This window comes from Streptomyces sp. NPDC093252 (genome assembly GCF_040683675.1).
In the GTDB taxonomy this organism is placed as follows: Bacteria; Actinomycetota; Actinomycetes; order Streptomycetales; family Streptomycetaceae; genus Streptomyces.
Genome location: NZ_JBFBEM010000005.1, coordinates 230,687 through 286,868, shown reverse-complemented (window position 1 = coordinate 286,868; position 56,182 = coordinate 230,687). Strand labels below are relative to the sequence as shown.

At 71.2% G+C, this 56,182-nt stretch carries 55 protein-coding genes (2 of these 55 cut by a window edge); 36 read left to right on the top strand and 19 right to left on the bottom strand.

Annotated features, from left to right (window positions below; all coding sequences use genetic code 11):
* The 3 genes from AB0O01_RS12795 to truA all read left to right on the top strand — a co-directional run.
* A protein-coding gene (locus AB0O01_RS12795; protein WP_003966937.1) for a DNA-directed RNA polymerase subunit alpha crosses the window boundary here: on the top strand, positions 1-686 show its 3' portion. Its footprint begins 337 nt before the window's first position; only the last 686 of its 1,023 coding nucleotides appear in the window; the start codon falls outside the window, past its left edge; its stop codon occupies positions 684-686.
* A 193-nt stretch (positions 687-879) separates the two neighbouring features.
* The gene (gene rplQ / locus AB0O01_RS12790; RefSeq protein ID WP_365312820.1) at positions 880-1,413 is read left to right on the top strand and encodes a 50S ribosomal protein L17; all 534 of its coding nucleotides are present in this window, start codon (positions 880-882) and stop codon (positions 1,411-1,413) included.
* An 80-nt stretch (positions 1,414-1,493) separates the two neighbouring features.
* A complete protein-coding gene (truA, locus tag AB0O01_RS12785; RefSeq protein ID WP_365312818.1) occupies positions 1,494-2,339 on the top strand; it encodes a tRNA pseudouridine(38-40) synthase TruA in 846 nt (281 codons plus the stop codon).
* Between the two features lie 44 nt (positions 2,340-2,383).
* On the opposite strand, the gene AB0O01_RS12780 is transcribed toward truA, so the two are convergent.
* From AB0O01_RS12780 to AB0O01_RS12760, 5 genes are all read right to left on the bottom strand, one after another.
* Positions 2,384-4,417: an acyltransferase family protein gene (locus AB0O01_RS12780; protein ID WP_365312817.1), complete on the bottom strand. Its 2,034-nt coding sequence runs from the start codon at positions 4,415-4,417 to the stop codon at positions 2,384-2,386.
* Positions 4,418-4,468: 51 nt separating this feature from the next.
* Positions 4,469-5,566 (bottom strand): NDP-sugar synthase, encoded by a 1,098-nt coding sequence (locus AB0O01_RS12775; protein ID WP_365312816.1) that lies wholly within the window; start codon positions 5,564-5,566, stop codon positions 4,469-4,471.
* Between the two features lie 11 nt (positions 5,567-5,577).
* Entirely contained in the window at positions 5,578-6,810 is a 1,233-nt protein-coding gene (locus AB0O01_RS12770; protein WP_365312815.1) for a hypothetical protein, read from the bottom strand.
* A 34-nt stretch (positions 6,811-6,844) separates the two neighbouring features.
* A complete protein-coding gene (locus AB0O01_RS12765) occupies positions 6,845-8,296 on the bottom strand; it encodes a glycosyltransferase family 2 protein (RefSeq protein WP_365312813.1) in 1,452 nt (483 codons plus the stop codon).
* 468 nt (positions 8,297-8,764) lie between these two features.
* Positions 8,765-9,649: a hypothetical protein gene (locus AB0O01_RS12760; RefSeq protein ID WP_365312812.1), complete on the bottom strand. Its 885-nt coding sequence runs from the start codon at positions 9,647-9,649 to the stop codon at positions 8,765-8,767.
* A 409-nt stretch (positions 9,650-10,058) separates the two neighbouring features.
* Here AB0O01_RS12760 and rplM point away from each other — a divergent pair, with 409 nt between their 5' ends.
* The 3 genes from rplM (at position 10,059) to glmM (ending at position 12,745) form a co-directional block, all read left to right on the top strand.
* Positions 10,059-10,502 (top strand): 50S ribosomal protein L13, encoded by a 444-nt coding sequence (rplM, locus tag AB0O01_RS12755; RefSeq protein ID WP_355741631.1) that lies wholly within the window; start codon positions 10,059-10,061, stop codon positions 10,500-10,502.
* Positions 10,503-10,544: 42 nt separating this feature from the next.
* Positions 10,545-11,057, top strand: coding sequence for a 30S ribosomal protein S9 (gene rpsI / locus AB0O01_RS12750; RefSeq protein ID WP_355741633.1), 513 nt, complete (start codon positions 10,545-10,547; stop codon positions 11,055-11,057).
* Positions 11,058-11,386: 329 nt separating this feature from the next.
* The gene (gene glmM, locus AB0O01_RS12745; RefSeq protein ID WP_365312810.1) at positions 11,387-12,745 is read left to right on the top strand and encodes a phosphoglucosamine mutase; all 1,359 of its coding nucleotides are present in this window, start codon (positions 11,387-11,389) and stop codon (positions 12,743-12,745) included.
* Between the two features lie 118 nt (positions 12,746-12,863).
* Here the strand turns inward: glmM and AB0O01_RS12740 are convergent, their stop codons facing one another.
* The 3 genes from AB0O01_RS12740 to coaA all read right to left on the bottom strand — a co-directional run bounded on the left by AB0O01_RS12740 (position 12,864) and on the right by coaA (position 16,606).
* Positions 12,864-14,339: an FG-GAP and VCBS repeat-containing protein gene (locus AB0O01_RS12740; RefSeq protein ID WP_365312809.1), complete on the bottom strand. Its 1,476-nt coding sequence runs from the start codon at positions 14,337-14,339 to the stop codon at positions 12,864-12,866.
* A gap of 203 nt (positions 14,340-14,542) precedes the next feature.
* Entirely contained in the window at positions 14,543-15,499 is a 957-nt protein-coding gene (locus AB0O01_RS12735; RefSeq protein ID WP_365313134.1) for a DUF389 domain-containing protein, read from the bottom strand.
* A gap of 36 nt (positions 15,500-15,535) precedes the next feature.
* A complete protein-coding gene (gene coaA, locus AB0O01_RS12730) occupies positions 15,536-16,606 on the bottom strand; it encodes a type I pantothenate kinase (RefSeq protein WP_365312808.1) in 1,071 nt (356 codons plus the stop codon).
* A gap of 944 nt (positions 16,607-17,550) precedes the next feature.
* Here coaA and glmS point away from each other — a divergent pair.
* Complete coding sequence (glmS, locus tag AB0O01_RS12725; RefSeq protein WP_365312807.1) at positions 17,551-19,398, top strand: glutamine--fructose-6-phosphate transaminase (isomerizing); 1,848 nt, start codon at positions 17,551-17,553, stop codon at positions 19,396-19,398.
* A 323-nt stretch (positions 19,399-19,721) separates the two neighbouring features.
* Here the strand turns inward: glmS and AB0O01_RS12720 are convergent, their stop codons facing one another.
* The 5 genes from AB0O01_RS12720 to AB0O01_RS12700 are packed head-to-tail and all read right to left on the bottom strand — an operon-like array spanning position 19,722 to position 21,462.
* Positions 19,722-19,952 (bottom strand): DUF397 domain-containing protein, encoded by a 231-nt coding sequence (locus AB0O01_RS12720; RefSeq protein WP_365312805.1) that lies wholly within the window; start codon positions 19,950-19,952, stop codon positions 19,722-19,724.
* Positions 19,949-20,170, bottom strand: coding sequence for a DUF397 domain-containing protein (locus AB0O01_RS12715; protein WP_365312804.1), 222 nt, complete (start codon positions 20,168-20,170; stop codon positions 19,949-19,951). Before AB0O01_RS12715 ends, AB0O01_RS12720 begins: the two co-directional genes overlap by 4 nt.
* Positions 20,171-20,180: 10 nt before the next feature.
* Complete coding sequence (locus AB0O01_RS12710) at positions 20,181-20,396, bottom strand: DUF397 domain-containing protein (protein WP_365312803.1); 216 nt, start codon at positions 20,394-20,396, stop codon at positions 20,181-20,183.
* On the bottom strand, positions 20,393-20,602 hold the full coding sequence (locus AB0O01_RS12705) for a DUF397 domain-containing protein (protein ID WP_365312802.1): 210 nt from the start codon (positions 20,600-20,602) through the stop codon (positions 20,393-20,395). Before AB0O01_RS12705 ends, AB0O01_RS12710 begins: the two co-directional genes overlap by 4 nt.
* 8 nt (positions 20,603-20,610) lie before the next feature.
* A complete protein-coding gene (locus tag AB0O01_RS12700; RefSeq protein WP_365312801.1) occupies positions 20,611-21,462 on the bottom strand; it encodes a helix-turn-helix transcriptional regulator in 852 nt (283 codons plus the stop codon).
* Positions 21,463-21,699: 237 nt separating this feature from the next.
* Here AB0O01_RS12700 and AB0O01_RS12695 point away from each other — a divergent pair, with 237 nt between their 5' ends.
* The 9 genes from AB0O01_RS12695 to AB0O01_RS12655 all read left to right on the top strand — a co-directional run bounded on the left by AB0O01_RS12695 (position 21,700) and on the right by AB0O01_RS12655 (position 29,258).
* A complete protein-coding gene (locus AB0O01_RS12695; RefSeq protein WP_365312799.1) occupies positions 21,700-22,122 on the top strand; it encodes an ATP-binding protein in 423 nt (140 codons plus the stop codon).
* 79 nt (positions 22,123-22,201) lie between these two features.
* Entirely contained in the window at positions 22,202-23,098 is an 897-nt protein-coding gene (locus tag AB0O01_RS12690; RefSeq protein WP_365312797.1) for a hypothetical protein, read from the top strand.
* Positions 23,099-23,135: 37 nt separating this feature from the next.
* The gene (locus tag AB0O01_RS12685; protein ID WP_365312796.1) at positions 23,136-23,513 is read left to right on the top strand and encodes a hypothetical protein; all 378 of its coding nucleotides are present in this window, start codon (positions 23,136-23,138) and stop codon (positions 23,511-23,513) included.
* 9 nt (positions 23,514-23,522) lie between these two features.
* Positions 23,523-23,894 (top strand): holo-ACP synthase, encoded by a 372-nt coding sequence (locus AB0O01_RS12680; protein WP_365312795.1) that lies wholly within the window; start codon positions 23,523-23,525, stop codon positions 23,892-23,894.
* Positions 23,895-24,100: 206 nt separating this feature from the next.
* Positions 24,101-25,564: an NAD(P)H-hydrate dehydratase gene (locus tag AB0O01_RS12675; protein ID WP_365312794.1), complete on the top strand. Its 1,464-nt coding sequence runs from the start codon at positions 24,101-24,103 to the stop codon at positions 25,562-25,564.
* 168 nt (positions 25,565-25,732) lie between these two features.
* Positions 25,733-26,911 carry an alanine racemase gene (gene alr, locus AB0O01_RS12670; RefSeq protein ID WP_365312793.1) on the top strand — a complete coding sequence of 393 codons (1,179 nt, stop codon included), beginning with the start codon at positions 25,733-25,735 and terminating at the stop codon, positions 26,909-26,911.
* Positions 26,908-28,119, top strand: a complete 1,212-nt coding sequence (locus AB0O01_RS12665) for an alpha/beta hydrolase (protein WP_365312791.1) — start codon at positions 26,908-26,910, stop codon at positions 28,117-28,119. Before alr ends, AB0O01_RS12665 begins: the two co-directional genes overlap by 4 nt.
* A 136-nt stretch (positions 28,120-28,255) precedes the next feature.
* Positions 28,256-28,702, top strand: a complete 447-nt coding sequence (tsaE, locus tag AB0O01_RS12660; RefSeq protein ID WP_365313132.1) for a tRNA (adenosine(37)-N6)-threonylcarbamoyltransferase complex ATPase subunit type 1 TsaE — start codon at positions 28,256-28,258, stop codon at positions 28,700-28,702.
* A 346-nt stretch (positions 28,703-29,048) separates the two neighbouring features.
* The gene (locus AB0O01_RS12655) at positions 29,049-29,258 is read left to right on the top strand and encodes a hypothetical protein (protein WP_365312790.1); all 210 of its coding nucleotides are present in this window, start codon (positions 29,049-29,051) and stop codon (positions 29,256-29,258) included.
* Between the two features lie 21 nt (positions 29,259-29,279).
* Here AB0O01_RS12655 and AB0O01_RS12650 read toward each other — a convergent pair whose 3' ends face one another.
* Positions 29,280-29,828, bottom strand: coding sequence for a hypothetical protein (locus AB0O01_RS12650; protein ID WP_365312789.1), 549 nt, complete (start codon positions 29,826-29,828; stop codon positions 29,280-29,282).
* A 147-nt stretch (positions 29,829-29,975) separates the two neighbouring features.
* Here AB0O01_RS12650 and tsaB point away from each other — a divergent pair, with 147 nt between their 5' ends.
* From tsaB to AB0O01_RS12605, 9 genes are all read left to right on the top strand, one after another.
* Complete coding sequence (gene tsaB / locus AB0O01_RS12645) at positions 29,976-30,629, top strand: tRNA (adenosine(37)-N6)-threonylcarbamoyltransferase complex dimerization subunit type 1 TsaB (protein WP_365312787.1); 654 nt, start codon at positions 29,976-29,978, stop codon at positions 30,627-30,629.
* Between the two features lie 68 nt (positions 30,630-30,697).
* On the top strand, positions 30,698-31,315 hold the full coding sequence (rimI, locus tag AB0O01_RS12640) for a ribosomal protein S18-alanine N-acetyltransferase (RefSeq protein ID WP_365313130.1): 618 nt from the start codon (positions 30,698-30,700) through the stop codon (positions 31,313-31,315).
* Positions 31,308-32,405 carry a tRNA (adenosine(37)-N6)-threonylcarbamoyltransferase complex transferase subunit TsaD gene (tsaD, locus tag AB0O01_RS12635; RefSeq protein WP_365312786.1) on the top strand — a complete coding sequence of 366 codons (1,098 nt, stop codon included), beginning with the start codon at positions 31,308-31,310 and terminating at the stop codon, positions 32,403-32,405. Before rimI ends, tsaD begins: the two co-directional genes overlap by 8 nt.
* A 14-nt stretch (positions 32,406-32,419) precedes the next feature.
* Positions 32,420-32,686: a hypothetical protein gene (locus tag AB0O01_RS12630; RefSeq protein WP_365313128.1), complete on the top strand. Its 267-nt coding sequence runs from the start codon at positions 32,420-32,422 to the stop codon at positions 32,684-32,686.
* Complete coding sequence (locus AB0O01_RS12625; RefSeq protein ID WP_365312785.1) at positions 32,673-33,428, top strand: DUF2071 domain-containing protein; 756 nt, start codon at positions 32,673-32,675, stop codon at positions 33,426-33,428. The genes AB0O01_RS12630 and AB0O01_RS12625 overlap by 14 nt, the downstream gene beginning before the upstream one ends.
* Positions 33,429-33,708: 280 nt before the next feature.
* Positions 33,709-35,337, top strand: a complete 1,629-nt coding sequence (locus tag AB0O01_RS12620; RefSeq protein ID WP_365312783.1) for an MFS transporter — start codon at positions 33,709-33,711, stop codon at positions 35,335-35,337.
* Positions 35,338-35,552: 215 nt separating this feature from the next.
* On the top strand, positions 35,553-36,548 hold the full coding sequence (locus AB0O01_RS12615; RefSeq protein ID WP_365313126.1) for an LCP family protein: 996 nt from the start codon (positions 35,553-35,555) through the stop codon (positions 36,546-36,548).
* A gap of 133 nt (positions 36,549-36,681) precedes the next feature.
* A complete protein-coding gene (locus tag AB0O01_RS12610; RefSeq protein ID WP_365312781.1) occupies positions 36,682-37,038 on the top strand; it encodes a YciI family protein in 357 nt (118 codons plus the stop codon).
* Between the two features lie 69 nt (positions 37,039-37,107).
* Positions 37,108-38,388, top strand: a complete 1,281-nt coding sequence (locus AB0O01_RS12605; RefSeq protein ID WP_365312779.1) for a sigma-70 family RNA polymerase sigma factor — start codon at positions 37,108-37,110, stop codon at positions 38,386-38,388.
* A 68-nt stretch (positions 38,389-38,456) separates the two neighbouring features.
* Here the strand turns inward: AB0O01_RS12605 and AB0O01_RS12600 are convergent, their stop codons facing one another.
* Positions 38,457-39,665, bottom strand: a complete 1,209-nt coding sequence (locus tag AB0O01_RS12600) for a class I SAM-dependent methyltransferase (RefSeq protein ID WP_365312777.1) — start codon at positions 39,663-39,665, stop codon at positions 38,457-38,459.
* A 126-nt stretch (positions 39,666-39,791) separates the two neighbouring features.
* Between AB0O01_RS12600 and AB0O01_RS12595 the strand changes: the two genes are divergently transcribed.
* From AB0O01_RS12595 to groL, 4 genes are all read left to right on the top strand, one after another.
* A complete protein-coding gene (locus AB0O01_RS12595) occupies positions 39,792-40,748 on the top strand; it encodes a polysaccharide deacetylase family protein (protein ID WP_365312775.1) in 957 nt (318 codons plus the stop codon).
* A complete protein-coding gene (locus tag AB0O01_RS12590; protein ID WP_365312773.1) occupies positions 40,745-41,527 on the top strand; it encodes a polysaccharide deacetylase family protein in 783 nt (260 codons plus the stop codon). The genes AB0O01_RS12595 and AB0O01_RS12590 overlap by 4 nt, the downstream gene beginning before the upstream one ends.
* A 168-nt stretch (positions 41,528-41,695) precedes the next feature.
* Complete coding sequence (gene groES, locus AB0O01_RS12585; RefSeq protein ID WP_055493212.1) at positions 41,696-42,004, top strand: co-chaperone GroES; 309 nt, start codon at positions 41,696-41,698, stop codon at positions 42,002-42,004.
* Positions 42,005-42,129: 125 nt separating this feature from the next.
* Positions 42,130-43,755 (top strand): chaperonin GroEL, encoded by a 1,626-nt coding sequence (gene groL / locus AB0O01_RS12580; RefSeq protein ID WP_365312771.1) that lies wholly within the window; start codon positions 42,130-42,132, stop codon positions 43,753-43,755.
* A gap of 129 nt (positions 43,756-43,884) precedes the next feature.
* On the opposite strand, the gene AB0O01_RS12575 is transcribed toward groL, so the two are convergent.
* Positions 43,885-44,658: an SDR family oxidoreductase gene (locus tag AB0O01_RS12575; RefSeq protein ID WP_365312770.1), complete on the bottom strand. Its 774-nt coding sequence runs from the start codon at positions 44,656-44,658 to the stop codon at positions 43,885-43,887.
* Between the two features lie 87 nt (positions 44,659-44,745).
* The gene (locus AB0O01_RS12570; protein ID WP_365312769.1) at positions 44,746-45,414 is read right to left on the bottom strand and encodes an MOSC domain-containing protein; all 669 of its coding nucleotides are present in this window, start codon (positions 45,412-45,414) and stop codon (positions 44,746-44,748) included.
* Between the two features lie 81 nt (positions 45,415-45,495).
* Here AB0O01_RS12570 and AB0O01_RS12565 point away from each other — a divergent pair, with 81 nt between their 5' ends.
* On the top strand, positions 45,496-46,419 hold the full coding sequence (locus tag AB0O01_RS12565; protein WP_365312767.1) for a LysR family transcriptional regulator: 924 nt from the start codon (positions 45,496-45,498) through the stop codon (positions 46,417-46,419).
* A 145-nt stretch (positions 46,420-46,564) separates the two neighbouring features.
* Here AB0O01_RS12565 and AB0O01_RS12560 read toward each other — a convergent pair whose 3' ends face one another.
* Entirely contained in the window at positions 46,565-46,903 is a 339-nt protein-coding gene (locus tag AB0O01_RS12560; protein WP_365312766.1) for a WhiB family transcriptional regulator, read from the bottom strand.
* A 380-nt stretch (positions 46,904-47,283) separates the two neighbouring features.
* Between AB0O01_RS12560 and AB0O01_RS12555 the strand changes: the two genes are divergently transcribed.
* The 4 genes from AB0O01_RS12555 (at position 47,284) to AB0O01_RS12540 (ending at position 51,733) form a co-directional block, all read left to right on the top strand.
* A complete protein-coding gene (locus AB0O01_RS12555; RefSeq protein WP_003948568.1) occupies positions 47,284-47,895 on the top strand; it encodes a response regulator transcription factor in 612 nt (203 codons plus the stop codon).
* A gap of 297 nt (positions 47,896-48,192) precedes the next feature.
* Positions 48,193-48,780 carry a sigma-70 family RNA polymerase sigma factor gene (locus AB0O01_RS12550; protein ID WP_365312765.1) on the top strand — a complete coding sequence of 196 codons (588 nt, stop codon included), beginning with the start codon at positions 48,193-48,195 and terminating at the stop codon, positions 48,778-48,780.
* 195 nt (positions 48,781-48,975) lie between these two features.
* Complete coding sequence (guaB, locus tag AB0O01_RS12545; protein WP_365312763.1) at positions 48,976-50,481, top strand: IMP dehydrogenase; 1,506 nt, start codon at positions 48,976-48,978, stop codon at positions 50,479-50,481.
* Positions 50,482-50,608: 127 nt separating this feature from the next.
* On the top strand, positions 50,609-51,733 hold the full coding sequence (locus tag AB0O01_RS12540; RefSeq protein ID WP_365312761.1) for a GuaB3 family IMP dehydrogenase-related protein: 1,125 nt from the start codon (positions 50,609-50,611) through the stop codon (positions 51,731-51,733).
* A gap of 698 nt (positions 51,734-52,431) precedes the next feature.
* Here AB0O01_RS12540 and AB0O01_RS12535 read toward each other — a convergent pair.
* Complete coding sequence (locus tag AB0O01_RS12535; RefSeq protein ID WP_365312759.1) at positions 52,432-53,640, bottom strand: nucleotide sugar dehydrogenase; 1,209 nt, start codon at positions 53,638-53,640, stop codon at positions 52,432-52,434.
* Positions 53,641-53,968: 328 nt separating this feature from the next.
* Here AB0O01_RS12535 and AB0O01_RS12530 point away from each other — a divergent pair, with 328 nt between their 5' ends.
* Both AB0O01_RS12530 and AB0O01_RS12525 read left to right on the top strand, forming a co-directional pair.
* The gene (locus AB0O01_RS12530; protein ID WP_365312757.1) at positions 53,969-55,675 is read left to right on the top strand and encodes a glycerol-3-phosphate dehydrogenase/oxidase; all 1,707 of its coding nucleotides are present in this window, start codon (positions 53,969-53,971) and stop codon (positions 55,673-55,675) included.
* Positions 55,676-55,963: 288 nt separating this feature from the next.
* Positions 55,964-56,182: the 5' portion of a serine/threonine-protein kinase gene (locus tag AB0O01_RS12525; protein ID WP_365312755.1), read on the top strand. 2,019 nt of this gene lie beyond the right edge of the window; only the first 219 of its 2,238 coding nucleotides appear in the window; its start codon is at positions 55,964-55,966; the stop codon falls past the right edge of the window.

Sequence of the window (56,182 nt, the reverse complement as noted above, 5' to 3'; positions counted from 1 at the left end):
CGGCCGGTGTCGAGGTGCACAACCCCGACCTCGTCCTCGCCACGCTCAACGGCAAGGGCAAGCTGGAGATGGAGCTGACCGTCGAGCGCGGTCGCGGCTATGTCTCCGCGGTGCAGAACAAGCAGGTGGGTCAGGAGATCGGCCGGATCCCGGTCGACTCGATCTACTCGCCGGTGCTGAAGGTCACGTACAAGGTCGAGGCCACGCGTGTCGAGCAGCGCACCGACTTCGACAAGCTGATCGTCGATGTCGAGACCAAGCAGGCCATGCGTCCCCGTGACGCCATGGCGTCGGCCGGTAAGACGCTGGTCGAGCTGTTCGGTCTGGCCCGTGAGCTGAACATCGACGCCGAGGGCATCGACATGGGTCCGTCCCCGACGGACGCCGCCCTCGCCGCGGATCTGGCGCTGCCGATCGAGGAGCTGGAGCTCACCGTTCGGTCGTACAACTGCCTCAAGCGTGAGGGCATCCACTCCGTGGGTGAGCTGGTCGCGCGGTCCGAGGCGGATCTGCTGGACATCCGCAACTTCGGTGCGAAGTCCATCGACGAGGTGAAGGCCAAGCTCGCCGGGATGGGGCTGGCGCTGAAGGACTCGCCTCCCGGGTTCGACCCCACCGCCGCGGCGGACGCGTTCGGCGCGGACGACGACGCGGATGCGGGATTCGTGGAGACCGAGCAGTACTGACCGTTTGTGGCTGCGGGACCGTTGTGGCTGGTCGCGCAGTTCCTCCCCCAGAGGGGGCACCCCCAGCGCCCCCTGAGGGCGCGGGCCCTTCCGGGTGTCTGAAAAGGCGCCCGGATCTTCGACGGGCGTCCGCCCGCTCGGATACTGACCTCGGTACCTGATACGGCCGGGGCAGAGACACAGGAGAAACATCATGCCGAAGCCCACCAAGGGTGCCCGTCTGGGCGGCAGCGCCGCGCACGAGAAGCTGCTCCTCGCGAACCTCGCGAAGGCGCTCTTCGAGCACGGTCGCATCACCACCACCGAGGCGAAGGCCCGCCGGCTGCGGCCCTACGCCGAGCGGCTGGTCACCAAGGCGAAGAAGGGCGACCTTCACAACCGCCGTCAGGTGCTCCAGGTGATCACGGACAAGAGCATCGTCCACACGCTCTTCACCGAGATCGGCCCGCGCTACGAGAACCGTCCGGGTGGCTACACCCGGATCACCAAGATCGGCAACCGTCGGGGCGACAACGCGCCCATGGCGGTCATCGAGCTGGTCGAGGCGCTGACGGTGCAGCAGGCGGCCGTCGGTGAGGCCGAGGCCGCGACCGCGCGTGCCGCGAAGGACGCCGAGGCGGCCGAGGCCACCGAGGCGGTCAAGGAGACCGAGGTCGTCGAGGACGCCAAGGTCGATGTGACCAAGGGTGACGACGAGGCTCCGGCCGAGGAGTCCAAGGACGCGTAAGTGTTCTTCGGCGGGTCCGTTCCTTTTTCAGGGGCGGGCCCGCTTTTCGTTTGGGTGGAGCCGGGTGGAGAGGGAATCTGGTGAGTGACGAGGTGCCGGACGGGTTCGTTCGGGTGCGGCTGGATCTGTCGTACGACGGGACCGATTTCCGGGGGTGGGCCAAGCAGGCCGGGGGGCAGCGGACCGTCCAGGGGGAGATCGAGGACGCGCTGCGGACCGTCACGCGGTCGGGGGGTGTGTCGTACGAGCTGACCGTGGCGGGGCGGACGGATGCGGGGGTGCATGCCCGGGGGCAGGTGGCGCATGTCGATCTGCCGGTCGGGGTGTGGGAGGAGCAGCGGGAGAAGCTGCTGAAGCGGCTGGCCGGGCGGTTGCCCAGGGATGTCCGGGTGTGGGGGGCGCGGGAGGCCGCCGAGGGGTTCAACGCGCGGTTCGCCGCGTTGTGGCGGCGCTATGTGTACCGGGTGGGGGACGCGCCGGGGGGCGTCGATCCGCTGCTGCGGAATCATGTGCTGTGGCATGACTGGGCGTTGGACGTGGGGGTGATGGACGCCGCCGCCCGGTCGCTGGTGGGGGAGCATGACTTCGCCGCGTACGCGAAGAAGCGGGAGGGGGCCTCGACCGTGCGGGAGATCTTCGACTTCGGGGTGCGGCGTACGGCGGCCGGGGTGGTGGAGATCGAGGTGCGGGCCGATGCCTTCTGCCACAACCAGGTGCGGTCGATGGTGGGGGCGCTGCTGTTCGTGGGGGACGGGCACCGGGGGGTGGAGTGGCCGCGGGCGGTGCTGGACGCGGGGGTGCGGGACAGCGCGGTGCATGTGGTGCGACCGCATGGGCTGACGCTGGAGGAGGTCGCCTATCCGGCGGATCCGTTGCTCGCCCAGCGGCAGCTCGCGGCGCGGCGGGTGCGGGGGCGGGTGCACTGAGGCTCACCGGGGACCGGGAGCCGTGCCGCGCCTTCCCGTAGGGGTTACTTCTTGCTCAGGACCTTCTCGAAGGTCGGCTCCAGGAACGGAACCAGCGTGCGCGCGTAGCTCCCGGTCATATGGCTGTAGTCGAAGTAGACCACCTTGCCACCGACGACGGCGGGGCAGTACCCGTCCGCGCAGAACGCGGGGATGGTGTCGATGACCGTGGCGCCGTGTTCCTCGGCGACCTCGCGTTCCATGGCGCGAACCTTCGGATTGTCGATGACGTCCTCGGCCTTCGGGCTACAGGAAGCCAGCTCGTCGGCGTTCTCGGCCAGGCAGTCCGGGACGCTGAAGCCCGGGTAGGGCGTGTCCGTCAGGTAGACGAGGTCCGCGCCGGTGGCCCTCAGCGTGTCGAAGGACTCCTCGGCGCCCTCGCGGGTGGCGGTCGGTTGGGCCCGGTTGGTGATCACGATGACGTCCGGCTGCATCGTGCCGATGTACTCCAGGGCGGACTTCCGCCAGGACACGCACTCGGTGTACTCGCGTCCGAGATCCTCGCGCGTGATCTTGTATGCCTCGGGGCTGCATCCGCCCTTCGCCAGGGTGACCATCCTGGCCCGGTACTTCTTGCCGATCTCATGGAAGGCGTTGCCCCACTGCCATGAGTGGGAGTCGCCGATGACGGCGACCGATATCTCGCCGTCGGGGTCACCGATGACACAGTTGTCACGCATGACGAAGGTCTTGATCTCGGTGTTGTCGATGCAGCCGTGCTCGGTCTGATCGTCCGGGGCCGCCAGCAGGTTGCTCTCCCCGACTCTGGGAGCCGCCCGTTGCCCGACGGCTGTCCGGACGGACTCGGTGCCTTGGAAGCCCGTTGCCGATGTGGGGTCCTCGGAGGTGTTGAGTGACAGGTTGAGCGGCACCACATGCAGGGCGATCACCATGGCGGCGGTGGTGGAGGCGGTGAGTGCCCCGCCGGTGATCACACCGCGCCAGGGGGTGAGGACGAGCTTGACGTTGTCCCGGAAACGCCGTTCGACCATGTAGTGCATGGCCACGGCCAGCAGGAAGGACAGGACCGCCACCCGTAGCCGGTCCTGGAAGGTGAACTCCCGCTCGACCATGCTGGGCCACAGGATCAGCAGCGGCCAGTGCCAGAGGTACCAGCCGTAGCTGACATTGCCGATGAAGTTGAAGACGGGGTTGTGCAGCACCCGCTCGGCGCCGAAGCCCGGGTTGGCGCAGCCGCCGGCGATGACCAGCAGGGTGCCGGTGACGGGGCCGACCACGGCGTAGCCGGGCAGCGGGGTCTCCGAGGTGATGAGCATCGCGGTGACCAGGATGGTGGCCAGGCCCAGCCAGGTCAGCACCCCGGCCAGGGCTCGGTTCATCCGGGCGACGAACGGCGCGAGCAGGGCGAGCAGGACGCCGGAGGTGATCTCCCAGATCCGGGTGTGGGTGCTGAAGTAGGCGAGCGGCTGGTCGATCGGGGTCTGGGTGTAGCCGGTGTAGAAGGAGGCGCCGATCACGGCCAGCAGGAAGACGCCGACCAGGGCCCGGTTGCGCAGGATCTTGCGGCTGATCCAGACCAGGGCGACCAGCGCGATCGGGGCGACGACGTAGAACTGCTCCTCGATACCCAGCGACCAGAAATGCTGGTACGGGGACTGGCTGCCGTCGTTGGCGAAGTAGTCGGTGCCGGTCTCCACGAGACGCCAGTTGATCAGGCTGACCGACGCGGCGAGTCCGTCGGACATGTACTCACGGAAGCGGAACGGGCTGACGTAGATCCAGGAGACCACCGCTGTGATGACGATGGTGATGGCCATGGGCGGTGCGATACGGCGAAAACGCCGGGCCCAGAACTTCGTCAGGGAGACCTTGCCGGTCTTGTCGATCTCGGCGAAGAGCTGGCTGCCGATCAGGAAGCCGCTCAGCACGAAGCTCACGTCCACACCACCGTGGATGTCGAGCAGACCGCAGTGCATGCTGACCACCATCATGATGGCGACGGCACGCAGGCCCTGGATGTCGGGCCGGTACTTGCGGAGACGCTCGGTCTCCACGGCCTTGGTGCGGTGGCGGGACATGATTCTCCAGTGACGGACTGACCGGACGAGTCGTGCGTGAGCGGGGCGGTCTCAGTGGACCGTCGGGCAGGCGACGGCCGTGCCGCTGACCCGGACGCCCTGGGCGGGGATGCGGATGCCGCAGGCCAGCCGGAGCTGGGCGGGCAGTTCGTTGTCCGCGCCGACCTCCGCGTGGCAGCCCACGACGGCCTCGCGGAGCACCGACCGCGCGCCGATGGTGGAGTCGTGGTCCACGACGGACTCCTCGATGCGGGCGCCGGCCCCGATGGTGACGTGCGCGCCGACGATGGCGCGGTCCACCACCACGTCCGGTCCGACGACGGCGTGCGCGCCGATGGCCGAGCCGCCCAGGATCCGGGCGGTCGGGTCGACCTGGGCCGTCGGGTGGATCAGTGCCTCGGCCGGCGGGCCCACCAGCGGGGAGCGGGCCAGCCCGGTGATCAGGTCGGCGGAGCCGTGGACGAAGGCCAGCGGGGTGCCGAGGTCGCGCCAGTAGTCGGCGGTGGTGTGGCCGTAGACCCGGCCGCCGCGGGCCACGAGCCGGGGGAACGTCTCCTGTTCGACGGAGACCTCGCGGTCGCCGGGGATGGCGTCGAGCACGGACCGGCGGAAGACGTAGCAGCCTGCGTTGATCTGGTCGGTGACGCACTCCTCGGCGGTCTTGGGCTTCTCCAGGAAGGAGAGCACCCGGCCGTGGTCGTCGGTCGGCACCAGGCCGAAGGCGCGGGGGTCGGCGACCCGGGTCAGATGCAGGGTCACCTCCGCGTCCCGCTCCCGGTGGCCGGCGAGGAGGTCGCGCAGATCGACGCCGGAGAGGATGTCGCCGTTCAGGATCAGCACCGGGTCGTCGGGTCCGCCGCGCAGCAGGCGTCCGGCGTTGCGGATCGCGCCGCCGGTGCCCAGGGGGACGTCCTCGACGGCGTACGAGATGTCGAGGTCCTGGGAGAAGTCGCGGAACTCGTCCTCGAAGAGCGTGGCGAGGTAGGAGGTGGCGAACACCACGTGTCCGACCCCGGCGTCCATCAGCTTGGCGATCTGGTGCCGGATGAAGGAGGAGCCCGCCACGTTCAGCAGCGGCTTGGGGGTGTGGTTCGTCAGCGGGCGCAAGCGGGTTCCCTTGCCGCCCACCAGGATGATGGCTTCCTGCATGATTCCTCGGGTCAGCTAGCGGTGTCGGTGCCGGGGCCGGCGTAGTCGGAGGTGAAGCAGGACTTCACGGCCTTCTCGGTGAGCGGGCGTCCGGCGAAGTCGAGCCGGGAGGCGACCTCGTCGTCGGGCGGGGTGTTGGGGTCGTCGTCGAACCAGATCGACCACCAGTACACGCCCTTCATCCGGCGCTCCTGGACGACTTCGCAGACGGCGGTGTACCAGGTGGCCTGCACCTCGGGATTGACGGCCCGCTTGGTGTAGAAGTCGCCGGGGGCGCGGTAGGCGCCGTCCATGGCGCCGATGCCGGCCTCGGCGATGGTGATGTTGGGCAGTTCGCCGGTGTCCTTCTTGTCCAGCCAGGTGTTCCAGCCGTCGACGAGTTCGTCGACCGAGGCGCTGTCCGCGACCTTGATGGGGAAGTAGGCGTCGACGCCGAGATGGCTGACCGGCATGTCGATCCGGCCGGAGACGTAGTTGTCCCAGTTGGCGTCGTAGGCGACCTCGCCCGAGAAGATGTCCTCGGCGTCGGCGACCAGGGGGGTCCAGCCCGGGTCGCCCTCCATGGAGTTCAGCTCGGTGCCGATCACGAAGGTGTCGGCCTTCAGCTTGTCGGCGGCCTTGAGGTAGGGCGTGAGCAGTTCCCCGTAGGAGTCGAACCAGGCGGAGCGGGAGTCGGGCTCGATGTTGCCGCGCCAGCCGTCCGGTGGGTCGAGGGCCGCCTCGTCCATGATCGGGCGGACGGTGGTGCGGAAACCGGCCTCCTCGAAGACCGTCAGGACCCGGGACATCCGCTCGGGGGAGGGGGTCTTGGCCTCGGTGGAGAGCGTGTTGGAGGTGATGCCCCCGGTGTAGAAGGGGAAGGAGAGCGAGACCGAGTTGGCGCCGAGCCCGATCAGGTACTTCGCCTGCTTGCGGGCCTGGGCCTCGATGAAGCTGTCGGAACGCTTCTTCTTCTCCTCCTCCCAGTAGATCTGCACGCCCCACTGGGGCATGCCCTCCTTCCAGGGCTCGGCGACCTGGAGGCCGGCGGCGGTGGAGGGGGCGGGATCGGAGCCGGAGCCGGCGGGTGTGCCGGGGGTGTGCGGCGCGGGGGTGGTGGCCTCGGAGTCGTCGAGCACGATCTCGGGGAGGCGGGAGCCGGACTCCCAGCGCACGGGGTGGTCACCGAGGACGAACGGGGTGGCCAGCACCACGGTGAGCACGGTCACCGGGAAAATGGCGAGCAGCGGCAGTCGTGAACGCATGTGTCAGTTGTCTTCCGGGGGTCGGCCGGGCGGATCAGGCGGGCTTGGCGATCACGACGAACTTGTTCTCCTCGCGCTTGGCGAACTTCACGAAGCCGCGCAGGCCGCCGAGGCCCTCCAGGACCGAGAACACGGGGATCATCGAGACCACGGCGATCGGCTCCCACCACTTGCGCCGCCCGCTGACCGAGGCGAGGGCGTTCAGCCGCAGGCCCTCCCAGTAGGTCCAGATGACATAGGCGAAGTTCAGGGCCCACAGGATGACCACGGACTGGGTCACCGGGGAGGTGTTCATGTCGTTCAGCAGCCAGCCGATGAGCAGGACGGCGCCGATGTGCTGGAGCGGGCCGAGGATCCAGGTGGTCACACAGACCGAGAGGAACCAGCGGTAGCGCAGCGGCACGGCCCGGTTGAAGCACAGGGCGACCAGACCCCAGGCCCAGCGCTCGCGCTGCTTGACGAAGTCCTTGGCGTTGGCGGGCGAGGCGCCGTAGCAGCGGCCGTTGAACCAGTCACTGCGGCCGGGGTACTTCCGGCAGAAGGTCAGGGCGAGCCGGGCGTCCTCGACGATCTCCTTGGGCCCGAAGTCCCAGCCGATCTCCGCCTCGATGGAGGCCCGCAGCACCAGCAGTTCGCCGTGCACCCCGGCGGCGGGGGTGCCGAGGCCGGTGAGGGCCCGGAACCGGGCGATGTCGTCCGCGGGACGGACGGCGTCGGCGAGCCAGGTGAACATGCTCACCGCGTTCTCGCGCGGGTAGGTCAGGATGCCCTGGGCCATGTGCTTGGCCTTGTCGGGGTGGGCCCGCCGCTGCCGGTTGATGAACTGGGCCAGCGCGGCGGCGGTGTCGGGGCCGACGCCGGTGTCGTCGTCCATGTGCAGCACCCAGACGTACTCCAGGGCCTCGCCCTCCGCGATGCGCAGCTCATGGGCGTAGTGGTTGGCGCGGGCCTTGAAGCGGGTGCCGTTGGCGGGGACGTAGTCCTTGGGCACCGTGATCACCCGGATCAGCGGGTGGGAGTCGGCGAGCCGGTCGATGGCCTCGGCGGCCTCGCAGCCCTCCTCGGTGAGGATGTCCACCCGCAGATACGGGAAGTACTCGGGGAGGTGCTCCACATAGGACAGGATCGAGCGTTCCAGCGCCGGATAGGTGTCGTGGCGTCCGATGGTTGGACAGAGCGCGATCAGGAAGTCCTGCTCGGCCGGGGCCGGCGGGGTCATCTGATCGCTCTTGCGCACCCGGCGGCGGATCAGCCAGGCGCCCTGGATCCCGACCAGCACACCGGCGACGGGCAGTGACCAGACGACGGTCAGGACCCAGCTCAGCGCGGTGGTGCTCGGGCGGTACGTCCAGAGACCGAGAAAGGTCAGGAGGACGAAAGGCAGCAGAAAGGGCAGAATGCCCGGCTTCCAGGACGCCGTACGTTTGGCCAGTTTCTGGCTCTGTCGCGAAGGCGACACTCCCCCGTTGACCAGTGACGATGCCATGTCGACTGCGGAACTCCCCTGAGATCGGTGGTGCGTTGAGGCAGCGACAGATCTCGGCCATGGCATACCGGGGGCATGCCATGGCGCATTCACGTGGGTTCCCTGCCCCCCCAACGCCTTCTTTGGCGCATTCGGCCCAACTCCGCTCAGAAGCCCCCCCAGGCGCCCAAAGCTCAGGCCGAACAAGAGCACGATACTCGCACGTGTGAGTGGTCTATGAAACGGTTACGGGGAACTTGTGCGTAAAAAATGCTCGGCTGAAGGCTTGTGCCGTGATCATCGGGGAAGGGTAGTAGGCCCGTTTCCTCTCCTCAACGCTATTTCTCCGTCGGGGAGAAGCCGGGAGCGACGGGGGAGCGACCGGGGGCAAATGACCGGGACGGCCGGCCTCAGGACAGCGCAAAGGGCCCCGAGTGATGTGGAGATTGTCACTCGGGGCCCTGCGCGCTGCCGGGTGCGGTGAAGGGGTCAGTCCGCGGCGGCCTCGGCGGACGCCTGGGCCTCGCCGCGGCGGCGGATCTGCCGGAAGGCGAACTCCGCCAGGTCGTCGCCGGTCGAGAAGACGGCGGTGTCCTTGGTGGTCACGTCCTTGCCGTCGGTGAAACCGGCCACCGTGAAGTAGGCGTACCGGCCGTAGGCGTTCGTCGTGGAGCGGCAGACCGCGGAGTTGCAGAACTGCTCGATGCCGCCGCCGGTCAGCGCGCTGACGATGCTGTCCTCGTCCGACTGCTCCTTGGCGCCGGTCGCCTGGGCCTCGGTGTCGAAGACGGCCACCCCGACCGTCACCGCGACCCCGTCCTTGACATAGGAGACCCGCAGCAGCCGGGTGCAGTCGTTGTCGTTGAGGACCTTGGGCAGGGTGCCCTGGGCGGCCGAGGCGCAGTTGCTGGTGTCGGCCGTCGGGCCCTTCTTGTAGACGGTGTCGCCCATGGTGAGCTGGGTGCCCGGGAACAGGCTCTCCGCGCTGAGCGGGGCCTTGTCCTTGTCCTTGCTGGCGATGAAGTCCTTGGGGTCCAGCGGGGGCGGCGCGCTGGTCGGCTCGAACGACGGGGCCGGTCCCGAGCCGCTCGGGATGTCCGCCGTCGAGGGCAGTTGCGAGCCGGAGCGGTCCGGTGACCCGCTGTCGCCGTTCGCGGACACCACGGCCACCGCCACCGCCGTACCGATCGCGATGGTGGCGAGGGCGCCGCCGCCGATGAACAGCAGACGGCGGCGCTTGTTGCGGGCCTCGGACGCCTCGGCGAGGGCGGCCCAGTCGGGCGTGCCGTCGTCGCCGCCGCTGTTCCAGGGCTGCTGGGAATGCGGTTTCCAGGGATCCCACTGGGACTGGGGTCCCCCCTGCCCGTAGCTCATGGGCCGCATCTTAGACGGGCCGGGCGAACGGACGGCCCGGCTCAACGAGCCCTGCCGGTCCCGGCGTTCGGCCATCCGGCCACCGCTTACCACTGGCAAAAGGGGCATCTGGGGGTGCATCGGCCCGGAAGGCAGGGGGTGGTGTCGCGGTATGCGGTTGCGTGGTGACGTTCGGTGGTGATAGGGGCGGCTGGGCGCTCGTTTTGACCGTGAAATGCAGCCCAGGTATCCTGCTGGTTCGTTGTGTATTGGCTTGCTCACTCTCACGGGACGGGCCCTTACACCGGTCCACCGGGCCGATGACCAGCGACTCCACAACGCGGTATGCGTCGCCGCCGTGGGTCTGGGCTGTCGTGATCGTTTCGGTGACCTTGTCAGGACCATTCACTCGAAGCGAAGGCTACGAACCGTGCGTACGTACAGCCCCAAGCCCGGCGATGTGACGCGCCAGTGGCACGTCATCGACGCTCAGGACGTCGTCCTGGGCCGTCTCGCCTCCACCACAGCGGCCATTCTCCGCGGCAAGCACAAGCCGATCTACGCGCCGCATGTCGACACCGGTGACTTCGTCATCATCATCAACGCCGACAAGGTGCACCTGTCCGGCAACAAGCGGACCCAGAAGCTGGCCTACCGCCACTCCGGCTACCCCGGCGGTCTGCGCTCCGTCCGCTACGACGAGCTGCTGGACAAGAACCCCGAGAAGGCCATCGAGAAGGCCGTCAAGGGCATGCTCCCCAAGAACACCCTGGGCCGTCAGATGCTCACCAAGCTGAAGGTCTACCGCGGCGAGAACCACCCGCACGCTGCGCAGCAGCCGGTTCCGTTCGAGATCACCCAGGTCGCGCAGTAAGTCCGGCCACCCCCTAAGACTGAACAGATTCTGAGGAGCATCGTGGCCGAGACCACTGCCGAGCAGCCGCTCGAAGAGCTTGACATCGACAGCTACACCACCGAGTCCGAGGTCGTCGTGGAGGGTGAGTACACCTCCGAGTCCCTCGCCTCGCACTTCGGTGAGCCCCAGCCCGCCGCGGGCCTGGGCCGCCGCAAGAACGCCATCGCCCGCGTCCGGATCATCCCGGGCACCGGCAAGTGGAAGATCAACGGTCGCACCCTTGAGGACTACTTCCCCAACAAGGTGCACCAGCAGGAAGTCAACGAGCCCTTCAAGGTGCTGGAGCTCGAGGGCCGCTACGACGTCGTCGCCCGGATCGCCGGTGGCGGTGTCTCCGGTCAGGCCGGCGCCCTGCGCCTCGGTGTCGCCCGCGCCCTGAACGAGGCCGACGTCGACAACAACCGCGGCGCGCTCAAGAAGGCCGGGTTCCTGCGCCGCGACGACCGTGCGGTCGAGCGCAAGAAGGCCGGTCTGAAGAAGGCCCGCAAGGCCCCGCAGTACAGCAAGCGCTAAGCCGCAGGCTGCCTGCTCGTACTCCGAACGCCCCGACGGCACGCCACTGTGCCGCCGGGGCGTTCGTTTTCTTGCGGACGCAGGCGTATAACGGCACAAGACGCTCAAAGGTTTGTGTGATCGGCTTGTGCGATCGATGTACGGGATCAGTGTGCGAGGTCGAGGTACGGGATCCATGTACGGGATCGGCTTGTGCGATCGATATTGCGGGATCGGCTTGTGTGATCGGACCGCCGGGCACCGCAGGTGTGTCCGGGTGGTGGGAGACGCGTGCGCGGGCCGCACCCGCACGGCTTCCGGCAGTGACTGACGCTTCCTCAGGAGGACACGTGGGACGGCTCTTCGGGACGGACGGCGTACGCGGTGTCGCCAACGCGGATCTGACGGCCGAGCTGGCGCTCGGGCTGTCGGTCGCGGCGGCCCATGTACTCGCCGAGGCGGGCACCTTCGCGGGCCATCGGCCGACGGCCGTGGTGGGGCGGGATCCGCGCGCGTCCGGGGAGTTCCTGGAGGCCGCGGTGGTCGCGGGGCTGGCCAGCGCGGGCGTGGATGTGCTGCGGGTGGGGGTGCTGCCCACCCCGGCGGTCGCCTATCTCACCGGCGCGCTCGGCGCCGACCTGGGCGTCATGCTCTCCGCCAGCCACAACGCCATGCCCGACAACGGGGTCAAGTTCTTCGCCCGCGGCGGCCACAAACTCCCCGACGAGATCGAGAACCGGATCGAGTCCGTCTACGAGGAGCACCGCACCGGCGCCCCCTGGGACCGTCCGACCGGCGCGGGCGTCGGCCGGGTCCGGGAGTACGTGGAGGGCTTCGACCAGTACGTCGCCCATCTGATCGGCGTCCTGCCGAACCGCCTCGACGGGCTGAAGATCGTCCTGGACGAGGCGCACGGCGCGGCGGCCCGGGTGTCGCCGGAGGCGTTCTCGCGGGCCGGTGCCGAGGTCGTCACCCTGGGTGCCGAACCGGACGGCCTCAACATCAACGACGGCTGCGGCTCCACCCACCTCGACCAGCTCCGCGCCGCCGTCATCGAGCACGGCGCCGACCTCGGCATCGCCCATGACGGGGACGCCGACCGCTCCCTCGCCGTGGACCACACCGGCGCCGAGATCGACGGCGACCAGATCCTCGCCGTGCTGGCGCTGGCCCTGCGGGAGCGGGGCGCGCTGCGGGCGGACACCGTGGTCGCGACCGTGATGTCCAATCTGGGCTTCAAGCTGGCCATGGAGCGCGAGGGCATCGCCGTGGTGCAGACCGCGGTCGGCGACCGGTACGTCCTGGAGGAGATGAAGGAGCACGGGTACGCCCTCGGTGGCGAGCAGTCCGGGCATGTCATCATCCTCGACCACGCCACCACCGGTGACGGCACGCTGACCGGGCTGATGCTGGCGGCGCGGGTCGCGCAGAGCGGGGTGTCGCTGCGGGAGCTGGCGAAGGTGATGGAGCGGCTGCCGCAGGTGCTCGTCAATGTGCCCGATGTGGACCGGTCGCGGGTGTCGTCGTCGGGGGACGTGGCGGCGGCGGTCGCCGAGGCGGAGCGGGAGCTGGGCAGCAGCGGGCGGGTCCTGCTGCGGCCGTCGGGGACCGAGCCGCTGGTGCGGGTGATGGTGGAGGCGCAGGACATCGAGCAGGCCCGGTCGGTGGCGGGGCGGCTGGCGGATGCGGTGAAGTCGGCGCTGGGGTAGTCGCCCGTCGCCGCGTGGGGTGGGTGTGTGCTGAGCGGTGAGCAGTGGTGAGCGGTAGGTGGTGAGCGGTCCGCGGCCGGGGTGGCCGCGGACCGCTGCTGTGTGATGGCGGTCGGTGTCAGTCGGCGAAGTTGGCGCCGAAGAACGGTGTCCCCGCGGTGGAGAGGCCGGCGGCGGACGCGGAGATCGCGCGGGAGCCGGTCGTCGTGATCCGAGAGCCGTTGGACGGGAGGTAGGTCACCGCGCCGTCGCTGTTGTCCTCGCCGGAGCCCACGATCAGGTCTGCCCGGCGGTCTCCGGTGACGTCGTCGAGCTTGACGTCCATGCCGAAGCGGTCGTCGTCCTCGTTGGTGCCGGGGACTCCGGCCGTGTCCTGGGTGAAGGACTGGCCGCCGGAGGTGCGCAGACCGCTCGGGCCGCCGTACAGGACGGTGACCATGCCGGTGTCGGTGTCGTCGCCGATGTTCTCCAGGACGGTGCCGATGGCCAGGTCGAGATAGCCGTCGCCGTTGATGTCGCCGAGGTCGAGTTCGTGGCCGAAGCGGTCCTGGGTCTCCGAGACGCTGGGGATGCCCGCCGTGTCCTGGGTGATGGCGGTGGAGCTGCCGGGGCCGTGCTGCGAGCCGTACGTCACCCAGACCGTGCCGCCCTTGGCGCTGGTCTCGGGGTGGGTGTAGCCGTCGGCGGCCTCCCAGATGGCGCCGCTGACGAGGTCGCCGAAGCCGTCGCGGTTGATGTCGCCGATCGCGGTGACGATGCCGGCCTTGGTCCGCTGCCAGGTGTTGGTGTGCAGGCCGCTGGAGGAGCCGGGGAAGAAGAAGTTGCGGTTCCAGCCCTGGTCGCTGCCCGCCTCGAAGCCGTCGACGACCAGGTCGGTGATGCGGTCGCCGGTGACATCGCCCGCGGTGAGGTTGAGCGGGCCGCGGCCGATGCCGGCCATCAGGGGCGGCTTGAGGGTGGAGCGGCCCTTGCCCGGGGTGCCGGAGGAGGAGAAGCCGCCCTTCAGGATGTGCACGGTCGTGGAGGTGGTGCCGACGGCGAGGTCGGCGCGGCCGTCGCCGTCGAAGTCGCCCGCGGCGAGCGTGTCGCCCCAGCGGTCGTGGGAGCCGGGGGAGGGGTCGGCGATGGTGGCGCCCTTGCCGGTGAGCCCGGCGGCGGAGCCCCACAGGAGGATGAGGGTGCCGCCGTCCTTGTCGGTGCCCATGTCCTCGCCGGGGGTGCCCACGACGAGGTCGTCGTAGCCGTCGCCGTTGAAGTCGGCGTAGGCGGTGCGGGTGCCGAAGGCGTCGCCGGTCTCGGCGGAGCCGGGGACGCCGGTGGTGTTCTGGCTGATGACGGTGCGCTTGCCGCCGGTGACGCCGGTGCCGGTGCCGTACAGGACGACGACCTGCCCGGCCTCCTTCTTGCCGGAGACGTGGGCGGCCTGGGCGGAGGTGGCGAGGTCGGCCCTGCCGTCCTTGTTGAAGTCGGCACCCGGTACATGGGTGGAGTCCGCGGCGGTGGCCGGACCGGCCGCGAAGGTGAACAGACCGCCCGTCAGGGCAGCGGCCACGGCGGTGGCGGTGGCGAGGGCGAGTCTGGGTCTCTGGTGCATGCGGTTCTCCTGCTGCATGCGGGGACGCCTGGCGGGCGCCCGCGAAGGATGGAGTGCGGACCGCGACGGACATGTGCACCCGGAGTTACCCGTGAGTGCTCCTGGGGCTCATGGTGCGGTCGGCGAACAGGAGACCAGCATGGGGCCTCAAGGGTTGTACGGGACAGCGGATTTCTTCTGGACGGGCGGCCCTTGAGGGTCCGTCAGGAGCGCCGCCGGGCGGTCTTGGTGCCGCTCGCCGCCCGGGTGCGGGACCAGAGCCACTTCTGGGCCAGCAGGGTCGCGGTACCGGCGAGCAGGATGCCGAGGAGGTTGAGGAGGAGCTGTTCGGTGGAGCCCCAGGTCTGGGCGGGGTCGCCGTAGGCGAAGGCGACGGCGGCGTTGGCGGCGGCCGGGATGGTGGTGACGGAGATGGCGACGCCGACCAGGGCGCCGGACTTGGCGGAGGTGAGGGAGAGGGTGCCGGCGGCACCAGCCAGCACGGCGACGACGAACGAGAACCAGTCCGGGGCGTACACGAACCCGGTCTGGGGCCGCTCGCCCTCCAACTGCTCCCGGGTGAACAGCCCGACGGCGTCCATGAACACACTGAAGCCGACCGTCACCACCATCGCCACCGCGAAGCCGACCAGCAGGGCGATCAGGGAGCGGGCGGCCAGCCGGGGCTTGCGCTGCACGATCGAGGTCGAGATCCCGGCCAGCGGCCCGAACTCCGGGCCCACCGCCATCGCGCCCACGATCAGGATCGCGTTGTCCAGCACCACACCGCAGGCCGCGATCATCGTGGCCAGCGTGATGAACGCGAGATAGGTGACGGAGAGGGTGGACTCCTCGTGGGTGGCGTCGGTGAGGTGCTCCCACAGCACGGCGTCGGCGGCCTCGCCGGGCGCCTCCTTCTCCGCCTTCGCGCCGCGCTTGGACAGCGACAGATCGATGTTCTCGACGGAGATCGAGCCGGTGTCCTCGATGCCGAGGTCCTGGAGGCCGGTGAGCAGTTCGTCACCGGCCTCACGGGCGACATCGCACATCACGACATCGCCGCGCGGGTTGCGGGCCGCGCCCTCCATCACGACGAGATGGGTGGTGCCGACGGTGTTCTCGATCAGTCGGACCACGTCGGCCGTCCGGTCGGCCGGGGTGATCAGGCGCAGATGCAGCAGCATGACGCCTTTCTAACAGGCGCCTCGCCGACGTGCTCAGAGCTTCCGCAGGCTGAGCCGCTGCACCTTGTGGTCGGCGCCCTTGCGGATGATGAGGGTGGCGCGGCCCCGGGTGGGGGCCACGTTCTCGATCAGATTGACCTTGTTGACGGTCCGCCAGGTGGTGCGGGCGTAGTCGAGTGCCTCGTCCTCCGAGACCTGGGTGTACTTGCGGAAGTAGGAGGACGGGTTCTGGAAGGCGGTGGCGCGCAGCTTCCGGAAGCGGTTGAGGTACCAGCGCTCGATGTCCTCGGGCCGGGCGTCGACGTACACACTGAAGTCGAAGTAGTCGGCGAGACCGACGCGGGTGCGGCCGTCGGTGCCGGGCAGGGCGGGCTGGAGGACGTTGAGCCCTTCGACGATCAGAATGTCCGGGCGGCGGACGACGAGCTTCTCGCCGGGGACGATGTCGTACTTGAGGTGGGAGTAGACGGGGGCGGTGACCTCGTCCTTGCCGGCCTTGATGTCGGCGACGAACCGGGTCAGGGCGCGGCGGTCGTAGGACTCGGGGAAACCTTTCCGCGCCATGAGCCCGCGCGCCTCCAGCTCCTTGGTGGGCAGCAGGAAGCCGTCCGTGGTGACCCGCTCCACGCGCGGGTGCTCGGGCCAGCGGGAGAGCAGGGCCTGAAGGAGCCGGGCGACGGTGGACTTCCCGACCGCGACCGACCCCGCGACGCCTATCACGAACGGGGTGCCGGACTGGGAGCCCTGCTCGCCGAGGAAGGTGTTGAGCGCGCCGCGCAGTCCGTCGGTGGCGCCGACGTAGAGATTGAGCAGCCGGGAGAGCGGGAGGTAGATGTCCCGGACCTCGTCGAGGTCGATGACATCCCCGAGCCCGCGCAGCCGCTCGACCTCCTCGGCGGAGAGGGGGAGCGGCGTCTTGTCCCGCAGGGCGCTCCACTCGGCGCGGGTGAGGTCGACGAAGGGGGTCGCCTCCGGGCGGGTCCGGTGGGGGCTCCGGGGGGCCGAGGGGGGCGACTGGGTCGACGGGGGCGACTGGGCCGAGGGGGTCGACCGGGTCGACTGGGCCGAGGGGGTCGACGGGGTCGAGGAGGCCGGAGAGATCACAGTCCATTGTTACGGGAGTTTGACGGTGGGGGTGGGGTGGGGTGTGTCACGTGTCTTACGGGGGTCTGGGTTTGCGGGGGTGGGCGGCCGGGGCCCCCGGGGTTGGCCCGGGGTTGCGGGGGTGGGCCCTGGGGCCCGGGGGTGGCCCTCCGGGGTGGGCTGGGGTTGAGGGGTGGGCCGGGTTTGCGGGAGTGGGCCCCCGGTCCCCCGGGGGTGGTGTGGGGTTGCGGGGTGGCCCCGGGTTCCCAGGGGTGGCCGGGGTCTGCGAAGGCGGGCGGGGTTGCGGGGTGGGCCCCAGGCCCCCTGGGGGGGGTGGCCGGGGTTGCGGGGTTGGCCCGGGTCTGTGGGGCGGGCCTCGGGGCGCGGCGGTGGCGCTCTGGGGTGGGCTGGGGTTGAGGGGTGGGCCGGGTTTGCGGGGGTGGCCGGGGTCTGTGGGGGGTGGTTTGGGGTTGCGGGGGTGGGTTCGGGTCCTCAGGGGTGGCCCAGGTCTGCGAAGGGGGGCGGGGTTGCGGGGGCGGGCCCCAGGTCGTCAGAGGTAGCCCAGGTCGGCAGCGGTTGGCCTGGGTCTGCGGGGCGGGCCCCGGGGCCCAAGGGGTGGCCTGGGTCTGCGGGGGCGGGCCACCAGGCCCCCCGGGGGTCACTCGGGGTTGCGGGGGTGGCCTGGGTCTGTGGGGGCGGGCTCCGGGCCCCGGGGCTGCGGGGCGGGCCCCAGGCCCCCAGGAGGTCGGCCGGGGTTGCGGGGTTGGCCCAGGGCTGTGGGGCGGGCCCGGGGCCCGACGGGGTGGCCCGGGGCTGCGCGGGCGGGCCCCAGGCCCCCCGAGGGGTCGGCCGGGGCTGCGGGGTGGCCCGGGTCCGCGCGGGCGCATTCGTACCACCGTGGGAATTTCCGATTTCGGGCACGGTGTGGCCCTTTGGTGAGGGGTGTCGATCGTAGGCTGCGGGGTATGTGCGGAATTGTGGGATACGTGGGGCCGCAATCGGCTCTGGATGTCGTCATGGCCGGTCTCAAGCGGCTCGAATACCGGGGATATGACTCGGCGGGCGTCGCGGTTCTCGCGGACGGCGGGCTGGCCGGGGCGAAAAGGGCCGGGAAACTGGTGAACCTGGAGAAGGAACTCGCCGAGCGGCCGCTGCCGAGCGGGGCGACCGGAATCGGGCACACCCGGTGGGCGACGCACGGCGGCCCGACGGACGGGAACGCGCACCCGCATCTCGACAATGCCGGGCGGGTGGCGGTCGTCCACAACGGAATCATCGAGAATTTCGCCGCGCTGCGCGCCGAATTGTCCGCCCGGGGCCACGCCCTGACCTCCGAGACCGACACGGAAGTGGTCGCCCACCTCCTCGCCGAGGAGTTCTCGTCCTGCGCGGATCTGGCGGAGGCGATGCGGCTGGTGTGCGCCCGGCTGGAGGGGGCGTTCACGCTGGTGGCGGTGCACGCGGACGCGCCGGACGTGGTGGTGGGGGCACGGCGGAACTCCCCGCTGGTGGTCGGGGTCGGGACGGGGGAGTCCTTCCTCGCGTCCGATGTCGCCGCGTTCATCGCGCACACCCGGTCGGCGATCGAGCTGGGCCAGGACCAGGTGGTGGAGCTGCGCCGGGACGGGGTGCGGGTGACCGGCTTCGACGGCCGTCCGGCGGAGGTCAGGGCCTACCACATCGACTGGGACGCCTCCGCCGCCGAGAAGGGCGGTTACGACTACTTCATGCTCAAGGAGATCGCCGAGCAGCCGAAGGCGGTGGCGGACACGCTGCTGGGCCGGATCGACGCCGAGGGCTCCCTGACCCTGGACGAGGTCCGTATTCCGCCCTCGGAACTCCGGGAGATCGACAAGGTCGTCATCGTGGCCTGCGGTACGGCGTTCCATGCCGGGCTCATCGCGAAATACGCCATCGAGCACTGGACGCGCATTCCCTGCGAGGTGGAGCTGGCCAGCGAATTCCGTTACCGGGATCCGATTCTCGGCGCGCGGTCGTTGGTCATCGCGATCTCGCAGTCCGGGGAGACGATGGACACCCTGATGGCGGTACGGCACGCCCGGGAACAGGGTTCGAAGGTGCTGGCAATCTGCAATACGAACGGCTCCACCATCCCCCGGGAATCGGACGCGGTGCTGTACACGCACGCCGGTCCGGAAGTCGCCGTGGCGTCGACGAAAGCCTTCCTCACCCAATTGGTCGCCTGTTATCTCGTCGCCCTCTACCTGGGCCAGGCCCGGGGCTCGACCTGGGGCGACGAGGTCCGGGGCGTGATCCGCGACCTCTCCGGCATCTCCGGCGCGGTGGAACGGGTCCTGGAGACGATGGAGCCGGTACGGGAACTGGCGCGCACGCTGGCCCACCGGAACACGGTGCTGTTCCTGGGCCGGCACGTGGGCTACCCGGTCGCCCTGGAGGGCGCCCTGAAGCTCAAGGAACTGGCGTACATGCACGCCGAGGGCTTCGCGGCGGGGGAGCTGAAGCACGGCCCGATCGCGCTGATCGAGGAGGGCGTGCCGGTGGTGGTCGTGGTCCCGTCCCCGCGTGGCCGTTCCGTCCTCCACGACAAGATCGTCTCCAACATCCAGGAGATCCGGGCGCGGGGTGCGCGGACGATCGTGATCGCGGAGGAGGGGGACGAGGTGGTGGCCCCGTACGCCGACCACCTCATCCGGATCCCGGCGACACCGGTGCTGTTGCAGCCGGTGGTGGCGGCGGTGCCGTTGCAGGTGTTCGCCTGTGAGCTGGCCACGGCGCGGGGGAACGAAGTGGATCAGCCTCGGAATCTGGCGAAGTCGGTGACTGTGGAGTAGGGCTCCGCCGGTTTGCCGGGGGGAGTGGGTAGGGGGAGGGTGCTTGGTCATGGTCGGCGGGGCCGGTAGGCGGTGGCGAGCACGGAGACGGTGATGGTGACGGAGCCGGTGTCGCGGCCTGGGCCGGGGACGGTGAACTGGTTGGAGAGGAGTCCGTCCCGGCTCAGGGCGTGACTGCCTCGGGAAGGGGGGGCAGCGCCGGGGAGGTGGTTCACGCGGCAGCAGGCACGCCGAGGAGGGCGACGCCGTCCGGCGTCACCCTCGGTGCCTTCCGATCACAGGAAGCAGTGGTGGGGGGTGCTTGTGAATGCCACGGGGTGAGTCTACGAGCGTGGGTGATGACTGTTTGGGTGGGTAGGGGGTGAGGGCTTGAGGGTGCCGATGAAGGCGGCGAAGATGCTGGTGGGGAAGGTGAGTATGGCTCCGGCTGGCGTTTTTGAGTCGCGGATCGAGATGTGAGCGGTGCGTTCCGAGATCTCGACGCAGGCGTTGCCCGCGCTGCCGCCTGAGTAGGAGGACTTCCGCCAGAGGGTTGCTTTTGGTGGCGGGGTCATGTGTCGAGCCTTGCGAAGGTGGTGGTGGGGGGTGCGGCGGGCTTGAGGGCGTCGATGAAGGTGGTGAAGCTCCCGGTGGGGAAGGCGAGTATCGCTCCGGTTGGGACCTTTGAGTCGCGGATCGCGATGTGGGCAGTGCGGGCGGCGATCTCGACGCAGGCGTTGCCTTGACCGCCGCCGGTGTAAGAGGACTTGCGCCAGGTTTCCGAATCGCTCATGTCCTGCCCTTCACATGTCTGAGGGGTTGCCGTCGATCTCCTTCAAGGCTCCGACGAAGGCGGCGAAGGCTGCGGTGGGGAAGATGAGGATGACTCCGGCCGGGGTCTTCGAGTCGCGGACGGCCATGTGTCCACTGTGGTTCGCCACTTCCACGCAGGCATCTCCTTGGCCGCCGCCTGAGTAGGAGGACTTGCGCCAGGGGGTTGCTCGCGGTGGATGAGTCACGTGTCGAGCCTCGCGAAGTCGGCGGTCGGTTTGAGGGCGTCGATGAAGGTGGTGAAGCTCCCGGTCGGGAAGGTGAGTATCGCTTCAGCCGGGATCTTTGAATCGCGGATTGCGGTGTGGGTGGTGCGGTGGGCGATCTCTACGCAGGCGTTGCCTGAGCCGCCGCCGGAGTAAGAAGACTTCTGCCAAATGTCCAGTGCGGTCATGGTGTGCCTCAAAGTTCCTTTGCCAGCGTGTGGATGAAGTCCTGGGACTGACGAGGATCGAGTGATGCATCCTGAAGCCTACGGAAGAGTGTTCGGAAATGCTTTAGTTGTTCTTCGTCGTCAATGAAGCCTGCCTTGTAGGGGGTATCGCGGACGACGGTGTCAAGCTGGGGGACGGGGCCACCCGCGTAACTCATGGCACTTCCGGCCCCGCCGAAGCCGTCTAGATCAAACGGGATGACCCGCACGGTGATGTGGGCGGCCTCGGCAAGCTCCAGGATGCGCGTGAGCTGGAACCGTGCGGTTGGGCGATCGCTGACTCTGATCCGCAATGCCGCTTCGTGGATGATTGCCTCGTAGGGGGTTGGAGCGGCCCGCTCGATGATGGTGCGGCGCTTCATGCGGTGCTGCACCCAGTGCTCAACGACATCCTCGGAAAACGTCGGGTTGATGTAGGAGAAGAGGGCATGAGCATAGGCTTCCGTCTGGAGTAGCCCGGGGATGTGGAGGATTTCCATGTCCCACCGGTATCTCGCGCGGTCCTCCAACTCGGCCAGATCCAAGAACTCTGTGTCTACCAGACCTCGGTCCGCTTCCCACCAGCCCGATGTGCGGTCCGTCGCCATGCTCACCAGGGCGTCGATCAGGTCGTTGTCCGCGCAGCCGTAGATGGTGGCCATGCGGCGCAAGCGCTGCTCGCTCACACCGGTGGTGCCCAACTCGATCTGGCTGATCTGCACCGAATTGACGCCAAGTTGCGCTGCTGTCTCGCGGGCGCTGAGGCCAGCCGCTTCCCTCAGTCTGCGGAGTTCGGTCGCCAATCGCATCTGACGTGCTGTTGGTTTGCGCTTGGCGCCCATGACTGCTCCTTGATCCAACGCGCCTGCGGACGCGGCTCGTTCGGGGTGAGGTTACGCGATGGACTTGCGTTGCCTTAAATCTAAGCTCTACCGTCAGTGATGGAACGCACACTCCATGAATTCCCGGAGATGTCGGAAGTGCACCGCTATGCCCTGCCCTGCCCGGAGGGCTCACGCGGCGATGACACCGACCGCGTCCGGTGAAGCCACCCCCCCACCCAAAAACGGAGCTGCCCCATGCCCGAAAGCGAGAACGAGTCCGAGTCCTGGGAGTACTCGCTCAGCATCCCCAACGACCTCCGTGCCGTCACCGTCTGCCGCCGCACCCTCCGGCTCATCCTCACCATCCATGGGCTGATCGGCCTCGTGGATCTCGCGGAGCTGCTCGCCGCCGAGTTGGTGTCGAACGCTGTGCGGCACACCAAGGGGCCCGCCGCCCTCCGGCTGAGCTGGTCCGCCGGAGTGTTGTGGATCGGGGCCTGGGACACCGACCCCGCGCCGCCCGAACCGCGCTGCGTGCTGGATCTGGACCGGCTGGCCGAGTTGGAGGACGGGCGTGGGCTGGAGCTCGTCCGGGCCTACTCCGACCGCTGGGGATGGCTCACCGGGGGCGGCGATCCCGGCAAGTTCGTGTGGTGTCAGGTGAGTTCGGCGGCGTGAACGTTTTTCCGAGACTCGAACGAGTGAACATACCCGGCTCGGCTGGATCTTCAGCCCCGTACACCGCAAAGGTGGTCACATGGTCACTTCAGCCCATGAAGGCATGCACAGGATCTTTCAGGAGCGGCCCGAAGTTCTGGGGCCCGTGTTCAAGGTGCTCGGAGTCCCGCTGTCTCCGAAGGTGACGGTCGACGCCATGACCACCGACGTGACGGAAACGCGCCCACTCGAACGCCGCGTGGACACCGTGTTACGCGTCGGTCCGTCCGACGGCGAGGACTTCCTGCTCGCCATCGAGGCCCAGAGTGACAAGAAGGAGGCCAAGTCCGCGAGCTGGGCGTACTACGTCTCGTACTTGCAGTCGAAGTTCGGTCTGCCTGTGCTGCTGGTCGTGGTGTGCCAGGACCTGGCGACCGCGAAGTGGGCGACAGGTCCCTTCGATTGCGGGACGGCGGGGTGGACGACTCAGCGGACGACTCCCCTGGTCGTGGGCCCACACAATCTGCCCATCATCACCGATCCCAGGACGGCGCTGAAGAAGCCAGCGCTGGCCGTGCTGTCCGCGCTGGCACACGCTCGCGGACGGGAAGGTCTGGCCATACTGGAGGCAATCGCCAAAGCCCTCCAGCAGCTCCTGGAAACCGACCCCGGCAGTGCCAGCTACTTCTTCGAGTTTCTTGAGATCACTCTGGGGGACACCCCCTCCGGAGAGGAATGGAGTCGCATCATGACGTTCGTCAGCTACTTCCCCGGCAGGGGGACCGTCCGAGAGCGGGCGTACCTGGAGGGCAAGGCCGAAGGCGAGGCCAGGGGACGCGCCAAAGGCATCCTTCTTGCCCTGGACGTACGCGGCATCGCGGTCCCTGACGCTGCCCGCGAGCGGATCACCACCTGCACCGATCTCGACCTCATGGGCCTCTGGATGGAGCGTTCCCGGACGGTCGAGCGCGCCGAGGATCTGTTCGCCGACGAGTAGGGCGACACCCCGAACCGGAGAGAAGCGGAGTCGCATCATGGGTTTCGTCAGTTACTTCCCCGGTCGTGGGACGCTTCGGGAGACGGCGTACCTAGAGGGCAGAGCCGACGGGCTCGCCGACGCCGGGGCCAGCGCCGAAGGCAGAGTCAGAGCCGAGGCCGAGGAACCGGGTTGGTCGTTCCGGGAGAGGGCGTACCTGGAGGGCAAGGCCGACGGTCTTGCCGAAGCAAGGGCCGGCGCCGAGGCCAAAGGAATGACCAGGTGCGTCCTCCTGGTCCTGGACGCACGCGGTATTCCCGTCCCCGACACAGCCCTTGAGCGCATCGTCACCTGCGCTGACTCCGACCTCGCCATGACGTGGCTGGAGCGTTCCCTGACGGGCGAGCGCGCCCAGGACCTCTTCGCCGACTCGTAAAGTTCCCCCGTGACCATCATCGGAGTCGGCATCGACGTAGCCGAGATCGACCGGTTCGCCGCGTCCCTGGAGCGGACTCCGGGGCTGGCGGACCGGCTGTTCCTGGCGAGCGAACTCCTCCTGCCCAGCGGCGAGCGGCGCGGTGTCGCCTCCCTCGCGGCGCGGTTCGCCGCCAAAGAGGCCCTCGCCAAGGCGCTCGGCGCGCCCGCCGGCCTGCACTGGACCGACGCCGAGGTGTGGGTCGAGGAGACCGGGCAGCCCCGGGTGCGGGTCACCGGCACCGTCGCCGCCAGGGCCGCCGCGCTCGGAGTGACGTCATGGCATGTGTCGCTCAGCCATGACGCCGGGGTGGCGTCAGCCGTCGTCATCGCCGAGGGGTGACCGCTGGTCGGAGACCCGCAGCCCCGTCGCGGAGCGGTGACCACCGGCTGGCGGCGCGCAGCTCTGTCGCCGAGGGGTGACCATCGGCCGGTGACCCGCAGCCCCGTCGCGGAGCGGTGACCACCGGTCGGTGACGCACGGCCCCGTTGCCGAGGGATGACCGGCGTGCCGTGCAGTGGTCCCGCCTTCACGAGAGACTCGTACCCATGCGTACCGCCTACAGCGTCGAGACCGTCCGGGCCGCCGAGCGGGAGTTGATGGCGCGGGTGCCCGAGGGCGCCCTCATGCAGCGCGCCGCCGCCGGGCTGGCCGCCGCCTGCGCCGAGTTCCTCGGGCGGGTGTACGGCAGCCGGGTCGTGCTGCTCGTCGGCAGTGGGGACAACGGGGGTGACGCGCTGTACGCCGGGGCGCGGCTCGCTCGGCGTGGGGCCGGGGTGGACGCTGTGCTGCTGTCGGCCGGACGGGTTCACCAACGTGGGCTTGCCGCGTTTCGGGGCGCCGGGGGGCGGATCGTCGCCCCCGGTGACGCGGTCCCGGTCATCGAGCGCGCCCACCTCGTCGTGGACGGCATCGTCGGGATCGGCGGGAAGGGCGGACTGCGGGACGCCGCCGTGCCGCTCGCCGAGGCCGCCGCCCGGTCGCGGGGCGCGGTCGTCGCCGTCGATCTGCCGAGCGGCGTCGACGCCGATACCGGCGAGGTGCGCGGCAGTGCCGTCCGTGCCGATCTCACCGTCACCTTCGGGACCCACAAACCCGGGCTGCTGATCGACCCGGCCAGGGAGTACGCCGGATCCGTGCGGCTCATCGACATCGGGCTCACACCGTCCCTGCCCGAACCCCCCGCCCTTGAGGCGCTCCAGCACTCCGATGTGCGGGCGCTGCTCCCGCTCCCCGGTGCCGAGAGCGACAAGTACGGGCGGGGGGTCGTCGGGGTCGCCGCCGGGTCGGGGCGCTATCCGGGGGCCGCCGTCCTCGCGATCGCGGGTGCGCTGCGGGGCGGGGCCGGGGCCGTGCGGTACGTCGGGCCCGCGGCCGATGCCGTCATCGCGCGCTTTCCCGAGACTCTGGTCTCCGATCGCGGGCCCTCGCACGCCGGGCGGGTGCAGTCCTGGGTCGTCGGGCCCGGCGTGGGGGAGGAGGCCGGGGTGGTCGCGGAGGTCGTCGGGGAGGACGTGCCGGTGCTCATCGACGCCGACGGGCTCCGGCTCGCCGACCGGAACGCCGTACGGGCGCGGACGGCGCCCACCCTCATGACCCCGCACGCCGGAGAGGCCGCCGCCCTGCTCGGCGTGGCGCGGGAGGAGGTCGAAGGGGCGCGGCTCGCCGCCGTACGGGAACTGGCGGACGCGTACGCGGCGACCGTGCTGCTCAAAGGGTCCACCACCCTCGTCGCCGACCCCGGCGGCACCGCCGTACGCGTCAACTCCACCGGCACCGGCTGGCTCGCCACCGCCGGGAGCGGGGACGTGCTCTCGGGGCTCGCCGGGTCGCTGCTGGCGGCCGGGCTCGACGCCCGGGACGCGGGCAGCGTCGCCGCCTATCTGCACGGATTGGCCGGGCGGTTCGCGGCCGACGGGGCACCGGCCGGAGCCCACGACGTGGCCGAGGCGATCCCGGACGCCTGGCGGGACGTACGGGACGTACGGGATGCACGGGACGCATGGGAGTGAGAGGCGGCCTCCCCGGCCACCACGGCCTCCCCGGCGACCCCAACTTCCCCAACCTCCCCGGCCACCCCGCCCTCCCCTGCCCGGCAGCCCCCTCCGCCCCCTCCGCGCCCCCGCCCCCTCCCCTGCCCTCCGCACCCCCTCCGCGCCCTCTGCGACACTGGACCCGTCATGACAGTCACCACTGAGAACGCCGCCCCGGTCAGCTCCCGTGCCCGCGCCGACATCGATCTCGCCGCGCTCCGCGCCAACGTTCGGGCCCTCAGAAGGACCGCGCCCGGGGCGGAGCTGATGGCCGTCGTCAAGTCGGACGCCTATGGGCACGGGGCCGTGCCCTGCGCCCGTGCCGCGCTCGACGCGGGGGCGACCTGGCTCGGGACCGCCACCCCCGAAGAGGCGCTGGCGCTGCGCGCCGCCGGGCTGCCGGGGCGGATCATGTGCTGGCTCTGGACCCCCGGCGGGCCCTGGAAGGCAGCCGTCGAGGCCGATATCGACGTATCGGTCAGCGGGATGTGGGCGCTGGAGGAGCTGCTCGCCGCCGTCCGGGAGGCCGGGACACCCGCCCGCGTCCAGCTCAAGGCCGACACCGGGCTCGGCCGGGGCGGCTGCCAGCCCGGCGACGACTGGGCCGCGCTGGTGGACGCCGCGCTGCGCGCGGAGCGCGCCGGGCTCGTCCGGATCACCGGGCTCTGGTCCCACTTCGCCTGCGCCGACGAACCCGGCCACCCCTCCATCGCCGCCCAGCTCACCCGCTTCCGCGCGATGCTCGCCGAGGCGGAGGGCAAGGGCGTCACCCCCGAGGTCCGGCACATCGCCAACTCCCCGGCCACCCTCACCCTCCCCGAGGCCCACTTCGACCTCGTCCGCAGCGGAATCGCCGTCTACGGCATCTCCCCCAGCCCCGAGATCGGCACCCCCGCCGACTTCGGGCTCCGGCCGGTGATGACGCTGACGGCGTCCGTCGCCCTGGTCAAGCAGGTGCCGGGCGGACACGGCGTCAGCTACGGCCACCACTACACCACCCCCGGCGCGACCACCCTCGGCCTCGTCCCCGTCGGCTACGCCGACGGCATCCCCCGGCACGCCTCCGGCACCGGCCCCGTCCTCGTCGGCGGCAAGTGGCGGACCGTCGCCGGGCGGATCGCCATGGACCAGTTCGTGGTCGACCTCGGCGGCGACGAACCCCCGCCCGGTGCCGAGGCCGTCCTCTTCGGCCCCGGCGACCGCGGCGAGCCCACCGCCGAGGACTGGGCCCAGGCGGCGGGGACCATCGCGTACGAGATCGTCACCCGGATCGGGACCCGGGTGCCGCGGGTCCATCTGGGCGGGCGGGGCGGAGGCGGTTCGTGAGCGAGAGCGGCGGCGCCGGGACCAACTGGCGCAAGGCGACCGGCATCGCCGGGGCCGCCATAGGCGTCCTCGCGGCGGGCGCGGCGGCCGGGGTCGCGATAGAGCGGATGACCGTCGGGCGGGGCATACGGCAGAAGGCGCGCCTCGCCCTCGACTCGGCCGGGCCCTACGGCGCGCTGCGCGGCACCCCGGGCACCGCCCGCGCCGACGACGGCACCGAGCTGTACTACGAGGTCGAGGAAGTCGAGAAGGAGGAGGAAAGGAAAGGGGACGGGGGGCAGCGGCGGCGTCGGCTCTTCGGGCGGAAGGCGCCCGCGCCCGTGACCGTCGTCTTCAGCCATGGCTACTGCCTCAACCAGGACTCCTGGCACTTCCAGCGGGCCGCCCTGCGCGGGGTCGTCCGGGCCGTCTACTGGGATCAGCGCAGCCATGGACGCTCCGCGCGCGGGGTCGCGCAGAGCGAGCGGGCGGAGCCGGTCAGCATCGATCAGCTCGGCCGGGATCTGAAGGCCGTGGTCGACGCCGCCGCGCCCGAGGGGCCGATCGTGCTGGTCGGGCACTCCATGGGCGGGATGACGGTGATGGCGCTCGCCGCGCAGTTCCCCGAGTTCATCAGGGACCGGGTCGTCGCCGTGGCGCTGGTCGGGACCTCCGCCGGGCGGCTCGGCGAGGTGAGCTTCGGGCTCCCGGTCGCCGGGGTCAACGCCGTGCGGCGGGTGCTCCCCGGGGTGCTCAGGGCGCTGGGGCAGCAGGCCGAGCTGGTGGAGCGGGGGCGGCGCGCCACCGCCGATCTCTTCGCGGGGATCATCAAGCGGTACTCGTTCGCCTCCCGGGACATCGACCCGGCCGTGGCCCGGTTCGCCGAGCGGATGATCGAGGCCACCCCGATCGATGTCGTCGCCGAGTTCTACCCGGCGTTCACCGAGCACGACAAGAGCGAGGCCCTCGCCCACTTCACCGATCTGCCGGTACTGGTGCTGGCCGGGGTCAAGGACCTCATCACCCCCAGCGAGCACAGCGAGGCCATCGCCGACCGGCTGCCCGACGCCGAACTCGTCCTCGTCCCGGACGCCGGGCACCTGGTGATGCTCGAACACCCCGAGCTGGTCACCGACCGTCTCGCCGACCTGCTGACCCGGGCGGGGGCCGTCCCGGCAGGGGCTACGGTGGGTGGCTATGGAAGCAGCAGCACCCCGCAACCCGGCTGAACCGGCTGAACCGGCCGACCCGGCCGCACCAGCCGACCCTGCCGACCCCCCCGGCCCGGCCGACCCTGCCGACGTCCCCGGCCCGGCGGGCCGCCCCGCGCACTCCGTCGAGCTGACGGTCACCTCACCCGAGGCGATGCTCGACCTGGGCCGGGGTCTCGCCGCCCTGCTGCGCGCCGGGGACCTGGTGATGCTGACCGGCGAGCTGGGCGCGGGCAAGACCACCCTCACCCGGGGACTGGGCGAGGGGCTCGGTGTGCGCGGCGCGGTCACCTCGCCGACGTTCGTGATCGCCCGGGTGCATCCCTCGCTCGGCGACGGGCCGCCGCTGGTCCATGTCGACGCCTACCGGCTGGGCGGCGGGCTGGACGAGATGGAGGACCTCGACCTCGATGTCTCGCTGCCGGAGTCGGTGATGGTGGTGGAGTGGGGCGAGGGCAAGGTCGAGGAGCTGACCGAGGACCGGCTCCAGCTCCTGATCCACCGCGCCGCCGGGGACACCACGGACGAGGTACGCCGGGTCACCCTGACCGGGATCGGCCCGCGCTGGGACGGGGCGGACCTGGAGTCGCTGGCGGGGTGAGCGCCCTCAGCCGACGGGTGAGCCTCACTGCGGCGGACCGAAGCCCGTAGCGCCGCTCCGCCGATACGCCGCTCCGCCTCCGCCGATACGCCGCTCCGCCTCCGCCGGTACATCGACCCCGCCCCCGCCGATACATCGCCAGCCGCCGGGGGCGCCACCACCCCGGCGTACTTTCCGACAAGCCGTCGGCAAGATATTGCGTTCGCCCCGTTCCCCGTGGTCACATGGTATCCCGAGCGTAGTTAGGTTCACCTAACCCGTAGGTCGGTCGCCTCACTGAGTGGATCGGCCGCCCCGGTGAACCGGCCCGCGCTCCCCGCCCGCCCCCGAACCCCAGGAGGCGTCCATGCCGGCCACGGAACCCACCCCGCAGCCCCAGCCGAGGCCCCGGGCCGTCGCAGCGGTGTCCATGCGCGAGCTGCTCGCGTCCTGCGCGGCGGCGGAGCTGATCTCCACCCCGCCGCCCCCGCCCTGGACCGAGCCCGAGCCCGACCAGGTCAACCCGGCCGCCAGGCCCCTCCGCCCCTCGGCCCCGCCGCCCTCCCGGGCCGCCTGACGCCCATCGATGATCGGTAACTCAGCGGATCACGACCACCTTCGCCCCGATCGTCGCGAACTCCCACAGCACGTCCCCGTCCTCCTTCGTCTCCCGGATGCCCCCGGTGCGCAGCGCCGGGTCGGGGACCGGTGTCGTCCCGTCGACCGCCGAGCTGAACCCGATGGTGACCCCCTCCACCGAGGTGAAGCGCACCACGTGCTCGATGGGGGCCCCGTCGGAGCCGACGGCCCGGTTGGAGCGGGAGGTGACGGCGTAGGAGCCGGGCTCCGGATCGACCATCGACGGGGTGACCATGAACGTCCGGGTGACCCGCTCGCCGGGGGCCACCAGCCACACCCGGTCGTCGTCCAGCGAGTACACCACCCGCTCCCCGCGCCCGCTGCCGCCCGGCAGCGCCGCCGGGTGCCGCTTGTCGCGCGGGGCCCTGGGCGCGTCGGCCGGGGTGGACGCCTGGGCGCCGGGCAGCCGGGCGGGGGCGCTCGCGGACGCCTGGAAGGCGAGCACCCCGACCGTCCCCAGGGCCGCCGCGGTGAGCCCGACCACGATTCCCGAGCTGCTGCCTGTCACCGTCGCCCACCTCCGCGTCGTACCGGGTAGCACCTGTGCGGCGCGCGCTCCCGGGTGCCGGGCCCGCGCCTCCCGGCGACCGTAACAGCCACCGGGCCGCCGACCCGGGCGGCAGTGCGCGCCTCGCGCTCGCCGTACGCTGTTCGCGTGCTCTTGCTCGCTCTGGATACCGCCACCCCCGCCGTCACCGTCGCCCTGCACGACGGCACGGACGTCATCGCCTCGTCCAGCCAGGTCGACGCCCGCCGCCACGGCGAGCTGCTGCTGCCGGCCGTGGACCGGGTCCTGGCCGAGGCGGGGCTCGGACTCGACGCCGTCACCGCGATCGTCGCCGGGACCGGCCCCGGTCCGTACACCGGGCTGCGGGTCGGGCTGATGACCGCCGACACCTTCGGACTCGCCCTCGGCGTCCCCGTGCACGGCGTGTGCACCCTCGACGGCCTCGCCTACGCCGCCGATCTGCCCGGCCCCTTCGTGGTGGCGACCGACGCCCGCCGCAAGGAGGTCTACTGGGCCCGGTACGCCGATTCCCGCACCCGGCTGACCGGCCCGTCCGTCGACCGCCCCGCCGACATCGCCGAGCAGGTCGCCGGGGTCCCCGCGGTCGGCGCGGGCGCCCTGCTCTACCCGGAGACCTTCCCGGCCGCGCACGAGCCGGAGCACGTCAGCGCCGCCGCCCTCGCCGCGCTGGCCGCCGAGCGGCTCGCGGCGGGCGAGGAACTGCCCGCGCCCCGCCCGCTGTATCTGCGCCGCCCGGACGCGCAGGTCCCCAAGAACTACAAGGTGGTCACACCGAAGTGACCGGAGCGACCGGAGCGACCGAAGTGACCGACGTGGCCGACACCGCCGAGGGCCCCCGGCTGCGCGAGATGCGCTGGTGGGACATCGACCCCGTGCTGGATCTTGAGAAGGCGGTCTTCCCCGAGGACGCCTGGTCGCGCGGGATGTTCTGGTCCGAGCTGGCGCACGCGCGCGGGCCGGAGGCGACCCGCCGCTATCTGGTCGCCGAGGACGGCGACGGCCGGGTGGTCGGATACGCCGGACTGGTCTGCGCCGGTGAGCAGGCCGACGTCCAGACCATCGCCGTCGCCCGGGACCTGTGGGGCAGCGGGCTCGGCGCCCGGCTGCTGACCGAGCTGCTGCGGGCCGCGACCTCGTTCGAGTGCACCGAGGTGATGCTCGAATGCCGGGTCGACAACACCCGCGCCCAGAAGCTGTACGAGCGCTTCGGCTTCGAGCCGATCGGCTTCCGGCGCGGCTACTACCAGCCGGGGAACGTGGACGCGCTGGTGATGCGGCTCAACGACCCGGCCCGCTCCCTGCACGGCGCCCCACCGGACAGCAGTGCGGCCCCGTCGGGAACCGCCGAGCGAGAAGCCGAGAACAGCGAGAGCAACCAGAAGAACGAGAACGAAAAGAACGACAAGAGCGACAGGAACGAACAGAGCAACCAGAACCACCAGAACAACGAGGACAACGATGGCTGACGAACCCCTGGTCCTGGGAATCGAGACCTCCTGCGACGAGACCGGCGTCGGCATCGTGCGCGGCACCACCCTCCTCGCCGACGCCGTCGCCTCCAGCGTCGACGAGCACGCCCGCTTCGGCGGGGTCGTCCCCGAGGTCGCCTCCCGCGCCCACCTGGAGGCCATGGTCCCGACGATCCAGCGGGCCCTGAAGGACGCCGGGGTCACCGCCAGGGACCTCGACGGCATCGCGGTGACCGCCGGTCCCGGCCTCGCCGGGGCGCTGCTGGTCGGGGTGTCGGCGGCCAAGGCGTACGCGTACGCGCTCGGCAAGCCGCTCTACGGCGTCAACCACCTCGCCTCGCACATCTGCGTCGACCAACTGGAGCACGGGCCGCTCCCGGAGCCCACCATGGCCCTGCTGGTCAGCGGCGGCCACTCCTCCCTGCTGCTCTCCTCGGACATCACCTCCGACGTCCGCCCGCTCGGCGCGACCATCGACGACGCGGCGGGCGAGGCGTTCGACAAGATCGCCCGGGTGCTCAACCTCGGTTTCCCCGGCGGCCCGGTCATCGACCGCTACGCCCGCGAGGGCGACCCGGACGCCATCGCCTTCCCGCGCGGACTGACCGGCCCGCGCGACCCTGCGTACGACTTCTCCTTCTCCGGGCTGAAGACCGCCGTGGCCCGCTGGATCGAGGCGAAGCGGGCGGCGGGGGAGGAGGTGCCGGTACGGGATGTATCGGCGTCCTTCCAGGAGGCCGTGGTCGATGTCCTCACCCGCAAGGCGGTCCGGGCCTGCAAGGACGAGGGCGTGGAGCATCTGATGATCGGCGGGGGCGTGGCCGCCAACTCCCGGCTGCGGGCGCTGGCCCAGCAGCGCTGCGAGGCGGCCGGCATCCAACTGCGCGTCCCCCGCCCCAAGCTGTGCACGGACAACGGGGCGATGGTCGCGGCGCTCGGCGCGGAGATGGTGGCCCGCAACCGGGCGGCCTCGGACTGGGACCTCTCCGCGGACTCCTCCCTCCCGGTCACCGACCCGCACGTCCCCGGCCACACCCACAGCCACGACCATGTGCACGAGGTCAGCAAGGAGAACCTGTACTCGTGACGACCGTGGCGCTGATGTGGGAGGCGCGGGCGGTGCCGGGGCGGGGCGCGGAGCTGCTGGCGTGGGCGCGGGCGCAGCCCCTCGACGGGGAGCCGCTGCGCCGGGAGACGTTCGCCGCCCCCCAGGACCGGGTGCTGGTGGTGACCTGGTGGGACGCCCCGTACGACGCGGTACTCCCCGAACTGCCGGAACCGGACGGCGAGTTGGTGACCCGTACCGTGCACCGGTGGCGTTTCGAGTCGGCGGGTGTGGAGTACGGTCGGCCGCATGACCGCTCCTGAGGAGGTGACCCCGGACGCCCCGGGGGTCATACGGCTGCCGCTGCTCACCCAGCAGTGGCTCGATCTGGCCTTTGTGCACTGGGCGGTGGACCCGGCGGCCGTGGCCCCGCTGCTGCCGCCCGGGACGGCGCCGGACACCCACGACGGGGTCACCTACGTCGGACTGGTCGCGTTCCGGATGCACCGGGTGGGCTGGTTCCGGCTGCCGGGGGTGCCGTATCTGGGCAGCTTCCCGGAGACGAACGTCCGGCTGTACTCGGTCGACGGACAGGGCCGCCGGGGGGTCGTGTTCCGCTCGATGGACGCGGCACGGCTGATCCCGGTGGCGATGGGCCGGGGCCTGTTCCGGCTGCCGTACCTCTGGTCGCGGATGACGGTCCGGACCGAGGGGGACGTCGTCCGGTACGCGAGCGCGCGGCGGTGGCCGGGCCCGCGCGGGGCGTCCTGCCGGATCGCGGTGCGGCGCGGGGAACGGATCGCCGACCCGACCGCCCTCGAACACTTCCTCACCGCCCGCTGGGGCATGCACAACGCCTTCTTCAACGGCGCCGCCTACCTCCCCAACGACCATCCCCGCTGGCCGCTGTACCGGGCGGAACTGCTCACCTGCGAGGAGAACCTGATCGAGGCGGCCGGTCTCCCGGCACCGCAGGGCCCACCGGTCAGCGTCCTGTACTCACCGGGCGTACCGGTACGTCTGGGCCGGCCGGGGCTGCGCCCGGCGGGAATTCCGACACCGTAGGCATTCCCACGCCGCTGGGCGGAGCCGGGAGCCGGGAGCCGGGAGCACGAAGGCGGTAGCCGCGAACCGGTAGCGCGAAGCCGGTGGCCGGAAGCCGGAAGCACGAAGGCGGGAGCCGGTACCCGGTATCCGATAGCCCGCCCGCGCACGATTCCGTACGCCCGCAGCCCGCCCGCGCACGGCTCCGCGCGGTTTCTTGCGGTGCTCGGGTCCGGGCGCGTAGGAAGGGCAGGTCCGGGTGGGCGTCCGCGCTCAGGTTCTTGTTGCGGAAGAGGAGCGCATGACGAAGACACCCGCGTCCGGAGGGACCGGCCCCGGCTCGGCCTGGGCCCCGCTCGCGCTGCCCGTCTTCCGGGCCCTGTGGATCGCCCAGTTCGTGTCCAGCGTCGGTACCTGGATGCAGACCATCGGCGCGCAGTGGCTGCTGGTCGGGCACGGGGCCGCGCTGGTCACCCTCGTCCAGACCGCCTCCAGCCTGCCCGTGGTGCTGCTGGCGCTGCCCTCCGGGGTGCTCGCCGACCGGTTCGACCGGCGCCGGCTGCTGATCGTCGCGCAGTTCGCCATGGGCGCGGTCGCGGCCGTTCTCGCGGTGCTGGCCTTCGCCGGCGTGCTCGGTCCCGTCTCGCTGCTCGCCCTGACCTTCCTGCTGGGCTGCGGCACCGCGCTGATGGGCCCCTCCTGGCAGGCGATCCAGCCCGAGCTGGTCGCCCGCGACCAGCTCGCCCAGGCGGCGGCGCTCGGCGCGGTCAACATGAACCTGGCCCGAGCCATCGGACCGGCCATCGGCGGGGTGCTGGTCGCGGCGGCGGGCGCGGGCTGGACCTTCGCCTTCAACGCCGTGTCCTATCTCGGCATCGTCGTCGTCCTGCTGCTCTGGAAGCGCCCCCGGGACACCGCCGCCACCGGCGCCGAACCCGAACGCTTCGTCAGCGCCGTGCTCGCCGCCCGCCGTTACGTCCGGCACGCGCCCGGGGTCCGCCGGGTCCTGCTGCGCACCGCCCTGTTCATCCCCGGCGCCGCCGCGCTGTGGTCGCTGCTGCCGCTGGTCGCCGCCGACTCGCTCGGCCTCGGCTCCGGCGGCTACGGGGCGCTGCTGGCCGTCGTCGGGGCCGGCGCGGTCGGGGGTGCGCTGCTGCTGCCCGCCCTGCGCGCGGTGCTCGGCGCCAACGGCATCCTCGCCGCGGGGGCCGTCCTGGTCGCCGTGACCCTGGCCGTGCTCGCCACCGTGCGCGTCCCCTGGGTGGCCGCGGTCGCGCTGCTGCCCGCCGGGGTGGCCTGGATCGCGGTGCTGTCCGTCCTCAACGCCGCCGTCCAGACCCGGCTGCCCGGCTGGGTGCGCGCCCGTGGCCTGGCCGTCTATCTGCTGGTCTTCCAGGGCGGCCAGGCGCTGACCGCTCCGCTGTGGGGCGGGCTCGCGCAGGGGGCGGGGCTGCGGGTCGCCCTGCTGGCCGCCGGGGCGCTGCTGCTGCTCGCCGCCGCGACCGTCCCGCTGCTGCCGCTGCACGACGCCGCGCACATCGACCCGACCCCGTCCGACCACTGGCCCGCCCCGCCCGTGGTCCACGAGCCCGGCCCGGCCGACGGCCCGGTCCTCGTCTCGATCGTCTACCGGGTGCGTCCCGCCGACCGGGCCGCCTTCACCGCCGCGATGGCGAAGCTGGCCCGCTCCCGCCGCCGCACCGGGGCGCTGACCTGGGGCCTGTACGAGGACGCGGGCGAGCCGGGCAGGTTCATCGAGAACTATCTCGTCGGCTCCTGGGCCGAGCATCTCGCCCAGCACCACACCCGGACGACGGTCACCGACCGCCGCGCCGAGGAGGCGGCCCGCGCCTTCCTGCTGCCGGGGACGCACCCGGAGACCACCCACGCCCTCGACGCCACGACCGGCGGTCAAAGCTTGGGAATCTGAGATTTTCCGAAGAAAAGCCTTACGACCAGCGGTCGTTGTAACAATTCGGACTTAGGTTCGTTGGTGTGACGGCAGACGACGAGCACGGCGGGCACGGGGACGAGGGCGAGGGGGAGGGCGAGAGGGAGAAGGAGAAGGAGAGGACCGCGGAGGGCAACCGCGACGGGAACGGCGAGGGGAACGGCCGGGCGAAGGGCCGCCGGAGGCGGGGCGCGCTGAGGATACTGGGCATCGCGACCGCCGCGATCGTGGTGCTGGGCGCCGCGGCGGGCGGCTGGGTCTACTGGAAGCTCAACGACAACATCACCAGCGTCGACATCAACAGCGCCCTCGGCGACAACCGCCCCGCCAAACCGACGACCGTGCCCGCCGACACCGGCGACGGCACCGCCGCCCCGCTGCCCGGCGAGGCCCTGAACATCCTGGTGCTGGGCTCCGACTCGCGCAGCGGCACCGAGAACCAGCGGCTCGGCGGCGGCGACAGCGACGGTGCCCGCTCCGACACCGCGATGGTGTTCCACATCGACGCGGGCGGGGAGTCCGGCCGGGTCGTCAGCATCCCCCGCGACACCCTCGTCACCCGGCCCGCCTGCCCGCTGCCGGACGGTGGGGAGTCGCCCGAGCGGCACGGGGTCATGTTCAACACGGCGTACTCGGTGGGCGGCCCGGTGTGCGCGGTCAAGACCGTCGAGTCCTTCACCGGCGTCCGGATGGACCACTATCTGGAGATCGACTTCGCCGGGTTCGCGAACCTGGTGGACGCGGTCGGCGGCGTCACCGTCACCGTCGACCAGGACATCGACGACGAGCAGTCCCACCTCACCCTGGACGCCGGTACCCACACCCTGAACGGCGAGCAGGCCCTCGGCCTCGCCCGCACCCGCTACGGCCTGCCCGGCGGCAGCGACCTCGCCCGGATCGAACTCCAGCAGCAGCTCGTCAAGGCCCTCCTCGCCCAGATCTCGGCCACCTCCCTGCTGACCGACCCGGCCGAGCTCTACGACGTCGCCACCACCGTCACCGCCAGCCTCACCACCGATACCGGGCTGGACTCCCTGACGGAGCTGATCGGCTTCGGCGAGAGCCTGCGCGCGCTGTCCCCGGACGCGCTGGAGACGGTGACCCTGCCCGTCGTCCGGGCGCCCTCGGACCCCAACCGGGTGGTGGCGGACGAACCGGAGGCGAGAGAACTGTGGGAGTCGCTGCGCTGAGCACCCCTGAAGGCGGCTGTCCGGAAAATAATCTCGCGAGCGTGTCGATCCCCCGTCCCCCCGATCGACGCACAGGGTGAGAGGCGGAAAAAACAGGAACCCGCCCCCACCCGAGAAGAGAGCGAGCGCCACCATGCCGCGCTACATGTCCCTGATCCGGATCGACGAGAAGAACGCCCCCGAGGGCGGCCCGAGCAATGAGCTGATGCAGCGGATGGGGGTCCTGCTGGAGGAGATGACCAAGGCCGGGGTCATGCTCGACACCGGTGGCCTCAAGTCCACCGCCGAGGGCACCCGGGTGCACTGGGAGGGCGGGAAGATCTCCGTCACCGACGGCCCGTTCACCGAGACCAAGGAGGTCATCGGCGGGTACGCGCTGCTGCAGTGCAAGGACCTCGCCGAGGCCCAGGAGTGGGTCACCCGCTTCCTGAAGGTGCACGAGGAGTACTGGACGGTGACCTGCGAACTGCGGGAGATCGTGTCGGGCTGACCTTCACCTCGTGACCGTCCGGCCGTAATCGTTTGGCGCCCGGCGCCGCGCGGTGTTCGATGGGGAACTGTGAACGCACAGCCCCCCGGAACCCCGCGCGGCGCGGCCGGGACCGCAGACGCCGTCGACAGTGTCGAGACGGTCTTCCGGCTGGAGTCCCCCCGGATCATCGCCGCCGTCACCCGGATCGTCCGGGACATCGGCATAGCGGAGGAACTGGCCCAGGACGCGCTCGTCGCCGCCCTGGAGCAGTGGCCGCGCGACGGAGTGCCGGGCAACCCCGGCGGCTGGCTGATGACCACCGCCCGGCGCCGCGCGATCGACCTGGTGCGCCGCCGCGAGAACTACGCCCGCAAGCTCGCCGAGATCGGCCGCGACCTGACCGACGTACCGCCGCCGCCGGAGCCGTCCGACCCCGAGGACATCGACGACGACCTCCTGCGCCTCGTCTTCACCGCCTGCCACCCGGTGCTGGCACCGGAGGCCCGGACCGCGCTCACCCTGCGGCTGCTCGGCGGTCTCACCACGGCCGAGATCGCCCGCGCGTTCCTGGTGCCGGAGCCGACCGTCGCCCAGCGCATCGTCCGCGCCAAACGCACCCTCGCCCGCAAGAACATCGGCTTCGAGGTGCCCTACGGCCCCGACCGCGAGGCCCGCCTCGGCTCGGTCCTGGACGTCATCTACCTGATCTTCAACGAGGGGTACGCGGCCACCGCGGGCGACGACTGGCTGCGCCCGGCGCTGTGCGAGGACGCCCTGCGGCTGGCCCGGCAGCTCGCCGCGCTGATGCCGAAGGAGTCCGAGGTGCACGGGCTGGCGGCACTGCTGGAGTTCCAGTACGCCCGCACCGCGGCCCGGACCGCGCCCGACGGCACCCCGGTCCTCCTCAAGGACCAGAACCGCCGCCGCTGGGACCGGCTCCTCATCGCCCGGGGCGTCCACGCCCTCACCCGGGCCGACGCCACCGCCACCGGCGCCCCGGGCCCGTACGCCCTCCAGGCCGCCATCGCCGCGAGCCACGCGCACGCGTACACCTACGAGGAGACCGACTGGCAGCGCATCGCCACGCTGTACGCCCTGCTGGCCGCCCGCGCCCCGTCCCCGGTCGTGGAGCTGAACCGCGCGGTGGCCGTCTCCATGGCCCGGGGCCCCGCCGAGGCCCTGGAGATCGTCGACGCCCTGGCCCCCGCCCTCCCCGGCTACCACCTCCTCCCCAGCGTCCGCGGTGACCTCCTGGAACGCCTGGGCAGGGAGGAGGAGGCGAGGGCCGAATTCACCCGGGCGGCGTCCCTGACCCAGAACGAAAAGGAACGCGAACTCCTCCTACGCCGGGCCGGGGCAACTCCTTAGGGGCGCTGGGGGTACCCCCTCTGGGGGAGGAACTGCGCGACAAGCCCCCACTACCCGCACCCGACGACCTACACCGGCCGCCCCACCAACATCGCCGGCCCCCCATCAACCCGCGTCAAGAAAACCGTCGCCGCCCCCGCCCCGCGAGCCCGCACCATCCGCCGCAACTCCTCCGGCCCCACCGCCGACCCCCGCTTCTTCACCGTCAGATTCCCCACCCCCCGCTCCCGCAGCAGTGCCTTCAGCCGCTTCACACTGAACGGCAGCCGGTCACTGATCTCATACGCGCTCGCGTACGGAGTACGCCGCAACTCATCCGCCGTGACATAGGCGATCGTCGGATCGATCAGCCCCCCGCCCACCTCCTCGGCGACCTCCGCCACCAGATGCGCCCGGATGACGGCCCCGTCGGGCTCGTACAGATAGCGCCCGACCGGCCGCACCCCCGGATCCGGCAGCCCCCGCCCCACCAGGCTGTACGGCCCCGGCAGCAGCGTCGCCCGCACCGCCCCCGGCACCTTGGTCCCCGCCGCTCCCGCAGCCCCCGCCCCCGCCACCGTCACCCCGCCCCCGAACCACAGCACCGCCTCCTTCACATCCCCCCCGTCCGAGATCCACTCCGCCTCCGCGCCCTCCGGCACCGCCTCGTGCGGGATGCCGGGCGCGACCTTGAGCGCGGCGCACGGAGCCCGGCGGGCCGCGGACACGGCCCAGGACAGCGGCGGCGAGTACGCCTCGGGATCGAAGATCCGCCCGCGCCCCCCGCGCCGCGCCGGATCGACGAACACCGCGTCGAAGCCGGACACGTCCACCTCCGTGACATCGGCCTCCCGCACCTCGATCAGGCCGGCGAGTCCGAGCGCGTCGGCGTTGGCGCGGGCGGTGGCGGCCGTGAGCGGGTCGCGGTCGACGGCGAGGACCCGGATCCCGGCGCGGGCGAGGGCGACGGCGTCCCCGCCGATGCCGCAGCACAGGTCGGCGACCGAGGTCACCCCGGCCGCCCGCAGCCGCGCGGCGCGGTACCCGGCGACGGAGGCCCGGGTCGACTGCTCGACCCCGTCGGGGGTGAAGTACATCCGCCCGGCGTCCTCGGCCCCGAACTTCGCCACCGCCCGTTGCCGCAGCCGCGCCTGGCCGAGGGCGGCGGAGACCAGCGGGGCCGGGTGGGTGCGGCGGAGCCGGGTGGCGAGGGCGAGTTCCCCGGCGGGGTCGACGTCCCGCACCTCGTCGAGCAGGGCTTGACCGGCGGGGGTGAGCAGCGGATCGAGGTCGTTCACCGGGTCATTGTGGGCCAGTCGGTGGATGGTGTGCGCCCGGCGGCGGTGTCGGCGGGGTGGTGGGGGGTGGGGCTGGGAGGATCCGGCGCCATGGGAGAAGTCGTACAAAAAGATAAAAACAGGGCGATGGATGTGAGGGGCGTCCGGGGCCCGGGGCCCGCACGACTGGCGCCGCTGAGGACCGTGTGCCCGGCCCGGCTCGGCGCCGCCCGGCTCGGCGTCACCGCCCTGGCCCTCGCCGCGGTGGCATCCCTCGCCTCCGCCTGCGGGACGCACGACCCGGCGGCCCGCCCGGCGTCCGGCCAGCAGCACCCGGAGCGGCTGAGCGCGGCGGACCGGGCGGCGAAGCAGCGGGCCGTGCGGCAGGCGCAGATCGCGGCGGCCCAGCGCTGGGGCCTGGCGCGCCCCCCGCTGGTGGCGCCCGCGCCCCCGGCCCAGAAGCCGGTGATCACCACCCGGGAGGGTTTCGAGGTCGAGGGCCATGAGGCGGAGGACCTGCCGCCGGTCTTCACCACGATCCCCACCAAGGAGAAGATCGTCTTCCTCACCATCGACGACGGGGCCGAGAAGGACCCGGACTTCCTGCGGATGATGACCGAACTGAAGGTGCCGTACACCGCCTTCCTCAGCGACTACCTGGTCAAGGAGGACTACGGCCACTTCAAGCAGATGCAGTCCCGGGGCGTCGCCCTGAACAACCACACCCTCGACCACCCCTACATGCCGGGCCTGTCCTACGAGGAGCAGAAGCAGCAGATCTGCGGCATGCAGAACGTGATCGAGAAGCGCTACGGCAAGCGCCCGCTGCTCTTCCGCCCGCCGTTCGGCAACTACAACAAGGACACCCTGGTCGCCGCCAAGGCGTGCGGGATCAGCTACGCGCCCCTGTGGAGCGAGGAGGTGTTCGTCGACCGCTGGGAGTACCGCGAGTGGGACCGCGATCTGCACCCCGGTGACATCGTCCTCAGCCACTTCCGGGGCACCGACGACTGGGAGGGCACCATGCCCGACATGATCAGGGTCTTCCTCGACAAGGTCACCGAGAAGGGCTACGCGGTCGCCCGCCTGGAGGACTACCTGTGAGGCACCGGCTGCTGGCCGCCGCGCTGCTGCTGCTGACCGTCTCGGCGGCCGGCTGCGGCCGGGGCCCCGGCCCGTCGGCCTGGGTGGAGTCGGCGGGCGGCGGCGGCGCGGGCACGGACGCCGCGGCCCCCGGAAACACCCCCCACGCCACCCGGTCCCCCGGGTCCCCCGGGTCCCCCGCGGTGCTGTCCCGCATCCCGACCCGGGACAAGGTGGTCTTCCTGACCTACGACGACGGCGCGGAGCGCGACCCGCGGTTCGTGGAGATGGTGCGGGAGCGGCGGCTGCCGGTCAGCCTGTTCCTGACGGACAGTGTGGCGGGCCCGGGGTACGGCCACTTCGCCCGCCTCCGCGCGGTCGGCGCCACCCTCCAGAACCACACCCTGGACCACGCCGCCCTGCGCGGCATGCCGTACGCCGGCCAGCGCGCCGAGATCTGCGGCCAGCAGAACAAGCTGAAATCCCGCTTCGGCATCCGCCCCGCCCTGCTGCGCCCGCCCTACGGCATGTACGACGGGACGACGCTCAGGGCGGCGCGGGACTGCGGCGTGACGGCGCTGATCCTCTGGCGGGTGACGGCGACCGACACCGACACCCACTTCACCGAGGGCCCGCACCGGCTGCTGCCCGGCGACATCATCTCCGTCACCCCCGACGAGACCCCGGGTCCGACCCTGGTCGCCCGCACCACCAGACTCCTCAAGGAGATCGAGGAGCAGGGGCTGCGGGTGGGCCGCCTGGAGGACTACGTCCGACCGGCTTCCGGCACCACGAATTAGCAGTCCGCTTGACCGAGTGCTAATCGCGGTCATAGTCTCGGGTCTGGCACTCCCCCCTGGAGAGTGCCAATACGCGACGGGCAGGTCCGGCACCCGCGACGACGGATCCACCTGGTCGCCACCTCAGACAGTTAACCCCGTGAGATCTCCGAAGGGGGAGGTCGGATCGTGACGACCGCCAGCTCCAAGGTTGCCATCAAGCCGCTTGAGGACCGCATCGTGGTCCAGCCGCTCGACGCCGAGCAGACCACGGCCTCCGGCCTGGTCATCCCGGACACCGCGAAGGAGAAGCCCCAGGAGGGCGTCGTCCTCGCCGTCGGTCCGGGCCGCTTCGAGAACGGCGAGCGCCTGCCGCTCGACGTCAAGACCGGCGACATCGTGCTGTACAGCAAGTACGGCGGCACCGAGGTGAAGTACAACGGCGAGGAGTACCTCGTCCTCTCGGCCCGCGACGTGCTCGCGATCATCGAGAAGTAGTTCCACCTCGTTCAGCTCAGAAGTTCTCCACTGCGCCCCTGGCAGCCCCCGCGACCATCACTCGACAGGGCGCCCGGGGCGCAGTGCCTTTTCCACCCCAGATTTCCGAGAGGGCTCACGCTGTCATGGCGAAGATCCTGAAGTTCGACGAGGACGCCCGTCGCGCCCTTGAGCGCGGCGTCAACAAGCTGGCCGACACGGTCAAGGTGACGATCGGCCCCAAGGGCCGCAACGTCGTCATCGACAAGAAGTTCGGCGCCCCCACCATCACCAACGACGGCGTGACCATCGCCCGCGAGGTCGAGGTCGAGGACCCGTACGAGAACCTCGGCGCGCAGTTGGTGAAGGAGGTGGCGACCAAGACCAACGACATCGCGGGTGACGGCACCACCACCGCCACCGTGCTGGCCCAGGCCCTGGTCCGCGAGGGCCTGAAGAACGTCGCCGCGGGTGCCTCCCCGGCCGCCCTGAAGAAGGGCATCGACGCGGCCGTCGCCGCCGTCTCCGCCGATCTGCTGGCGACCGCCCGGCCGATCGAGGAGAAGTCCGACATCGCCGCCGTGGCCGCGCTGTCCGCGCAGGACCAGCAGGTCGGCGAGCTGATCGCCGAGGCGATGGACAAGGTCGGCAAGGATGGTGTCATCACCGTCGAGGAGTCCAACACCTTCGGTCTGGAGCTGGACTTCACCGAGGGCATGGCCTTCGACAAGGGCTACCTGTCCCCGTACTTCGTGACGGACCAGGAGCGGATGGAAGCGGTCCTGGAGGACCCGTACATCCTGATCCACCAGGGCAAGATCGGTGCCATCGCCGACCTGCTGCCGCTGCTGGAGAAGATCATCCAGTCCAACGCCTCCAAGCCGCTGCTGATCATCGCCGAGGACGTCGAGGGCGAGGCGCTCTCCACCCTCGTCGTCAACAAGATCCGCGGCACCTTCAACGCCACCGCGGTGAAGGCCCCCGGCTTCGGCGACCGCCGCAAGGCGATGCTCCAGGACATGGCCGTCCTGACCGGTGCCACCGTCATCTCCGAGGAGGTCGGCCTCAAGCTCGACCAGGTCGGCACCGACATCCTCGGCACCGCCCGCCGCGTCACCGTCACCAAGGACGACACCACGATCGTCGACGGCGCCGGTGAGAAGTCCGAGGTCGAGGGCCGGATCGCGCAGATCAAGGCCGAGATCGAGAACACCGACTCCGACTGGGACCGCGAGAAGCTCCAGGAGCGCCTCGCGAAGCTGGCCGGCGGCGTGTGCGTGATCAAGGTCGGCGCCGCCACCGAGGTGGAGCTGAAGGAGAAGAAGCACCGTCTGGAGGACGCCATCTCCGCGACCCGCGCCGCGGTCGAGGAGGGCATCGTCTCCGGCGGTGGCTCCGCCCTCGTCCACGCCGTGAAGGTCCTGGAGGACAACCTCGGCAAGACCGGCGACGAGGCCACCGGCGTCACCGTGGTCCGCAAGGCCGCCGTCGAGCCGCTGCGCTGGATCGCCGAGAACGCCGGCCTGGAGGGCTACGTCATCACCTCCAAGGTCGCCGAGCTGGAGAAGGGCCAGGGCTTCAACGCCGCCACCGGCGAGTACGGCGACCTGGTCAAGGCCGGCGTCATCGACCCGGTCAAGGTCACCCGCTCCGCCCTGGAGAACGCGGCGTCCATCGCCTCCCTCCTCCTGACGACCGAGACCCTGGTCGTCGAGAAGAAGGAAGAGGAGGAGGCCCCGGCGGGCGGCCACTCCCACGGCCACTCGCACTGACGACGCACCGCACGCCCACCGGAGGCCCGGTACCCCGCGAGGGGTACCGGGCCTCCGTGCCGTGCACGACGCCTGCCGCGACCACCGTCCGCACGGCCTCCCCGGCCTCCCCGGCCCCCACCGGCGCCCCTACCGAGGCCCGTACCTCCGCCCCGTCCGCGAGCTGATCCCCCCGAGCACCCCCCGCGGCACCAGCTTCGCCGCCCCCATCAGCGCCTTGTAGCGCGGGTCGGGAATGGACACCGACCTGCCGCGGGCCAGATCGGTGAGCGCCTCGGCGACGACCTTGTCGGCGTCCAGCCACATCCACCCGGGGATGTTGTCCGTGCCCATCCCCGCCCGCTCGTGGAACTCGGTGCGCACGAAACCGGGGCACAGCGCCATCAGCCGCACCCCGCTGCCGGCCAGATCCCGCGCCGCGCCCTGCGTGAACTGCACCACCCACGCCTTGGACGCCCCGTACGTCCCGCGCGGGACGAAGGCCGCGACCGAGGCCACGTTCACCACCCCGCCCCGGCCCCGCGCCCGCATCGACTCCGCCGCCGCCGAGGTCAGCCGGAGCACCGCCTCGCAGTGCACCTTGAGCATCCGCAGCTCATCGGCCATCGGTACGTCGAGATAGCGGCCCTTGTTGCCGAAACCGGCGTTGTTCACCAGCAGGTCCACCGGGTTCCTGCGGTCGCCGAGCCGGGCCGCGACCGCCTCGATACCGGTGTCCTCGGCGAGGTCGGCGCGCAGCACCTCCGCCTCGATGCCGTGCCGGTCGTGCAGTTCGGTCGCCTGCTCGCGCAGCCGCTCGTCGTCCCGTGCCACCAGGACGAGGTCATGCCCGTCGGCGGCCAGCCGGCGGGCGAAAGCGGCACCGATGCCCGCCGTCGATCCCGTAATCAGAGCCCTTGTCATGGCGCAAGGTTAGTGACCCGCGCCACTTTCCGCGGACGCCGGGAGCCCGTTCCCGGCCCTCGGGCCGGAGGCTTGTCCGACGGTATGTCAAGAGGCGTATTTCGCCAGGTACTTGTCCATCAGCCCGACCGACTCCGGATGGAGGGCCGCCCGCGCGGGCCCCAGCTCCGGCAGCAGGTCCCGCCGGGTGGTCTTCGCCCGGAACTCCAGCGCGACCGTCACCCCGTGGTCCGGCCGGTGCACGATCTCCACCGCATCGCCCGCCCGGACCTCCCCCGGCTCGATCACCCGCAGATACGCCCCCGGCGCCGCCCGCTCGGTGAACCGCCGCACCCAGCGCTCCTCACCCACATGCCCCTGGAACGTCCGGCACGGCACCCGCCCGCTGGTCACCTCCAGCAGCAGTTCCGGCCCCACCCGCCAGCGCTCCCCGATCAGCGCGCCAGAGACCTCGACGCCCAGGGTGGTCAGATTCTCGCCGAACGCCCCGTCCGCCAGCTCCCGGCCCAGCTCCTCCTGCCAGGCGTCGAGATCCTCGCGGGCCATCGCGTACACCGCCTGGTCGTCGCCGCCGTGGTGGCGCAGGGAGCAGATGGTGTCCCCGGCCAGCCCGCTGCCGCCGGTCCCCTTCGGCCCGGGTGCCGTCACCCGCACCGGCCCGGCCACCGGCCGCTTGTCGATCCCGGTCACGCCCTCGGGATGATCGGTGTACGGCACGGCCCGCGCCCGGCCCACATTCACTGACAAAAGCTTCATGACCTCACGGTATGCCCACCCCAGGTCAAAGTCACCGCCTATTATCCGGCGCTCGCCCCAAGGCCCGCTTATGCTCGAAGGATGATCGAGGCCCGCCATCTCCGCGTTCTGCGTGCCGTCGCCACCACCGGGTCCTTCTCGGCGGCGGGGCGCGAGCTGGGCTGTACCCAGCCCGCCGTCAGCCAGCAGATGAAGGCCCTGGAGTCCTCCGTCGGCACCCCGCTGCTGGTGCGCAGCGGGCGCGAGATGCGGCTGACCCAGGCGGGCGAGGCCCTGGTCCGGCACGCGTCGGGCATCCTCGCCGGGCTCACGGCCGCCGAGGAGGAGGTCGCCGCCATCGCGGGGCTGCGGGCCGGGCGGGTCCGGCTGGTCTCCTTCCCCAGCGGCAGTTCCGCCCTGGTCCCCGCCGCGCTGGCCGCCCTGCGCGCCGCCCACCCCGGCACCCGGGTCTCCCTGGAGGAGGCCGAACCGCCGCGCTCGGTGGAACTGCTCCGCGAGGGCGACTGCGATGTGGCCCTCGCCTTCCGCTACGAGGGAGCCACCTCCGCCGAGGCCGCCGCCGAATGGGACGACCTGGTCGTCCGGCCGCTGCTGCGGGACCGGCTCGTCGCCCTGGTGCCCGAGCGGCACCGGCTGGCCCGCACCGGGTCCGTCGCCATCGGCGACCTCGCCGGTGAGCCGTGGATCGCGGGCTGTCCCCGCTGCCGGGGACAACTGGTCGAGGTCTGCGAGAGCGCGGGCTTCGCCCCCCGCATCGACTTCGCCACCGACGACTACCCGGCGGTCGTCGCCCTGGTCGGCGCCGGTCTGGGCGTGGCCGTCCTCCCACAGCTCGCGGTGGAGTCGGTCCGGCCGCGCGGCGCGCGCACGGTGACCCTGGAACCGGCGGTCCGGCGGGAGATCGTCGCCCTGACCCTGCCCGACCTGGCCCAGGTCCCGGCGGTCGCGGCGACCCTGGACGAACTGGAACGGGCGGCGGCCCGCCTCCTGCCCCCACCTTCTTAGAGCCCTCCTGCCCCCGCCTTCTTAGAGCCCCCTGGGCCCGTCCCGGAACCCCCCGCCCACGCAAGGAAGGGCACGACAACGCGTGCCCGGCGGTGCGGTGATGTTGCAGAAACGTTACTTCGATGACCCGGCGGCTTCAGCGGCCTCAGTGACGGGACGCGGCGCGGCCACCGCCCGTGGTCGTCGCGCTCGCCGGTACCAGCCGGTTGCGCGCCCGCCCCATCAGCTCCTCGCGCTCGTCCTCGGTGAGCCCGCCCCACACGCCGTACGGCTCACGCACCGCGAGCGCGTGCGCCGCGCACTCCGCGCGGACCGGGCACCTCATGCAGACCTCCTTGGCCGAGTTCTCACGGGCGCTCCGTGCCGCACCGCGCTCACCCTCCGGATGGAAGAAGAGCGAGCTGTCCACCCCGCGGCAGGCAGCCAGCAACTGCCAGTCCCACAGGTCCGCGTTCGGTCCGGGAAGGCGGGAGAAATCTGCCATTACGTGACCCCTTGTAGCGGTTTCGAGCGGATACGGTGCCCACGACCGTACAACTACGATCTAAGGAGATGAAAATATGACCACTTGCGAATCTAGCCTCAGACACCAGCAAAAGGGAAGAAAATGGGCTAAATGGGGCATAGCTTGTGACGAAACCTTGAGGGTCCGTTGCGCATGTCTGCACTGTGTCCGCTCACTCACGTAGAGTGCCGGAGACGGCGTACGGCCCCGTAACTCTTTCGAGTGACCGTCGTTGAGAGTGCGGAGGCGGTTGAAAACACATGTGCTCGGGCAAGCGTCCGAGACGGTCGACCGCACAGGTGACGATACGTACCAGCCTGGAGGCTCAAGGTGACGCGCATCAGTTCCGGAGGGCGGCCATGACTTCCGTCCTCGTCTGCGACGACTCCCCGCTTGCCCGAGAGGCGCTCCGCCGCGCGGTCGCGACCGTGCCCGGTGTAGAGCGTGTGACGACAGCGGCCAACGGCGAGGAAGTCCTCCGCCGCTGGGGCGCCGATCGCTCGGACCTGATTCTGATGGACGTACGCATGCCCGGACTGGGCGGCGTCGAGACCGTACGGCGGCTGCTGTCCGCCGACCCCGGAGCACGCATCATCATGCTCACCGTCGCCGAGGACCTCGACGGAGTGGCCCTCGCGGTCGCCGCCGGGGCCCGCGGCTATCTGCACAAGGACGCCTCGCGCGCCGAACTGCGGGCCACGGTGACACAGGCGCTCGCCGACCCCACCTGGCGACTGGCCCCGCGCCGGCTGCGCTCCGCCGAGATGGGCGCCGCGCCCACCCTCACCGCGCGGGAGATCCAGGTACTGGAGGGCATGAGCCATGGCCGCTCCAACGCCGAGATCGGCCGCGAGCTGTTCCTCTCCGAGGACACGGTGAAGACCCACGCGCGCCGCCTCTTCAAGAAGCTGGGCGCGTCCGACCGCGCCCACGCCGTCGCGCTGGGCTTCCGCTGGGGGCTGGTCCGCTAGGACCCGCCGTGCCACATGGTCGAGGCGGGAAGCGTGTCGCCGACCGGGCCGTGAGCGTCGTCCCACCCCGTCCGCCGTGCGGCGGACGGGGGGTGGTGCGGCGGTCCCGAGGACGCCCGCTGCTCGTTTCGCCGCCGATGCCGCATCCTTGAGGGTGTGGAGTTCCTCGGGGACGAGTCGGTCGAGCGGAAGGGGAGGGCGCAGGGGATGAGTTCCGGCGCACCTGCTCATAACGCTTCGGTGCACAACCACCAAGGCGGTGCCACGGAGGCGACAGCGCCAAGGCACCATGGTCCGATGCGTGACGACGAGGCGGGCACCCCCCCAGGGGCGATCGGTGCGCTCGTCCATCGCGCCGTCGACGGGGACGAGCAGGCCACGCACGACCTGCTCGCCCATGTCCACCCCCTCGCGCTGCGCTACTGCCGCACCCGGCTCTCCCGGCTCCCGGGCGACGCCCGGCACTTCGTGGAGGATCTGGCGCAGGAGGTGTGCGTCGCCGTCCTGCTCGCCCTGCCCCGCTACCGCGACACGGGCCGCCCCTTCGAGGCGTTCGTCTTCGCCATCGCCGCGCACAAGGTCGCCGACCTCCAGCGCGCCGCCATGCGCCACCCCGGGTCCACGGCCGTCCCGTCCGACGAGATGCCCGAGCGCCCCGATGACTCCCTCGGCCCCGAGGAGCGCGCCCTGCTCAGCAGTGACGCCGAGTGGGCCAAGAAACTCCTCGCCAACCTCCCCGAGAACCAGCGTGAGCTGCTGCTGCTCCGGATCGCCGTGGGCTTGACGGCGGAGGAGACGGGGCAGATGTTGGGAATGTCACCGGGCGCCGTCCGGGTGGCCCAGCACCGGGCGCTGAGCCGCCTGAGAGCCCTGGCGGAGCAGTAGAGCAGCAGAGCAGGAGAGCAGGCGAGACCCGGAGCACCGGCCGGACGGCTTCCGCGGACACCGCCGGACCCCCGCCGAGCCGGATCCCGTACGAACATACGAAGCCGAGGGCGGCCCGGGACCGTGGAATTCGAGCCCCCCGCTTCCCGTTAGCATGGACATCCGCACCGAGCAAGGCCATATGGGGAAGGTGTCATGACTGCCAACGTCGACGGAGTGCCCGGAAAGTTCGCGACACTCGGGCTGACCTACGACGACGTGCTGCTGCTGCCGGGCCCGTCGGACATGGCTCCCGACGAGATCGACACCGCCTCGCATGTCTCCCGGAACGTGCGGGTGAACATCCCGCTGCTGTCCGCCGCCATGGACAAGGTCACCGAATCGCGGATGGCGATCTCGATGGCCCGCCAGGGCGGCGTCGGCGTCCTGCACCGCAATCTCTCCATCGAGGACCAGGCCAACCAGGTCGACCTGGTGAAGCGGTCCGAGTCCGGCATGGTCACCGACCCGATCACCATCCACCCGGACGCCACCCTCGCCGAGGCCGACGCGCTCTGCGCCAAGTTCCGCATCAGCGGCGTCCCGGTCACCGACGGCGACAAGCGGCTGCTCGGCATCGTCACCAACCGTGACATGGCCTTCGAGACCGACCGGACCCGCCGGGTGCGCGAGGTCATGACGCCGATGCCGCTGGTCACCGGCAAGGTCGGCATCTCCGGGGTGGACGCCATGGAGCTGCTGCGCCGCCACAAGATCGAGAAGCTGCCGCTGGTCGACGACGGCGGGATCCTCAAGGGCCTGATCACGGTCAAGGACTTCGTCAAGGCCGAGCAGTACCCGAACGCCGCGAAGGACTCCGAGGGGCGGCTGCTGGTCGGTGCCGCGGTCGGCGTCGCCGGGGACTCCTTCGAGCGGGCCCAGGCGCTGATCGACGCGGGCGTCGACTTCATCGTGGTCGACACCGCCCACGGCCACTCCCGGCTGGTCGGCGACATGGTCGCCAAGATCAAGTCGAACTCCTCCGGCGTCGATGTCATCGGCGGCAATGTCGCCACCCGCGACGGCGCCCAGTCCCTGATCGACTCCGGGGTCGACGGCATCAAGGTCGGCGTCGGACCCGGCTCGATCTGTACCACCCGCGTGGTCGCCGGCGTCGGCGTCCCGCAGGTCACCGCCATCTACGAGGCGGCCCTCGCCGCCAAGGCGGCCGGTATCCCGGTCATCGGCGACGGCGGCCTCCAGTACTCCGGCGACATCGCGAAGGCCCTGGTCGCGGGCGCCGACACGGTGATGCTGGGCTCCCTGCTCGCGGGCTGCGAGGAATCGCCGGGCGAGCTGCTCTTCATCAACGGCAAGCAGTTCAAGTCGTACCGAGGGATGGGCTCGCTCGGGGCCATGCAGACCCGCGGCGAGCGCAAGTCCTTCTCCAAGGACCGCTACTTCCAGGAGGGCGTCGCCTCCGACGAGCAGCTCGTCCCCGAGGGCATCGAGGGCCAGGTCCCCTACCGCGGCCCCCTCGCCTCCGTCGTCCACCAGCTCGTCGGCGGCCTGCGCCAGTCGATGTTCTACGTCGGCGGCCGGACCGTCCCGGACCTCCAGGAGAACGGCCGGTTCGTCCGGATCACCTCCGCCGGACTCAAGGAGAGCCACCCGCACGACATCCAGATGACGGTCGAGGCACCCAACTACAGCCGCAAGTAGTCACCACAGCCGCGCGTAGTCACCGGCTCACCGGCGAGGGCGGCCCCGGCAGGCTCCGGGGCCGCCCTCGCCGTGCCCGTCGGTGATACTGGAAGGCGCTGCAACGCATCAGGGAAAGGCCACACACGTGACTGAGATCGAGATCGGGCGCGGCAAGCGCGGGCGCCGGGCGTACGCCTTCGACGACATCGCCGTCGTCCCCAGCCGCCGTACGCGCGACCCGAAGGAGGTCTCGATCGCCTGGCAGATCGACGCCTACCGCTTCGAGCTGCCCTTCCTGGCCGCCCCCATGGACTCGGTCGTCTCCCCGGCCACCGCCATCCGCATCGGCGAGCTGGGCGGCGTCGGCGTCCTCAACCTCGAAGGGCTCTGGACCCGCTACGAGGACCCGCAGCCCCTGCTGGACGAGATCGCCGAGCTGCCCGCCGAGGCCGCCACCCGGCGCATCCAGGAGATCTACGCCGCCCCCATCAAGGAAGAGCTGATCGGCGCGCGCATCAAGGAGGTGCGCGACGCGGGCGTGGTCACCGCCGCCGCGCTCTCCCCGCAGCGCACGGCCCAGTTCTCCAAGGCCGTCGTCGACGCGGGCGTCGACCTGTTCGTCATTCGCGGTACGACGGTCTCCGCCGAGCACGTCTCCTCCTCGCACGAGCCGCTCAACCTGAAGCAGTTCATCTACGAACTCGACGTCCCGGTGATCGTCGGCGGCTGCGCCACCTACACCGCCGCCCTCCACCTGATGCGCACCGGCGCGGCCGGCGTCCTGGTCGGCTTCGGCGGCGGCGCCGCGCACACCACCCGCAATGTCCTCGGCATCCAGGTCCCCATGGCCACGGCGGTCGCCGACGTCGCCGCCGCCCGCCGCGACTACATGGACGAGTCCGGCGGCCGGTACGTCCATGTCATCGCCGACGGCGGGGTCGGCTGGTCCGGCGACCTGCCCAAGGCCATCGCCTGCGGCGCGGACTCGGTGATGATGGGCTCGCCGCTCGCCCGCGCGACCGACGCGCCGGGCAAGGGCCACCACTGGGGCATGGAGGCGGTCAACGCCGAGCTGCCGCGCGGCCAGAAGGTCGACCTCGGCACGGTCGGCACGATCGAGGAGATCCTCACCGGCCCGTCCCACATTCCCGACGGCTCGATGAATTTCTTCGGCGCGCTGAAGCGGGCGATGGCCACGACGGGCTACAGCGAGCTGAAGGAATTCCAGCGGGTGGAGGTCACCGTGGCGGATTCACAGCATCGGCGGTAGGCGCTCGTATTCGCAGGGATTACGCATTACGCACGGGGGACGGCTGACGTCGTCTCCGGAGAAGGCCCGGACCTTATTGGTCCGGGCCTTTTGTTGTGCGGGGGGATTCCGGGGCGGGTGGTGACGGGGGCGTGCGGTGCGCGCCGGGGGCGCGCGGTGGTGTTCAGCGGGTTTCTGGGCCGAACGGGCTAATCGGGGCGATAACTTTCCTGTGTGGCGCCCCAGTTGTGTGGGACGCCCCCTTCCAAGGATGTGATCCGGACCCCGGCCCCTCGGGGCCCGGCCCGATATCCAGCGGACCGCCTACCGGGCTAATGGGCGGCATCGTGGAAGGGGGCGTCCATGGGACGTCACCGCAGGCCCACCCGTTGGGACCGGATCCGGCTCGCGCTGGTGAAGTGCCGAAGGAGGTGGATCTTGCGGATTTTCGGATGGTGAGCGGCCCGCCCCCACACACACTAGGGGCGGACACTCTGTGATCCATCCAGGAGCCTGCCGCAGTGGCCACTGCGGTGGGCTCCACCTGCTTCGGATGGTGAGCGGCCGCCCCCATACGCACTAGGGGCGGACACTCCGCGAACCAACCAGGAGCCTGCCGCAGAAGCCACTGCGGTGGGCTCCACCTCTCCCCACGGTACTGGCCGCATCCCCCGTATGCCACCAATCCCTCCCGCCCCGTGCCCCCGCGCGCCCCTTGTTCACAACCTGTGCGCCGCCCCCGTCGGGGTCGCTCCCCGGGTGTCGAGGAGGAGTTGGGCCTTCACCGACAGGCCCTGGAGGTCGTAGGTGCGGTGCTGCTGGAGGAGGATCGTGAGGTCGGCGGCGGCTGCGGCCTCGTAGAGGGAGTCGGCGCGGGGGACGGGGCGGTCCAGGACGTTCCAGGACGCGATGTGGGGGTCGTGGTAGCTCACGGCGGCGCCGAGTTCCATCAGACGGATGGCGATCTCATGGGCCGGGGTGCCCTGCTGGTCGGCGAGGTCGGGCTTGTAGGTGACGCCGAGGAGCAGGACGCGGGCGCCGCGGGCGGACTTGCCGTGCTCGTTGAGCAGGGTGGCGGCGCGCTGGACGACGTAGCGGGGCATCTGCTCGTTGACGTCGCGGGCCAGTTCGACCAGGCGCAGGCCGCGGCCCGAGGGGCCGGTGAGGGCCTGGGGGGCGGTGTGGCCGCCGACGCCGGGGCCGGGGCGGAAGGCATGGAAGCCGTGGGGCTTGGTCTCGGCGCAGCGGATGACGTCCCAGAGGTCGACGCCGAGGTCGTGGCAGAGGACGGCCATCTCGTTGACGAGGGCGATGTTGACGTGCCGGAAGTTGGTCTCCAGGAGCTGGACCGTCTCGGCCTCGCGCAGGCCCCGCGCGCGGACCACCTTGTCCGTGAGGCGGCTGTAGAAGGCGGCGGCGGACTCGGTGCAGGCGGGGGTGAGGCCGCCGATGACCTTGGGGGTGGTGGCGGGGGTGGCGTCGCGGTTGCCGGGGTCGACCCGGCTGGGGGAGTAGGCGAGGTGGAAGTCGCGGCCCGCGCGCAGGCCCGAACCGGCCTCCAAGAGGGGGCGCAGAAACGTCTCGGTGGTGCCGGGGGGGACCGGTGACTCCAGGATGACCGTGGTGTGCGGGCGCAGCCGGGCGGCGAGGATGCGGGCGGCGCTCTCGACCTGGGTGAGGTCGGGCTCGCCGTCGGCGCCCCGCGGGGTGGGCGCGCAGATCACGGCGTAGCGGACGCGGCCCAGCTCGGCGGGGGCGGGGGCCTGGCGGTAGCCGTCGGCGAGCATCCGGCGCATGTCGGCGGGGCTGAGGCCGCCGGTGCCGGGCCCGGTGGGGTAGCCGACGGTGGGGATGCCTGCGGTGACGGCGGCCTGGGCCAGGGGGAGGCCGAGCGCGCCGAGTCCGATGACGGCGAGATCTGCGGGCATGGCGTGAGCCGTCCTTCCCGGGGGCCGAAACGAGTGGCGGGTACTAGCAGGGGTGGGGCCGGTGCGCAAGCCCTGTGGACAGAACGGGGCAGCGCAATGTCAGACTAGGAGTAAATATGACCGAAATACGGCATTGCCTCCTTGTGTCGCCGGGCAGGACGCCCGTTCCGGCGAGCGGCTCGCGTTGCGCGGGCGGGCAGGTTGTCCACAGGCTGGAGGTGTGTGCTGGCCGGAGTCGGGCAGGACGGTCAGAATCTGGGCAGGGGGAATTTCGGACGGAGCCCTGCCCGACTGGCACGGCGGCGCGACCGACGAGCGGGAGGCAGTGGTGAGGACAGCGACACTGGGGCCGGAGCAGCGTGCGGAGTCCCTGGCAGCGATGGCCGAGCGGGAACTGGACGTGCTGGTCGTGGGCGGCGGCGTGGTCGGCGCGGGCACCGCGCTGGACGCCGTCACCCGAGGGCTCGCCACCGGTCTGGTGGAGGCCCGCGACTGGGCGTCCGGCACCTCCAGCAGGTCCAGCAAGCTGATCCACGGCGGGCTGCGCTATCTGGAGATGCTGGACTTCACGCTGGTGCGCGAGGCCCTCAAGGAGCGCGGCCTGCTGCTGGAGCGCCTCGCCCCGCACCTGGTCAAACCGGTGCCGTTCCTGTACCCGCTCCAGCACACCGGCTGGGAGCGCCTCTACGCGGGCTCGGGCGTCGCCCTCTACGACGCCATGTCGATGGCCCGGGGCCATGGCCGGGGGCTCCCCCTGCACCGCCATCTGACCCGCCGTCATGCCCTGCGCGTCGCCCCCTGCCTGAAGAAGGACGCCCTGGTGGGGGCGTTGCAGTACTACGACGCCCAGATGGACGACGCCCGCTATGTGGCCACCCTGATCCGGACGGCGGCGGCCTACGGCGCGAAGGTCGCCAACCGCGCGCGGGTGACGGGTTTCCTGCGCGAGGGCGAGCGGGTCGTGGGCGCCCGGGTGCAGGACGTCGAGGGCGGCGGCGAGTACGAGATCCACGCCAAGCAGATCGTCAACGCCACCGGGGTGTGGACCGACGACACCCAGGCGATGGTCGGCGAGCGCGGCCAGTTCCACGTCCGCGCCTCCAAGGGCATCCATCTGGTCGTCCCCAAGGACCGGGTCAGCTCCACCTCCGGGCTGATCCTGCGCACCGAGAAGTCCGTGCTGTTCGTCATCCCCTGGGGGCGGCACTGGATCATCGGCACCACCGACACCGACTGGGACCTCGACAAGGCCCACCCCGCCGCCTCCAGCGCCGACATCGACTATCTGCTGGAGCACGTCAACTCGGTCCTCGCCGTCCCGCTGACCCGCGACGACGTCGAAGGGGTCTACGCCGGGCTGCGCCCGCTGCTGGCCGGCGAGTCCGACGCCACCAGCAAGCTCTCGCGCGAGCACACCGTGGCCCACCCGGCGCCCGGCCTGGTGGTGGTGGCGGGCGGCAAGTACACGACGTACCGGGTGATGGCCAAGGACGCCGTCGACGAGGCCGCGCGCGGGCTGGACATGCGGGTCGCCGACTGTGTCACCGAGGACATCCCCCTGATCGGCGCGGAGGGCTACCGGGCGCTGTGGAACGCGCGGGCGCGGATCGCCGCCCGGACCGGCATCCATGTGGTGCGCGTCGAGCATCTGCTCAACCGGTACGGGTCGCTGGCCGAGGAGGTCCTCGAACTCATCGCCGCCGACTCCTCCCTGGGCGAGCCCCTCAAGTACGCCGACGACTATCTGCGCGCGGAAATCGTCTACGCCGCCTCGCACGAGGGCGCCCGGCATCTGGACGACGTCCTGACCCGCCGCACCCGTATCTCGATCGAGACCTTCGACCGGGGCACCCGCAGCGCCCGGGAGGCCGCGGAGTTGATGGCACCGGTGCTCACCTGGGACAAGGACCAGGTCGAGCGCGAGGTCGAGCACTACGAGAAGCGGGTGGAGGCCGAACGGGAGTCCCAGCTCCAGCCCGACGACCTGACGGCGGACGCGGCCCGGCTGGGGGCACCGGACATCGTGCCGCGCTGACGGTCCGTGCCGCGCTGACGGTCCGTGGGGCGGGTGGGGCGAGGCGGATGCGGTGGGGTGGGCCGGTGGGCGAGGTGTCCCGCATGTCACTCGAACGGGTGTAGTGATTCGGGATCTCTGTTCGGGGGCGGTTCGTTCATCGGGTGTCGGGCGGTGTGCGGGCCGCATTCCGGTGGTGGGGGAGGGAGGGACTCCTGCGGGGGTCGGCGAAGGACACCCGGGGCGTTGAGCACTTGTCGGGTGAGAGACAATGGAGGCTCTGTCAGGGCGGGTTGCATGAGGGGACGCATGTCGGACGCGGAGCGAGCGGGGGCACCCCGACAGGACCAGAGCGCACGTCTCCTCGCCGGGCGGTACAGGCTGGGCGGTGTACTCGGCCGGGGCGGTATGGGCACAGTCTGGCGGGCCGAGGACGAGACGCTGGGGCGGACGGTCGCCGTCAAGGAGCTGCGGTTCCCCTCCAGCATCGACGAGGAGGAGAAGCGCCGCCTCATCACCCGTACCCTG

Excerpts from the sequence above, each read along its gene's own strand:
- guaB (WP_365312763.1), top strand. The coding sequence starts at position 48,976 with ATGACTGCCAACGTCGACGGAGTGCCCGGAAAGTTCGCGACACTCGGG.
- AB0O01_RS12570 (WP_365312769.1), bottom strand. The coding sequence starts at position 45,414 with ATGAAGCTTTTGTCAGTGAATGTGGGCCGGGCGCGGGCCGTGCCGTAC.
- AB0O01_RS12685 (WP_365312796.1), top strand. The coding sequence starts at position 23,136 with ATGGGTTTCGTCAGTTACTTCCCCGGTCGTGGGACGCTTCGGGAGACG.
- AB0O01_RS12620 (WP_365312783.1), top strand. The coding sequence starts at position 33,709 with ATGACGAAGACACCCGCGTCCGGAGGGACCGGCCCCGGCTCGGCCTGG.
- AB0O01_RS12535 (WP_365312759.1), bottom strand. The coding sequence starts at position 53,640 with ATGCCCGCAGATCTCGCCGTCATCGGACTCGGCGCGCTCGGCCTCCCC.
- AB0O01_RS12565 (WP_365312767.1), top strand. The coding sequence starts at position 45,496 with ATGATCGAGGCCCGCCATCTCCGCGTTCTGCGTGCCGTCGCCACCACC.
- AB0O01_RS12555 (WP_003948568.1), top strand. The coding sequence starts at position 47,284 with ATGACTTCCGTCCTCGTCTGCGACGACTCCCCGCTTGCCCGAGAGGCG.
- AB0O01_RS12765 (WP_365312813.1), bottom strand. The coding sequence starts at position 8,296 with ATGGCATCGTCACTGGTCAACGGGGGAGTGTCGCCTTCGCGACAGAGC.
- AB0O01_RS12690 (WP_365312797.1), top strand. The coding sequence starts at position 22,202 with ATGGTCACTTCAGCCCATGAAGGCATGCACAGGATCTTTCAGGAGCGG.
- AB0O01_RS12610 (WP_365312781.1), top strand. The coding sequence starts at position 36,682 with ATGCCGCGCTACATGTCCCTGATCCGGATCGACGAGAAGAACGCCCCC.
- alr (WP_365312793.1), top strand. The coding sequence starts at position 25,733 with ATGACAGTCACCACTGAGAACGCCGCCCCGGTCAGCTCCCGTGCCCGC.
- AB0O01_RS12705 (WP_365312802.1), bottom strand. The coding sequence starts at position 20,602 with ATGACCGCACTGGACATTTGGCAGAAGTCTTCTTACTCCGGCGGCGGC.
- rimI (WP_365313130.1), top strand. The coding sequence starts at position 30,698 with ATGCGCTGGTGGGACATCGACCCCGTGCTGGATCTTGAGAAGGCGGTC.
- AB0O01_RS12720 (WP_365312805.1), bottom strand. The coding sequence starts at position 19,952 with ATGACCCCGCCACCAAAAGCAACCCTCTGGCGGAAGTCCTCCTACTCA.
- AB0O01_RS12625 (WP_365312785.1), top strand. The coding sequence starts at position 32,673 with ATGACCGCTCCTGAGGAGGTGACCCCGGACGCCCCGGGGGTCATACGG.
- AB0O01_RS12575 (WP_365312770.1), bottom strand. The coding sequence starts at position 44,658 with ATGACAAGGGCTCTGATTACGGGATCGACGGCGGGCATCGGTGCCGCT.
- AB0O01_RS12715 (WP_365312804.1), bottom strand. The coding sequence starts at position 20,170 with ATGAGCGATTCGGAAACCTGGCGCAAGTCCTCTTACACCGGCGGCGGT.
- glmS (WP_365312807.1), top strand. The coding sequence starts at position 17,551 with ATGTGCGGAATTGTGGGATACGTGGGGCCGCAATCGGCTCTGGATGTC.
- AB0O01_RS12630 (WP_365313128.1), top strand. The coding sequence starts at position 32,420 with ATGTGGGAGGCGCGGGCGGTGCCGGGGCGGGGCGCGGAGCTGCTGGCG.
- AB0O01_RS12695 (WP_365312799.1), top strand. The coding sequence starts at position 21,700 with ATGCCCGAAAGCGAGAACGAGTCCGAGTCCTGGGAGTACTCGCTCAGC.
- tsaE (WP_365313132.1), top strand. The coding sequence starts at position 28,256 with ATGCTCGACCTGGGCCGGGGTCTCGCCGCCCTGCTGCGCGCCGGGGAC.
- AB0O01_RS12700 (WP_365312801.1), bottom strand. The coding sequence starts at position 21,462 with ATGGGCGCCAAGCGCAAACCAACAGCACGTCAGATGCGATTGGCGACC.
- AB0O01_RS12675 (WP_365312794.1), top strand. The coding sequence starts at position 24,101 with ATGCGTACCGCCTACAGCGTCGAGACCGTCCGGGCCGCCGAGCGGGAG.
- tsaD (WP_365312786.1), top strand. The coding sequence starts at position 31,308 with ATGGCTGACGAACCCCTGGTCCTGGGAATCGAGACCTCCTGCGACGAG.
- AB0O01_RS12775 (WP_365312816.1), bottom strand. The coding sequence starts at position 5,566 with ATGCAGGAAGCCATCATCCTGGTGGGCGGCAAGGGAACCCGCTTGCGC.
- AB0O01_RS12655 (WP_365312790.1), top strand. The coding sequence starts at position 29,049 with ATGCCGGCCACGGAACCCACCCCGCAGCCCCAGCCGAGGCCCCGGGCC.
- AB0O01_RS12740 (WP_365312809.1), bottom strand. The coding sequence starts at position 14,339 with ATGCACCAGAGACCCAGACTCGCCCTCGCCACCGCCACCGCCGTGGCC.
- rplQ (WP_365312820.1), top strand. The coding sequence starts at position 880 with ATGCCGAAGCCCACCAAGGGTGCCCGTCTGGGCGGCAGCGCCGCGCAC.
- AB0O01_RS12780 (WP_365312817.1), bottom strand. The coding sequence starts at position 4,417 with ATGTCCCGCCACCGCACCAAGGCCGTGGAGACCGAGCGTCTCCGCAAG.
- groL (WP_365312771.1), top strand. The coding sequence starts at position 42,130 with ATGGCGAAGATCCTGAAGTTCGACGAGGACGCCCGTCGCGCCCTTGAG.
- AB0O01_RS12560 (WP_365312766.1), bottom strand. The coding sequence starts at position 46,903 with ATGGCAGATTTCTCCCGCCTTCCCGGACCGAACGCGGACCTGTGGGAC.
- AB0O01_RS12595 (WP_365312775.1), top strand. The coding sequence starts at position 39,792 with ATGGATGTGAGGGGCGTCCGGGGCCCGGGGCCCGCACGACTGGCGCCG.
- AB0O01_RS12550 (WP_365312765.1), top strand. The coding sequence starts at position 48,193 with ATGCGTGACGACGAGGCGGGCACCCCCCCAGGGGCGATCGGTGCGCTC.
- AB0O01_RS12770 (WP_365312815.1), bottom strand. The coding sequence starts at position 6,810 with ATGCGTTCACGACTGCCGCTGCTCGCCATTTTCCCGGTGACCGTGCTC.
- AB0O01_RS12760 (WP_365312812.1), bottom strand. The coding sequence starts at position 9,649 with ATGAGCTACGGGCAGGGGGGACCCCAGTCCCAGTGGGATCCCTGGAAA.